Here is a 54706-nt window from a genome sequence, read left to right as displayed (position 1 = left end):
ACCGGTACAGATATCATTGTCATCCAGCGCGCAAATACTGACGCAGGGTGAGCGAACCGGGGCAGAGCGGGTCATCAGTCTTCCTGTACCTTGAGTTCATCGCGAAAACGTTTGGCGTTCTGCACGTAGTGGGCGGCGCTCAGCTCCAGCATCTTTTTCTGCTGATCGCTCAGCGTCTTGACCACCTTACCGGGGGAGCCCATGACCAGCGAACCGTCCGGGATCTCCTTGCCCTCGGGGATCAGGCTATTGGCACCAATAATACAATGCTTGCCTATTTTCGCGCCGTTGAGCACCACCGCATTGATGCCGATCAGACTGTAGTCCCCAACGGTGCACCCATGCAGCATCGCATTATGGCCGACTGTGATGCCTTTGCCGAGGGTCAACGGCACGCCGCTGTCAGCATGCATCACCGCACCATCTTGCACATTGCTGTGTTCGCCGACGGTAATCTGCTCAACGTCACCGCGAATCACCGCGCCAAACCAGACGTTGGCACCCGCCTCCAGCTTGACCTTGCCGATGACTGCTGCGGTTTCAGCGATCCAGGCATCTGCCGCCATTTCCACCCGATCGTTGCCCAGGCTGTACTTCATGGTTCGTGCTCCTAGTTTTTATTGTGCCCGTCGTGGGGCGTATGCAAGGCAATACCGGCGTCGAAGCCGGTGTTCATCAGTTCAACCAGCATCAAGGCCGTCAGCCCCCAGATCTTGAACCCATTGAACCGGTAGCTGGGAACGTACCAGCTGCGCCCCTCGTAATCGATACGATGCGTCATCTCGCGAGGATCAGTCAGGAAGAACTCGACCGGCACCCGAAACACCTCTTCGATTTCGCTGGCGTTGGGAATGATCTCGAACTGGTCGGGCACAACGCCCACATAGGGTGTGACTTTGATGCCAAAGCGCGACACCAGCGAGTCCATCGGACCGACCACGTCAACCAATTCGGGCAGCAGGCCAATCTCTTCGTGTGCTTCGCGCAGTGCGGTAAAACACAGGTCAACGTCGCCCGGGTCGCGCCGTCCACCAGGGAAGGCGACTTCGCCAGAATGGGTAGAAAGCCGCTGCGAGCGCAACGTCAGAATAATTTCCGGCTGCGGTTGCGAGGTGATGGCAATCAAGACGCCTGCCTCAGGCAGACCAGGAGCCTTGATCTGGCGAGGGGTGTGCTGCATCACCCGCATGCGCATATCTTCCAGCATGCATCGTTTCCTCGTTTATTTTCTCAATCATGGCATGATCACTTGGGCAGAACCACCCGCACCACGGCGTGAATACCGTCCGATAGGCAACTGTGCAAGGTGCCAATTTGTCCACTCGCGCTCTTGCTCGTAACGCTCGCGATCAGCAAGATAGAGCCCAATTATCAAGCAGCCTGCCGGAAGCCTGTCATGAAGTTCTGTAGCGAGTGTGGTCAAGGCGTGACCGCACGCGTCCCCGACGGGGACACCCGTTCACGGTTCGTCTGCGATCATTGCCAGACCATCCACTATCAGAACCCGCGCATCGTCGCCGGTTGTCTTGCCGTACATGGTCAACAGGTCTTGCTGTGCCGCCGCGCAATTGAGCCCCGCCGAGGTTACTGGACGCTGCCTGCGGGCTTCATGGAAAACGGCGAAACCACCGAAGAAGCCGCCCTGCGCGAGACCTGGGAAGAAGCGCGAGCCCGGCTGCAGCAGCAGGAGCTGTACATGCTGTTCAACCTGCCACATATCAACCAGGTCTACATGTTTTTCCGTGGCGACCTGGCGGATCTGGATTTCAGCGCAGGTGAGGAAAGCCTGGAAGTGCGCCTGTTCCACGAGCACGAAATCCCCTGGGACGAACTGGCCTTCCCAACCATAGGCAAAACCCTCAAGCAATACTTCATCGACCGTCAGGTGCAGACCTTCCCGGTACGTATCCGTGACATTCTCTATCGGCCGGGACAAACCCGCCGATGAAGTTGCTCGCCCTGCTGCTCAGCGTCTGCCTGCTGGCATCGCCGGTGTGGGCTGGCCAACCGCCAATTGATCGCGTCCTGATCAACAAGGCAGAGCGCCGCCTGCAAATCATCAGCGAGGGCCGCGTGCTGCACGAATACCGCATTTCGCTTGGACGCCAGCCAGTCGGCCCCAAGCGCCAGCAAGGCGACCAGCGCACACCCGAAGGCATCTACACCATCGACTGGCGTCACGAGAGCCCGCAGTACAACCTCAGTCTTCACCTGGACTACCCCAACCTCAAGGACCGCATGGCGTCCTATGAGGCCGGCATCGAGGACCCCGGCGGCATGATCATGATCCACGGCACACCGATTAATGAGGAGTACCCGGAGTGGTACTTCAAGGGGCTGGACTGGACCAATGGCTGCATCGCGCTGGGCAACGCCGAGATGCGCGAGCTGTGGGAGCTGGTGCCAGACGGCACCATCGTCGAAATCACGCCCTGAGTGAGCCTTGCATCAGCGCCGCCTCCAGTCGCCAGACGTCGAACGCAGGTTCCTCGTAGGGATGAGACTCGCGCAACGCCGCAATGACAGCCTCAATACAATTCGCCGCGCAGATCATCTCGACCCGATACTCCTCAACCTGCTCAACCACACCGGTCTGACCTAAAAACGGCTGACTGCCATCAAGCGGCCGGAACTGGCCCGTACCCAACACCTGCCAGCTGCAACAATCATAGTCGCCCAAACGCCCGGCACCTGCAGCAAACAGCGCCTGTTTGACCTGCTCCACATGGCTGACAGGCACAAAGACACACAATTTGAACATGGCTATCTCTCCCACTTCGACGGCAAATTGGCTACGCTGTGGCTATCTGAACGGGGGACACCAGATCATGGCCATCGATAACAACCGCCTGCTGCTTGAACTTGAAAAACAACGCCGCGAAATCAACCGCAGCATTATCAACCCCGCCATCCCGCAACTCAGCCTGGAAGCCCTCACGCCGCTGCTGACGATGGTCGCGCAGACCCGCAAGGATTACCTCTGCTACCTGCTGAAAATGGCCGACATCTGCAAAGGCAATCCACCCAGCGAAGAACAAATCAGCGAACTGCGCACGTTGCGGCAAACCTACGATGAACTGGTCACTGCCGCCAACGCACTGGAGACAGCAATCCAACGAGACTACCTCGACGTCGCCACTAGTCGGCGCTGAGCTGAGCAAACGCCTGCAGGCAAACCTGCTCCTGCTCCGCCACCAGTTCCGACAGCCGCTCGCCCGGCAGCTGCACCAGAAGAGCATACCGGCGAGCTCCCCAGATCATCAGGTGCAAGGCTTCGATCCGCTCGGCAGACGGCAGCTGCGGCAGGTCACTACACGCTGCCAGCACTCGCTGCCAAATACCGAGCAACTCCAGATAGGCGCGCTGCTGGTGCTTTTGCTCGGCAATCACCGGTTCCAACTCAAGCATTTGCGGATGAAACCAGGCAGCGTCCCCGGCTACGCCGCCCAGCAGGCGGACCAGCCGGCCGATACGCTCCTGCCACGTCAGCTCTGGCGGCTCGATAGCCTGCTGCTCAACTGTCAGCAACAGGCGTTCGATACAGTGGCGCACGTAGCCGGAGTGCAGGGCTTGTTTGCTGGGGAAGTAGTCGTACAACGTGCCGACCGCAACGCCGGCTTCCAGCGCCACGGCACGGGTCGTTACCCGCTCCCAGCCATCACGCTGCCAAATCCGAACATAGGTATCGAAAATCGCTTGTACCGTCATCTTGGCCCGCCCCTGAGTGGGGCGTTTGAGCGGCTTGTTACGCGACTGAGCAGAGCTGTTCTTACTGGTCATGGAATCCGAACCCACTGAAGGTGATCACAGGCTACAGTCATCACACTACCGAATCACCCCTTTTTCAGGAGCCAGCATGACTGTTATCAGCCAACTGCAAAACAACAAGAAAGATCTCAATCAGGTCCGTGTGGTCAGCCAGCCGCCGCCTGAGCTTAAGCCCGGTGAAGCCCTGCTGCGCATCAGCCGCCTGGCCCTGACGACCAACAACATCACCTACGCCGCCTTTGGTGAAACACCGCACCTGCGTTACTGGGACTTCTTCCCCACCGGCGATGCCGCATGGTTCCACATGCCCGCCTGGGGCTTCGCCGAAATCGTCGAGACCACGGTCGAAGGCCTGTCTGTTGGTGAGCGCTTCTACGGCTACTGGCCGATTGCCTCACACGTGGTCATGAATCCGGTGCGCGTTTCCGAGCGCGGCTTCTACGACGGTATTCCGCATCGCCTGGAGCTGACCTCGGCCTACAACCAGTATCAGCGCATCAGCACCGATGCCGCGTACCGTGCTGCTGATGAAAACTACCAGATGCTGCTGCGCCCGCTGTTTATTACCTCGTTCATGCTGGCCGATTTTCTGGAAGACAACAATTTCTTCGGCGCTCGCCAGATTATTGTCTCCAGCGCCTCCAGCAAGACCGCCTACGGCACTGCTTTCTGCCTGGAACAGAACGACAGCGTGTCGCTGGTCGGTCTGACCTCCGGCGGCAATACCGACTTCGTCGCGCAGCTTGGCTGCTACCAGCAAGCGGTGGCCTACGACGATGTTGAGCAACTCGACGCCAGTATCCCGACCCTGTACGTCGATTTCTCCGGCAACGTCAGCCTGCGCAACCGTATCCACGAGCACTTCAAGGACAGCCTGGTCTACGACTGCTACGCCGGCTCGGCACAGAACCACGAGCACCTCAGCGCGGCCGAAACGCCGGTACACGGCCCGGCACCGCAGCCGTACTTTGCGCCCTATCAGATCAAGAAGCGTAACGCCGACTGGGGTGCCGCCGAGGTCACCCGCCGCTTCAACGCCGCTCAACTGGCATTTATCGAACGCGTGCAGAACCCGACCGCACCGTGGATGAACGTCATCGAGCACGCCGGTCTGGAGCGAGGCAAAACACTGGTTGAGGATCTGGTCGGTGGTCGCATTGACCCGAAGGCGGGTCATGCGGTGGTGCTCGACTGAGCGTTACAGAATGGGCACCTTGCGAGGTGCCCAGCTGGCGCTTAGAGTGCCAGCTTATCGCCAGGAGCCAGGCACTGTTCAATCACCTCATGCGCGGTCTTTTCACCAACAAGCGTGCTATAGCGATGCATCATCTTTCTCGCTTCAGGGCTCGCTAAACGCCGGAACACAACAATATGCTGAGCCATTTGTGTCAGCTCATCGTCGGTTAACTGACTCAACAACGCTTCAGAGTCTGTTTGTGTTTGCGTTGCCGGATCAAAAGCCGACAGCATCTTACGCCCACCCGAGGTTTGAAAGTATTCGGCCAGTGAGCGCATCTCCGCATCCGTCATCAACTGGGCAAAAACGGGGCGAAAATCGGCCAAAAATCCTTCGGCATTAAAAACGTCACGGGCGCAGATCATCTCCGCACTGCGGGGGGCATAGACTCGCTCCATGTCAGCCATGGCGCTATCCACCTCCCGCCGTACAATCACGTCCAGCCCCATCGCCCTTGTCAGCATGTCATAACCGTCCTGGGAGGACGCAACCGGCGCATTGCTCGCGCAGCCTGCCAACCACAGTGGAAGGACAAGCGCAGACAGCACTGACAGGGAAAAACGTGGAGACATGCGGCACATCCTTGTACTTATTGAACAACAAAGGGCGGGCAAAATGACGACCCGAGGTATGCATATATAGCTGATCCGCCGATCCGGCACCAGCAACATGCTAACGAAGTGAGTACCCTCACCAGCAGCTAGCGCAATACGTCGAGCCTCACCGGCAACAAACCGTCGCGCACACTGCCTATGCGGCTAAACGCCGACTTCGACAGATCGATCACTCGCCCCCGCACAAAGGGGCCCCGGTCGTTTATTCGAACGACAACGGACTTGCCGTTATCCCGATTCGTTACCCGTACCCGAGTGCCGAATGGCAACGTTCGGTGCGCGGCAGTCAGTGCATCGTGCCGATAACGCTCGCCATTGGCCGTCTTACGGTTCTGCAGCCGGTCGGCATAGTAGGACGCCAAGCCGGACTCATCGCCAGCTGCGGCAGGGGTCTGAAATTGACTGCAGCCCGCTAGCACAAGCAACAGACTGCACAGAGCAAGTAGTTTCACAGCGAACGGAACTCCCGGCGGTCTTCTGAGGCGCGGCTTGGGCCGCTGCGGCAAACTGGTAGACCACTCCCGGCGCCAACAGGTTCAGGCAAAAAACGGCCCCGCGGCGACGCGAAACCGGATCAGAGTCCAGAACATGCGTCTCCGAGGACATCGAGGCGCCGCTGCATACCTCGGCAACCGGCCTGACCGAAACGCGCACAACCAAGCCCGCACGCTGCGCCGCAGGACATCGGATCGAGCAACAAAGAGCCCTCTGCCTGGCGCATCAACCATCCTCGGCAACGTGCTCCACGACGGATACTGGTCTCGGGGTTGCTGGCCAGGGATTGCTCGACGACGTTTGCATGCTCTCTTCTGCACCTTTGGGAAAGACAAACCACACCCGATACAGCAGATCCAGCGCCCAGGACGACATCCGCTGAGCTAACTCAGCGGACACGCCGAAATGGTGTTGATAGTAATCTGCCAGGGCCTGCTCAGCCGGACCGTAGTGCTGCATCAGCGATGTCAGCAGATCGGCATGCGCAGCGTTCTGCTGCGCCCATTGCAACAGCGTCGCGTCAACCGCTGCACGACTGTTGTATGCCGCCGTTGCGTCGAGCGCCCAGGGTCGCCGTTGCAGACTGCCCTGCAGATGCGCCGCTGCCAGCCGAATACGAGCCGTCGGCTGCAGGGTCCCCTCTCCCTCACCGGAACCAAGCGCCTGACTCAGCAGATCAGTCAATCGTGTCACCGCCAGCGGCAGATCCTCCGTCGCTGACTGAAAAACCAACTCGCAGACCGCGCTCGCACTCTCTGCGGTGTACACCTTCCAGGGCGCGAGCACCTCATAGGGTTCGCCAACAGTAACCAGCCAAAGTTCGCCATTCGCTCGGCTGAACACCAACGGCGGCCGCCAACTGCGCTCTAGCAATACGCCTTCCGGCCCGGCGCCACCCTCCAGCGTGACGCGGTATATGTCTCCCTGCCACCCATGGTGCAGTTGATTCACTTGCAGCCGCACTCCGTCTGGCCCCGTCAGCGCGGTATAACGATAGCCCCCAGACGGGTCGGCCTGACGCCCGAAAGCAGGCCCGTGATACAACGGAGCGCCACCGGAGATATCGACTGCCAACGCCCCCAACTGCCAGCGCTCGGCAAAGTGCTCAGGAAGCTGCTGCGGGGCATACAGGCGCGGAGCATCCGAAACGAAAATCGTCTCCGCCAGCAGCCTTGCCTGCGCGCAGGCGCTCTCGTCTGCTTGTGCGCCAGCAACAACACCAGCCAGTAGCGTGCCGGCCAGAATAGGAGTAAACCGCAACAACCTTCCAATCATGCTTATCTCCCGTCACTGTCCCCCAGAACAGGGCGCTGGCGCAGATAGCGGGCAAACCGTGGCAACCCAGTTGCGGTCATGCCGTTATACCGGTAGGTCACCCAACTACCCAGCGCTGGCGGGTCCGCTCTGTCCGCATCACTCAGGCCCGAGCCCAGGCGAAACCGCTTACCTTCGCCATTTTCAACAATCAACGCGCCCACTTGCCCAAGGTACTTGCCCTGCCCGGCGGTATAGCCCACAACCCGCGCTTCCGCATCATCGTACGGCTTGTACTTAAGCAAGGCGTCATGGCGGCCCGGCAAATAGCGCGCGTCGGCACGGTGCAGCATCAAGCCCTCACCACCCGCCGCCACAACCGCCTCCAGGCGCCGGTCCAGCTCGTCAACGTCAGCCACCCGAGCCTGAGCCACCGGTTGCAATGTTGGCAATCCCAACCGCGCCAGCTCGGCCATATCGGTTACACGCTCGGAAAACACGCCGCCGTGCTCAGGCAGGTCGAACACCATAAAACGCACTGACTGCCACTGGCCGATATCGGATTGCGTGCGGCGAGCCAGCGCACTGACTTCATCAAAGCGGCCCCGTCCCAGCCACAGTTCACCATCCATGACCGTCTGCGGCCAGCCACGGGTGAACGCGCCTGGCGCGTTGATGCGATAGCCGCCACGGCTGTAAAGATGCTGCCCATCCCAGCGTGCACGTACACCATCGAGCTTTTCACTCACCCAGTAGTCGGCAACATTGACCTCGCCGCGGTATACCTCGGCCAGCATCAAGGAGCTGTTTGCAGACGCGGACAACGCCGCACAGAAAAGAACAACCAGCGCCAGCAAGCGGCGGCCGAGCAATGCCATGAGAACCTCCCTGTTCCCGATCTACGAAATCCCGATGGTTTGCGAGCGCTTCATGTCCCGGTGAGCACTCGTCAACGGTGGCCGCGCGCTAGGGCTTGCTGAACGCCTCAAGGGCAGGTCCGGCCAATTGGTAGCCTACCCACTCCGTCTTGGCTCTGGCACCAATAGATTCGTAGAATTTGATCGCTGGCTCATTCCAGTCCAGCACACTCCACTCAAAGCGCCCGCACCCGGCGGCAACGGCGATACCGGCAAGGTGTTTGAGTAACGCCTTGCCCGCCCCCGAACCACGGCGTTCCGGCGTCACATAGAGGTCTTCCAGATAGAGCCCGCGGCGGCCCTGCCAGGTAGAGTAGTTGAAGAAGTACACCGCAAAGCCAATCGGTTCGCCATCGGCCTCGCAGACCAACGCCCGCACAGTTGAACCATCACCAAAAATCGATGCCTCGATATCAGCCTGCGTTGCCGTTACCTCGTGCTCCGCCTTCTCGTAACGAGCCAATTCGCGCACAAAACGCAGAATCAGCGCGCTGTCTTCGGCCTGGGCGTCTCGGATTTGTACAGTGCTCATGCTCTCCCCCTTGCTGTGTCATGCGTTTCCTGCCGGCTCACAGCCCCTGACGCGCCCGCAGAACCGCCGCCTCAACAGCAGCTATAGCCTGAGGACTGTTCTTCCAGCAGCTGCTGCGCAGCAGGCCTGCAACCCGTTCAGCCACCTCCCGAGCAGAATGCGCAGCCAGCAGTTCAAAGGAATCCAGCCCAATTTCCTCAAACCGCTGTACCACTGTCGGGCCCACACCCTTGAGCGCCAATAGTGCAGCGCGCTCGGCCTCACTGAATGCCATTGCTTCTCTCCTGAGCGACCTTTGCGACTTCGATGTACCAGCGCGGCTGCATGGCATCGAAGTCCGTTCGCACATTCGACGGCAGGTAGCTCGCCGAGTCCAGTACCCGCATCTGACCAGCCGTTCGCTGAAACACCACCCAATGCCAAAAGGGACGATCACCTTCCCAATGATGCTTGATCGCCAACAGCGCCAGATCCGGCAACGCCTGCCAGGAGACGAAAGGCTCCTCCGTTGCCGACACCGACAAATCGCCCGTCGCCAGCAAACGCCGCATGTACCGGGTGTCCGACCACAGGGATTCATCCTCAGCAAAAATGCCCAGCGCGTTGGCGATTGCCTTCATCTGCGCATAACTGTAACCAAGTAACACCGCCGCAGAGGCGATGCCACAACCCGTAGTCTGTTCCTGAATGACAGGTTGAAGCGGCTCAGTCATACGCCACGCTCCGAGAGCCAGCCGAATCCACCGGGAGGCGCCGTATCAGCATCCAAGCCAGGGCGCCCAGCCAGATAACCGACACGCCGTAATTGATCCGCTGATACAAGCCAAACGCTTCACCTGACTCCACCGCCGCCGCCATCATCGGCATAACCGCCAACGACAGGACAAGACAGCTCAGCGAGAACCAGCTGAAACCGGTGGAGCCCAGCTGTTTACGCGCAAGGTACACCCAAAGCAGGTTAGCCAGTGTCAGCGAGGCGAACATCACCAAACCGGACAGGTTATGCAACACCTGATCAGCTGAGGGCTCAACAGGATTGCAGCCCGGATCGCAAGAGAACACCCCGGCACTAACGCTCGCCAGGCCATGAAGCACAATCAGCAACCCTGATAGCTGCGCCAACCGCGCACCGGGCAGCGCCATGAAAACTGCTCCACCAAAGAGCATGAACAACACGCCCAAGGGGAAGTTATTGATGATGGGGGACAACCGATGGGTCGGTGCATCCACCGCACCCAGTGCGCTCATCGCCTGATCAACGTGGCTATAACCGGGATACAGCGCACCTGCGATCAACACGCCACAAAGCAACCAGACCGGGATCAGAATCCCCGAAAACAGCGCCAGTTTCTTCATCACATCACTTCCTGTGCAGATATGGGCGCCGACACTATACCAAGCAGAATCCGAACAAACAGCTCTGGAATGAGCCTCCTGACTACAACGTATGCCACGGGCCAGAGCACCGGGCTCCAAGCGTACCGCCTGCGCTATACTGCGCCGAAATCACAGAATTGGGCTTTTTATGAAAGTATGCGGTGTTGATCTCAACAGTAACGATGCGAATCTCTGCTTGCTGTCGCTGGAGGACGAGCTGTTCCAACTGCCGGATTTTCGCTCGCGCCGCCTCACCTTGCCGAGCGCGCACAGCGCCAGTGACCTGCGCTATTTCCAGCAGACCTTTGCCAAGCTGATGGAAGACTACAAGGTCGACACCGTGGTCATTCGCCAGCGGCCGATGAAGGGCAAATTTGCCGGTGGCGCTGTAGGCTTCAAGCTGGAAGCCGCGATTGAACTCATTGCCGACCTGGATGTGGTGATCATGTCACCCACAGACATCAAGGAATCGATCAAGCGCAACCCGATTGCGGTCCCCTTTGCCGAGACCGGTCTGAAGGCCTATCAGGAAACCGCCTTCAACACCGCCTACGCCTATCTGATGCAGACAAAATACGCAGACTGATCTCTGCCACGTTGGCGTCAGGGGTTACTTCCAGCCCTGGCGCCAACGCTCAACCGCCTTCAGCTCACGCCAATCAATCGCATACTGATTTTTGGTCAGCACCGCCTCCAACAGGCAGGACAGCAGTGCGCCCTCCTCGTCGCGTTCGACCTCAACCACCATAAAGTGCTTTTCCCGCTTGACCGGCGTGACAGCCGTCCACTTGCTATGCAGCAGCTTTGTCGGGTTAATTTGGTTCATGCTCTCTCCACTTTCCGCCTGGGCGTTGCCAGCGATAACACCTGACATCGAATCACAGCTTTACCAGCGTATGTCGATCGGCGTGCCCGGCGCCACCAGTGACATGAACTCATCCATCTCGGCATTGGTGATCGCGATACACCCATTGGTCCAGTCAAAGTACTGCAACACCGGAGCGAACCAGCCAAAACCATTTCGCTGTCCATGAACCATGATCAAGCCACCAGGACTGACACCTCGCGCCTTCGCCTGTCGAGTGTCAGCCTCGTTCGGATAGCTGATATGCATGGAACGGTGGTAGCCGGACGCTTCGTTCTTATAGTCCAGCACATACCGCCCCTCAGGCGTCTTCTGGTCTCCCTCTTGCGTCTTGTGTCCCTGCGGCGAGCCGCCTAGCGAAATCGAGTAGACCGCCACCACCTGCTGGCCGTCCAGCAGCCGCATCTGGCGATCCGATTTGTCGACCACGACCTCATCCACCGCCGCCCAGCAGAGCCCGGGCAGCGCCCAGAGCAACCAGGCACAACAACGCGAATTCACTCATTCACTCCTTAAACTAACTGGAACCGGAATAGCTTCTGGCGTTCAGACGCCGGAGGCGCCGACGAATTCACAGCCAGATTAGATAACGGGCTCGTTAGGGAAACCAGCCAGGGATTATTTTTTGTGTTTCTCGTACAAGGACTCAATAGAACCTTCAAAGAGTTCTTTAATGTAACGCTTGGCTTCTGAGATGCTCACCAAGTCGAAATCAACTGATATTGATTTTCGCCCCAAGAAACTCATAACCCCCTTTTTACAAACGACATCGAGAAGCAGCACACCCCTATCAACGTCAGACGGTATAAGTTGGTAACTGGCGTATTTATCATCCAGATCACCCAGAACAAACAGAAAGCCTCCGCCCTCCCCCAACTTCTCGAAAAACGCTAACTCCTCTGCCCAAGGATAGTTATCAATCACCTCGTAGGCTTCACGATAAAACGCCAGCTCTCGCTCGTGGTTAACAAGCTCCGTACCCTTTTCACGGCACTGGTAATAGACTTTAACCATACTCAAAACCCATCCGTTCTTTGCTGGCGCTCACATTGCAAAACAGCGTGTAAGGCAACGAAAATCTGCTCAACAGCCGCACTGCAGCAGCCATCTGAATGGCTTATTGCAGGCAAGCAGCGCGCTCCGCATCGTCTCAGTCCTGAAGATCAGTACAAAGCACCCAGCCAAAACGGCCATCGGCGGTTCTGATGTAGCAGGCCCAGTAGTCCTTGCCGTACAGGTCATAAAGCACATCAACCTCCTGGCCCCGCAGGATGACGCCCGTCGCCTCCGCGGGCACCCGCGAACTAAAGCCACTGTAGGCAGCAGAGAGTTCTGTTTTATGCAGCGACAAATCGTTGCCTGCCACGCCTTTCCAGCCGTAGCCCCAAAACACGTAAGCTAGCGCCAGTCCCGCCGATACGCCGACCAGCAGCAGAATCACCGCAAACCGCCTCACTGGCGCAGAGCCTCGCGGGCATGGTGCAACCCAGTGACACGGACGACGCAGCCCTCCGCCACCTTCCTGCCGCCCTCATGACAGAAGAACTCGACTCCGGGAACAATACGCTCCCGGTGTACCAGAGCCCTCATCTCGTCCGCTACAACCGTCATGCGCGCGCTGAGGTAGGTCGAGGGCGGCAACGGTTCATACTGGGAAAGGCTCTCTCCCGAGGCGGAAACAAAGTCAGGCCAGATCATAAAAAGCTCACGCGCGTCTTCGTCTGTAGCGTAGGAAAAACCCCAACGAATGCCATTGCACACCGGCGTGCTGCGACCACCCTCTGCCTCGGTAAAAATACGAATGCGCGCCTCAAAGTCATCAGCAACCGCATAAAGACGGTCCATGTCAGCGCGCTCTCGCCCTGAGCCAACCGACAACGATCAAGCCAAGCCCCGCCAGCAGCGCGGGCAACCGATACTGCGCCCAGTCAACAGAGCCGTCGCTGCTCGGCACCACTTTCATATATTCCACACCGCCCTCGCCTTGCCCAAGACCCACCGGCAACCAACCCGCTGCGTATGCAGCCAAGGCATAACAGAGCAGCAGGCAACCACTGACCAAAAGCACCTTATTCAACCTGATTCACCTTACACCTGCGCCAAGGAAACTAACGCCGCCGACAGCATGGCCTACTATGTAGGGCATTTACTCGCTGGGCCTCGGCCCACGCACGTTCAAACTCATGATGACCTATCTCATCACCCGTAACATCGGCAAACCGCATTGACGTGTCCAGCCAGAAGCCGTAGTTGCGCTCATTCGGGCCGCAAACAACAGGGCAGCCTGCCCCATCCAGACCAATCTCTCTACCGGGCAAACCATCGTCGTCAAACTCCACTAGCCACACTGTCACTCCATGCAGTCGGTGATCATAGTCAGGGGTTGCCCGAGGGATAAAAAACAGGAGTGCTCTGAGCGCCGTATCAAGAGCACCACGTTTGCTGAAGCCTGTAGCCATCGTTGTGCGTAGATACCTCATGCCATCAACCTCGCAGACCGCTGACCCGGCGAGCCGAAAACCGGCTTAATAACAGGCACTCAGAGCTCTACCCACGGGCGTACACCAACCGCACTTAAGACACCCACTCGCGTGCCAAGACCGCAACGGGCAATGACAACTTGGACAAGGCGGTGCAACTCTAGTGCAGTTATGGCCCATCCTGTGGTCCACGTACTCTTGCGCCGCTGCAAGCCCAAGCCTTTCAAGTTCGGATATCTTTTGCGCATAGGCCTCAGGTGCGACCTTGCTCAAGGCCATAACGGTCTGGATAGACACCTCAATGCCGCGACGGATTCTCACCCCGCAGCGTATGCAGTCTTCAAAGTCATCGGTCGGTTGCATGGCCTTCTCCGTTTTGACTCAGCAGCGCCTCGTATCAATAGCGAATGTCGTGTGCGGTTCCATCCTTCTCCACAACCCGCAGGACGCCCGGCGCCGCCAACATCAGCTGCGCCTCATCCGACGTTCTGTATTCAGACCAGATCGACCGCACTACCTTTATACCAAAAGGACCATCACGCTCTGCCCTGACAACCAGGCCCCAGCTGCAGGTGGCCCCACAATTACTGAGATAGAGTCGGTAATCCACGTTCGCCACCCCAACCGAGTCCAGCAGCATAAAGGCCCCGTCCTCTCCCTGCTCTTGGACGCTGACCGCTTCGTAATAGGCAAAAAGCGAGAAAACCGAACAAGGAATGGCGCACAGAAACCAGACAACGCAAAAACTGATCCAACGCTTCACCGGCAGCAATGCGGCTACTAGCGCGGCGAGCGCAAAGGGCAGTGCTACCGCCAGCACGAACACCGCCCAGTAGTTCATCGATGGGTTAGAAAAACGTAGCTTTATCGGCAACCCGAGGTTAAACCCGACAGCCAATAACACTGCTACGGACAAGGCCAGCCCCACGACAGTGAGATATTTTTTCATGAAGCCCAATCCCTGGAGAAGAATCCACCGCAGCCCCTGTCAGGAAGCCATATGTGTGAGCTTTCGAGAGCAACAGGAGCCGTCATATTGCATTAAGATACGCCCCAACCGGTACCGCGCCAAAGCAGAATTCCATAAAAAAAGAACAGCAGACTCCCCCGGCGGAGTCAGAGTCCATTGCTGTTTCCCAACCCGGTAAACACTGCTCGTGAGCCCCAAGACAAGACAGCCTCCCAGCCAACCACAGAGGCAAATCTCTGGAAAGCATGCCATGCCCATCGAGCACTACCCGCGGCCGCATCAAGGCCCCACAACAAGAACGAGCCCCCTGAGTCGGACGTTCGCAAGAAGCATGGCATGGTAGTCACACCCGGCCGAAAGGGACGGCGCCTAACGCGTCCAATGAAAGGTAACGCAGAGTCAGATGGACACTTGTTTTGCGCCTGCATGACACTTTTTAAAAACCCGCCCGACATGAATCAGACTGGTCAATTTGATTATCGGTTTAATAATCAACTGCGCACTGCCTACGATGAACAGCCAGGTACCACTATCAACGAGGGTTGCATTAAGAAAGAAAAAACTTCCGATCAGAAACCAGATCGCTATCAATAAATCATTGAACGCCCCTAAAGCCTCATAGCGACGTTGAATAACTATATGTTGGTTGCCAATATCTACATCCAGCTCGGCAGGTTGACTCACAATCTCTCCTTGGGTTGAACAGGTCTAAGAGACAACTACCAAACCAACAAGCCGGATGTCAACATAACGCCAGTCTCGGTGAAGCTTTGAGAGCACGAAATACACAAGATATTGTACTAATGCGATGAATTTCAGGAAGTATTTATACAGGACAGAATAAAGGAAACTCGCCCGTCAACATGGTCGTGCGGAACCTCAACTATTTCATACCCCCATCTCGAGTACCACGCCTTCATCCCCTCATAAACGCTTACGGATTCTTCAAAGCTCTGATCACGCTCTGAGTCAGAAACGTAAATATCCCTCCACGGGGGAAGAATGAAAGCAACCCGATTATAGGGAAACGCTTGGACATATTGCTCAATCTCTGCGGATGTCAACGCATCAGCAGCGTCAAGCATATACAGCGCATCAAGCACCCCGCGATCAAAGAATATCGGGGCCTCTCGATCAGCTGTACTCTGGTATTTTTCAATATCCGACCGCAGGATATCCTGGGCGAAGGAGGCGGGCTCTGGACGAGGTGATAACCCCGCAGCGACCCGGTCTCTGATAATGCGACGTGCCGTTTCTGCGACAACCTGATATCCACGCTCCTGAAGCGCCTCAAGAATCGTTGTCTTACCGCCACCAGGGCCGCCCGTAACCACGAATCTGCAGTTCATTTAATCTCTCATAAAAATCAATTTCAGCTATCTGACTGAACAATGTTCAGCCATTCAGCTCAGCCTCAATCCGAGCAGGAAATCACTTTTAAGTTGATAGCTTTTTCAGCTTCTTCCACGCCTTATGATACTTGGCAACCCTTTCGAGGTCTTTATCGCCAACAGAGTCCAGTCGCAGCACATTGATATTGTCTTCTATATCGGCCAGCTTAACCTTTACTGCCAACGCGTTCCCGGCAACTCTATCAATAAATTGATCATAGGTTTCACCGTCCCGTTTTGAGAGCGCCAGCACTGCATCTACTACGTCTGGCGGGATACCCTCTGCCAGTAAATCGTTGCCTGAGCAATTTGAATCCTCGACAACATCGTGCAATAGCGCCACAGCCATTTCATAGTCAGAATCCATCTGTAACATGATTCTAATCGGATGAAGAATATAGGCCTTTCCGGCCTTATCTCGCTGACCGGCATATGCCTTTAATGCGATCTTCAGAGATTTTTCGACGACGTCCATTTTTACCCCTGTAGAATAACGCTGCCAAGGCATTGCTAGCCGGACTGGCAGTGAAGACTCAACCCCTAATACTGATACGTCAATCAATAAAACGTTTACTAACTAACGTTGCTTTAAGTCGAAAATGTTTTATATCGCCAATGCCCGCCCCTTTGTGGATTGGGCCGCTGCGCAAATACCTTATTCAGCAACAGGCAAAACACAGGAGGCTTTCTTCGCTCAAGGCTAAAAATGTATGAGCCACCTCAGATCAACACCGATGATTGGTTGCAGCGAAACAAGAGGCGCGGTGCGCTTTGTCATCATGGGCAACGACGAAGCGCAGCGGGAGAGCCAAACGGGTGGTGACGCATCCAGCCGCCGCTCACCTGGCCACGCGCAGCGGCTCTTTGCTAGCTTACGCTGCGCAAGACAACCAAAGAACACTGACTTTAAGACTCCGATCACCCTCTATACGTTATCAGGCTTTTTTGAGGTTAAGTCGCGGCATTAGCGCAAACACGCCCCACCCCAAGTACTCTCGCGTATAGGTTGCGTGGCGCACAGGCTCTGTGCTCAGATTGGAGCGGACTTCTTCAGCCAGCTCATCGTCGGGATTCTCCTCTAGCCATCGGCGCATTGTGAGCCACTTGGCCGCTTCATATCTGTCCCAGCCATCTTTATTGGCAAGAACCATCTCAACAACGTCGTACCCAAGCGCCCCAAAAGACGCAATAAGCTCTGGCAGGCTAAGAAAGTCGGAGATTGAACGAGCAAGACACTGTTTGGCTACGTCTTCCGTTGGCGGAAGCTCTCGCCAGTAAGGCTCGCCAATCAGCATGATCCCACGAGAGTTCAGGCTTTGCGCTAACAGCTCGATGGTTCCAGCGACACCACCACCAATCCATGTAGCCCCGACACAAGCTGCCACATCAACTGGCTCGTCAGAGACGTACCCTGCTGCGTCGTTGTGAATGAACTTGACTTGATGGGCAACACCAAGCTCTCCAGCCCGCTGTTCAGCTTGCGCAGTGAATAAAGGACTCATGTCGACGCCAGTACCGACAATGCCGTGGTCTCGGGCCCAAGTACACAGCATCTCGCCTGAGCCACTGCCGAGATCAAGGATTCTGGCTCCGGGTTCCAAGCGCAACGCAGCGCCGAGGGTGGCGAACTTCTCAGGCGTGAACGGGTTATGAATCCGGTGCGCACTCTCCGTGATAGTGAAAATCCGCGGGATATCCAATATGCAAATTCCTTAAAGGTTACGAGCGGCCTTGGCAAACAGCCTGACGCCGAGCTAACCGGCGTCTGAGGCAATATTCATTGGGTAGATAGGCCAGGGTTGTCTACCGGAGCGTGGGGAGTCCATTCGAACTGCAGGACGGTATAGACGACGTGCCGAGCACGCTTTACCCACTGCCTTTGCTTTCTGGTACTGAGTATATGCGTCCACGCCGTTCTTAATTCCAGTTCCTGCATCCAGAACTGGCGTAATTGTCTAGCGGAAATGTCTGACGCAAACGGCTGAATGCCAGCATGCGTCTGGCAAATGCAGAGCATAAAAAACATGGAAGCGACGCCAACAGCCAAACAAGCTCACTACACCATGAACACAAACCTAAAATCAACTTAGAGCCCCGCACCTTACGAGCCTCTCTCCAACTATCAGCAACATTAGTTTACCGCAACACCCTAAGAACCACCTGCTGTGCCGCTGGGGCACACTCATCAATCCCAGATTTATCAATCCATTTTACACATTCAATTTCTGAGCTAGGGACGATCTCTCCGTCAAACTCCGCCGTATAGCAATGCATTTCCAAATCAGTTCCCTTTAAACCATAAGCTTCATCTAAAACAGTAAACGCATATGCAATCGTATCAACTACCAAGTCAACATCCAGTTCCTCTTTAACTTCTCGCAAAAGACCTAGCTGACGGGTTTCCCCAACGTCCAATTTTCCACCAGGAAGAAAATACTTATCCTTACCTGCTGTTTTTACGCATAAGACATTACCGTCTTTTTTATAAATCCAAGCCACACTTTCCAGCTTTGCCATCCTTCTAACCCTGTACCTATTTACTTATTCACACAACCCTACGACACGACAACGTGTTACAGCTTTTCCATACAGCGCAACTTCTCAAGCTGCAAACCCGAGCCAAACGCCGTCGTTTAATTTTATGGAACAACGAAGCAATGGCGTAGGCATCGCCAACAACCACCAGTGATGATCAACCAGCCACGCGCTGAAATACGGTATACAGTCAGTACGCACCAAGCCTTCACTTCATGTCATGTCCTGTCACGACACATTCTTAACATCAATAAGAGCAACGTCTTTCTTGGTCGAGTCATCGATCAATCCGTCAATTTTTCTGATATTTTCGAGCTGCCCCTGGAGTTTTAATGAGAGCTCTCTAAGCTCTGTGGCTGAGCAGGACGTTTCTTCCGCAGATGCTGCCGTCGAGTGAACCACCCCATCAATTTCTGAGATTCCCTGATTCACTTGACTCAATCCCGTCGCCTGGCGTTGCGAGGCATTATCTATCTCTCCGATGGTATTGGAAATAGTTGCCACGTGCTTAACAATCTCGCTCAATGCGCTCACACATTTTTGCGATATTGCATTTCCCTTTTTGACGTTCTCTACTGAAGACTGAATATACTGCGCTGTCTCACTAGCCGCTGTAGTGCTGCGCTCAGCAAGTTGTCTTACTTCATCTGCCACCACAGCAAAGCCGCGGCCCATTTCGCCTGCGCGGGCGGCCTCAATTGAAGCATTAAGAGCAAGTAAATTAGTCTGAGATGCTATGTCATCAATCACATTAATAATATCGCCAATCGCTTCGCTCGAGCGATTAATTTCCTGCATTGCTTGCTCAAGCTCCCGTATTTCGTCTGTGGCCACATTTGCAGCTTGCTCAGCCTCAGATGATACTGAACTGGCTCTTGCTGCACGCTTGGCATTTTCATTGGCCTGAGTCAAAATCTCATTGAGCGCATTGCCAATTTGGGTAATAGAATCCGCCTGCTGATTGGACCCTACTGTCAGAGAATGGCTGGCAACGTTAAGTTCGCTTGCACCTGCTGTGAGATTAGCACTGATGGCGTCCACATCGTTGTACACAGCCTTTAGCGCCACTTTTTCAGATATGTCCTGCACATATTCAACATGACCTATCTTTACTCCATCTAACCCATAGATGTAAAAAGTATCCACACGAAAGTCTTTATCCCACTGGTGAAAAAAAGTGGTCGATTTATCTTTTCTTAAACAGTTTACACCGCAGTCCTCAGTGTTACAGATGTTTGCTCCCCAGTTCGAACAATGCATGCCAAGCACATCCTGCCGCTTCACGCCTAGCGGATCGGTAGCTGCTCGATTGACGAACGTCCACTTCATATCAAGATCAGTTACAGAAAGCGGGTTAGGGATAGTGTCGATAATCTGCTCGTAAAAGTTTACCTGTTCTCTCGCTAAACGATCCATCTTTATAAGGCATACTAGCAAGCACGCCATTGCCACAACCAAGACCAACAGACGCGCGTCCTGAGTTGCAAACAGTGAGGCTGCAAAAATAGATATAGCGTTGACACCCAGTGCAAGACGGTAGTACTTTTTCATTTCACACCCTCTTATCTATCGCCTAGTCTCACCAAATTTACAGATCGAATAGCCGCCATAATTTCTACTACAGTCATTAGTGACTAGATAGGCTGCCCATAAACTTAGAACAAACTAACTAGAGCGTTATTACAGGTCCAACCGGTTGCTACATTCCCCCCTAGACCGCCTGTACGTCGAGCAAGCTGTCCGTCCAAGCGGTTCGCGCCCATTATTTTCTGCCTTTTCCACCTAGCAGCGCTCCCGTAGAGGCCTAAGCCGAGCCCAAAAAAGCAAACCAAAATGATCTGTCATCAACCAAGACTATAGACCGTTAAGCGCGGAGCTGCCTTCCACTTTTTTTAAATTTTTTTGCTGGTAAGCGTAGTGATGATCTTCGGCAAAAAACAGCCTGGCGATGGCAGTTGCGCTGAACGATGGGGCGCAGCAGGCGGGATAAGACGGAGCTTACCTGGCAGGGCATTTAGGCGCGCCTTGCGACCAAGAGACGCGGCTCACCCAGAACATCCAAGCAATGATCGCTGGATTAACCGATAAAGTGTAAAGCTTAACAGGTGGCCGAAGGAATAATAGAACAGCACAGCGCCAACATGGTCGCAATAGAGGCACCTTCCGAAAGCAAATTCATTATCTGAGCACCTATAGATGAACCAACTTCTAAGAACCCTATGAACGGCTCAAAAAATATGTGAACGAAATTTAAAAACAACAGTCTGGCCGCATTATAAACAGCAACCTTCTACCTTATCTTCACATCAGCAATGGATTGGCGGCTTCAACTTTCGCTTACACACCCTTATGCATATCACGTCTAACTCAGTAATTACGAGGCAGGCACAGCAAGCGCTCAGTGCTATACATCCAGGTCCAGAGCATACCCTAACCGACTTTTTGCGAATTTGCCTGAGCGGCCTGTCGTTCTTTCAAGTAAAGATATAGAGGAAGTCCGAACGACACGCCAATCGACAACGTGCCCAGCACAGCAAGATATCGAAACCTAACTTGATACCGATGGCCGTCTACAGCGATAAACCCCAACAAAGCAACAGCCGACACCAAAACATCAAGCCAAGCGAACACACTGATGGGATTGGCTAGTGCATCACTAACCAAGAGAACAACATCTAAACCATTAGCAAGCAGCCACGGAGTAAACGCTCCATACGGTAACAAAAAGCCCAAAAAAGCGAGAACCAAATAAAACCTAATCATTTCGCAATCCCTGCACATTATTATAAACAAGGCCTGGCGCCGCGCGCCGTGAAAATCTTGTGGCGGAGCGCCATCGGAGCCACATCTGCTTAATATTGCCAGAAGAATGCCGTAACTGCTGATTCTTGCCGCCTCTTAGGGGTATTGAGGGACGTGAGGAGCTGGCTGCGTTGCATTCATTGATACCATTTTCTTCCTCATAGGCCGAAGGAACGGAAATCCAGCGCCCGCCGTATGGCATTGTTATAGCGCCACTGGTTCATCCCGCATTCGTTCCCATGTTTGCACCATGAGCTTCTTGGCAGGGCCCCAACGGTAACCGCCAAGCGCGCCACTCTGCTGTATTACCCGGTGGCAAGGAATCAATAAAGCAACGGGGTTTGCTCCAATGGCGTTGCCAACAGCTCTTGCTGATTGAGGTGCACCGAGTGCTTTGGCTACCTGAGCATAGCTGGCCACAGCGCCCGGTGGTATTTTCAGCAGTGCCCGCCATACAGCGATCTGAAAATTCGTCCCTTTCACATGAATCGACAGCGGACCGTGTTTGGCACCTGTATCACTGTCAAAAAACGCATCAATCGCATGGCGCGTAGATGGAAGACTCTCCCTGATTGAGCTGAGCGGCCAAGCGTTATGCAAGTTATCTAGCAACTCGTCCATACTGTTGACGTCCATGAACTCTGCCTGGCACACACCTCGCTGGGTTACCGCCACAAACATCGGTCCCAGCCAGGAACTCACCCTCGGTCTGTTTAAGCAACCGTATTGCAGTAACCATCTGCAGCGTGCCACTGGCGACGACCCGGGCGGCGCACCACAAAGGTTACGGGCCGCAATTACAAGGCGCTCCAACCAGGCGCAAGCGCCTCAGCCATACCGTGCCCCCTAGTCCTAGCGGCGTGCACTACACCTTAGTTTAGGCCGCTGCTTTGACAAGAAAGTATCTACTTACCCAAACTTACCCCTTGCGTACGAAGTAGTCTTCGCTTGCTCGCTTTATCACCAAGTCTGGCGAGCTCCCGAAAACGATCGAGCCCCCAGTAATATCCGTATCCTTGACGTAAGAGTTTGCTGAAAATATAACATTATCCCCTACCACGCACTTACCCAACACCTTGGCGCCAGACTTCATAGCAACATTTTTTCCAAATACCGGAAATATACCTTTGTTATTTCCTACCGTGCAGTTTTGCGAAAATGAAAATCGCTCGCCATACACGGCTCGCCCCATAACGCTGCCAACAGGATGATCCAGAAAGAATACGCTGGGCATTTCAACCTCATAGTAAAGGTCAAGTCCGTTCAAGCACTTGTTCAGGTAATAGATGCGGTCTGACAGCGTGTTGCTGCCCTTAGAAGCCAGAAAGACCTGCCTGGAAAGGTAGTAGAGAAATATGGAGTACTGCCCAGAATGAAATGGATTGAAGTACACAACACCGCCCTTGCGGTAATACTTGTTGCTACTACCTTCAAAACAAGTCGCACACTGCCCCAAGGCAGCCTCAACCGACAGCCCCAGCAGAGGAGCCTCATCCTCGCTAAAAACAAACAGATTAGAGAGCTGCCGCTTGATCATTTCAAACAGCTCAACTTTTGATATCTCTATTTCCATATGCCACCTCCTAATACCAGCCGCGCGTTGAGCCCGACACTATGCTGTTATGAAATAGCTGAAATTACAAACAACAACCCCGGCGCGTGGCCGGGGTTGTTGTTTACTGCACTCGCGATTAACCGATCCAGGCGCGGGCGTTGCGGAACATGCGCATCCAGCCGCCGTCCTCGCTCCAGTCATCCGGATGCCAGGAGTTCTGCACGGCGCGGAATACGCGCTCTGGGTGCGGCATCATGATGGTGACGCGACCGTCGCGGGTAGTCAGGCCGGTAATACCGCGCGGCGAGCCGTTCGGGTTGGCCGGGTAGCGTTCGGTCATTCGACCACGGTTGTCGACGTAGCGCAGAGCAACCGCGTTGGCTGCCTCACAGGCGTCAACGGCGGCGCTGTTGGCGAACTCGGCGTGGCCTTCACCGTGGGCGATGGCAATCGGCAAACGGCTGCCGACCATGCCGCTGAGGAAGATCGACGGTGACGGCTGCACTTCGACCATGGCGACACGCGCTTCAAACTGCTCGGAGCGGTTGCGCACAAAGTGCGGCCAGTGGTCGCTGCCAGGAATCAGCTCACGCAGGTTGGAGAGCATCTGGCAGCCGTTACACACGCCGAGGGCGAAGGTGTCCGGGCGGGCGAAGAACGCGGTGAAGGCTTCGCGGGCGATGCTGTTAAACAGAATCGACTTGGCCCAGCCCTCGCCGGCGCCGAGGACGTCGCCGTAGGAGAAACCGCCGCAGGCAACCAGGCCGCGGAAATCGGTCAGGTCAACACGACCGCTGAGAATGTCGCTCATGTGCACGTCGACCGCGCTGAAACCGGCGCGATTGAACGCAGCAGCCATCTCGACCTGACCATTGACACCCTGCTCGCGCAGAATGGCAACGCGCGGGCGAGCGCCCTTGCTGATGGCGGGTGCAGCAACGTCTTCGTTGATATCAAAACTGAGCAGCGCGTGCAGACCCGGGTTGGCGTCGTCGGCGATATTCTCGAACTCCTGATCCGCGCACTCGGCGTTGTCACGCAGGCGCTGAATCTGCCAGCTGGTTTCGCTCCAGGCCTGTTGCCAGACCGCGCGGGTGTTTTCCAGCACCGGCTTGCCGTTGAACTCGAAGCGGATACTCTGCTCGCTACTCGGCTGACCGATCACCGCGCTGCAGTCACCCAGCCCGGCGGCAGACAATTGCACCAGCACTTCTTCGGTATCGTCCTGCGATACCTGAATGACCGCACCCAGCTCTTCGTTGAACAGCACCTCAGCCAGCGCACCGGCGTCCTGCGCCAGCACGTCGAGGTTGATGTTCAGACCACAGCGGGCAGCGAAGGCCATCTCGGTCAGGGTGGTGAACAGGCCACCGTCGGAGCGGTCGTGGTAGGCCAGCAGCAGTTCGTCCTGGTTCAGCCCCTGAATCACGGCGAAAAAGGCCTTGAGGTCTTCTGCGTCGTCCAGATCTGGCACTTGCTGGCCGATCTTGTTGTAGACCTGCGCCAGCGCCGAGCCGCCCAGACGGTTCTGGCCACGACCCAGATCGATCAAGATCAGGTCGGTCGCACCGTGATCCAGACGCAGTTGCGGCGTCAGGGTCGCGCGCACGTCCTGTACCGGCGCAAAACCGGTGACGATCAGCGACAGCGGCGAGGTGACCGACTTCTCCTGACCGGCTTCATCCCAGCGCGTCTTCATAGACATGGAATCCTTGCCGACCGGAATGGTGATACCCAGCTCGGGGCACAGTTCCATGCCGACCGCCTTGACGGTGTCGTACAGGCGCGCGTCTTCACCCGGGTGACCGGCAGCGGACATCCAGTTGGCCGACAGTTTGATGTCGGACAGCTCGTCGATACGGGCCGCAGCCAGGTTGGTAACGGTTTCGGCAACCGCCATGCGGCCGGAGGCCGGAGCGTTGAGCAGCGCCAGCGGCGTGCGCTCGCCCATGGCCATGGCTTCACCGGTGTTGACGTCGAAGCTGGTGGAGGTGACGGCACAGTCAGCCACCGGCACCTGCCACGGGCCGACCATCTGGTCGCGGGTGACCATACCGGTGATGCTGCGGTCGCCGATGGTGATCAGGAACTGCTTGCTGGCAACCGCCGGCAGACGCAGCACGCGTTCGGCAGCATCGCTCAGATTCAGCTCGTTGGCGCTGAACTCGTCGCCCTGCTCGGCTTCACGCTCGACGTTGCGGTGCATGCGCGGCGGTTTGCCGAGCAGAACCGAGAGCGGCATATCAACCGGCTGGTTGTCGAAGTGAGTATCGTTGAGCAGCAACAGTTGCTCTTCAGTCGCTTCGCCAACAACGGAAAAGGGGCAACGCTCACGCTGACAGATGGCTTCGAAACGCTCGTAATCGGCGTTCGGCACAGCCATCACGTAGCGCTCCTGAGACTCATTGGACCAGATTTCCAGCGGGCTCATGCCCGGCTCGTCGTTCGGCACGTTACGCAGCTCGAAGCGACCGCCGCGGCCACCGTCGTTGACCAGTTCCGGGAAGGCGTTGGACAGGCCGCCCGCGCCCACGTCGTGGATAAAGGCAATCGGGTTCTTGTCGCCCAGCTGCCAGCAACGGTCGATGACCTCCTGACAGCGACGCTCCATCTCAGGGTTTTCACGCTGCACGGAGGCAAAATCCAGATCCTCGGCACTGGCACCGGTAGCCATGGAAGACGCCGCGCCGCCACCCAGACCGATCAGCATCGCCGGGCCACCGAGCACGATCAGCTTGGCGCCAACCGGGATATCGGACTTCTCGACGTGGGTCGCACGAATGTTGCCCATACCGCCGGCGATCATGATCGGCTTGTGGTAACCACGGGTTTCCGGGCCACGGGGCGAGTCGATGGTGGTCTCGAAGGTACGGAAGTAGCCGTTCAGGTTCGGACGACCAAACTCGTTGTTGAACGCGGCGCCGCCGAGCGGGCCCTCGATCATGATCTGCAGCGGAGTGACGATACGCGAGGGCTTGCCGTTGTCTTCTTCCCACGGCTGAACGAAGCCCGGGATACGCAGATTGGATACGGTAAAACCGGTTAGGCCGGCTTTCGGCTTGCCGCCGATACCGGTCGCGCCTTCGTCACGAATCTCGCCGCCGGAACCGGTAGACGCGCCCGGGAACGGGGCAATCGCGGTCGGGTGGTTGTGGGTTTCCACCTTCATCAGGATGTGTACCGGCTCTTCATGGGCGCGGTACTCGTTGCTGCCCGGCACCGGGAAGAAACGGCCTGCGGTAAAGCCTTCGATCACAGCCGCATTGTCTTTATAGGCCGACAGTACGCCTTCGCTGTGCATCTGATAGGTGTTCTTGATCATGCCGAACAGGCTCTTGTCCTGCGCCTGACCGTCGATATCCCAGCTGGCATTGAAGATCTTGTGACGACAATGCTCGGAGTTGGCCTGGGCGAACATCATCAGCTCGACGTCGCTCGGGTTGCGGCCAAGGCCGGTGAAGCTCTCGACCAGATAGTCGATCTCGTCTTCGGCCAGTGCCAGACCCAGGCTGCTGTTGGCTTCAACCAGAGCGTCACGGCCACCGGCCAGAATATCGACACGCTGGAACGGCTTGGGCTCGGTGTGGGCAAATAGCGCTACCGCAGCCTCTAGGTCATCCAGCGCCAGTTCGGTCATGCGGTCGTGCAGCTCGGCTTTCAGCGTCGCGCGATCGTCGGCGGACAGCGTGCCGCTGACGTAGTAGGCAATACCGCGCTCCAAACGCAACACCTGAGCCAGGCCACAGTTACGGGCGATGTCGGTCGCCTTGCTGGACCACGGCGAAATAGTGCCGAAACGCGGCACCACCAGCACCAGTTCGCCAGCCGGCTCTTCAACCGGAACAGACGGACCATAGCGCAGCAGGCGGTCAAGCACCTGTGCGGATTGCTCGTCCAGATCAGCGCTCAGCTCGGCGAAATGCATGAACTCGGCGTACACCCCGGTTACTCCGGCAAGGCGGCTTTGCAGCTTGGCGAGCAACTTGGTACGACGAAAATCGGAAAGGGCTGGGGCTCCACGCAGGATATGCATGTCGGTATCGGCCTCGGAGATGCGAACAGTGGGAAAAAAGAGGCGCATAGGATACCCCAAGCGGGGCGCTGGAGCCATGCCGAGCACAGTCAGCCGATCAGCTGTGCCGATTACGTTGACGACTATTGCCGCACCGCACTTTTGCCTATACTGGCGCCATGCATCGACCAGCCCTTCGCCCCATTCGCTTCAAGGCTCTGGCCATCGCGCTCTGCGCTGTTCTGTTGGCCGCCTGTGAGCAAAGCAGTCAACTGGAGCAGATTCAGGAGGCAGGCTCGCTGCGGGTGATTACCCGCAATACGCCAACCACCTTCTATCAGGATCGCAACGGTGACACCGGCCTAGAGTACGAGCTGGCCAAGCGTTTTGCTGACAGCCTCGGCGTATCGCTGGACATGCAGGCCGCTGATACGGTCGACAGCCTGTACCAGCAGCTGAGCAACGCTGATGGCCCGGCGTTGGCCGCAGCCGGGCTGACGGTCAACCCGGCCCGCAGCGAACAAATTCGCTTCGCAACCCCCTATCTCGACGTCATTCCCCAAGTGGTCTATCGCCGCGGTAGCCGCAAACCACGCAGCATCGAAGAGCTGTACGACAAACGCCTGATGGTCCTCAAGGGCAGTACGCTGGCAGACCAGTTGCGGGCGCTGCAGGCGACCCACCCGGAGCTGAACTTCGAGGAGTCCGACAGCGTTGAAGTGGTCGACCTGCTGCGCATGGTCAACGACGGCGAGATCGACAGCGCCGTGGTCTACTCCAACGAACTGGTGGTCAATCAGGCGTTCTACCCGGCAGTCAGCGTCGCCTTCGACCTGAGCGACAGCCAGCCAATGGCCTGGGCGCTGCGCGAGTACGCCGACACTACCCTGCTCGACGCGGTCAATGGCTTCTTCGCCCAGATCAAGGACGATGGCACGCTGGATCAACTGATCGAGCGCTTCTACGGCCACTCGGACGTACTCGATTACGTTGGCGCCCGCGCCTTTGCCACCCATATGCAGACCCGTCTGCCGCGCTACGAGACCTTCCTGCGCCAGGCCGGCGATCAGAACGGGCTGGACTGGCGGCTCTTGGCAGCCATGAGCTACCAGGAGTCACTCTGGGACCCGGACGCACGGTCAGCAACCGGTGTACGAGGCCTGATGATGCTGACCCTGCCGACTGCCAAATTTGTCGGCGTGACCAACCGGGTCGACCCGCAACAGAGCATCAACGGTGGTGCCCGCTACCTGATCTGGGTGCGCGACCAGATTCCGGCCGACATTCCAGAACCGGATCGCACCTGGTTTGCATTGGCGGCCTACAACGTCGGCCTCGGCCATCTGGACGACGCCCGCAAGCTGACCGCCGACGGCGGCAGAGATCCCAATCGCTGGATTGATGTGAAGGACTTTCTGCCACTGCTGCAGAAAAAACAGTGGTACAGCAAGACACGTTACGGCTACGCCCGCGGCTCTGAACCGGTGCACTACGTGCAGAACATCCGTCGCTACTACGACATCCTGCAATGGGTCACCCAACCGCAGTCCGAATCCCGCCAGCAACCCGCCGAGCAATATCACGCACCGGGGATTCTCGAGCAGTTGCCGGATGGGGTGTAGCGCAGCGCAGCGCGGAGCGCTGCGCTGCGCTACACAGCTGGAAGCTATAAGCGGCAAGCCTCAAGCTAAAAGCAAAACCACCTCCTCTGGGAAGTGGGTGGTCATAGCCTGGTGCCGTCTTGATGCCGTTTTGGCGGAGACGCCGTTGGCTTACTCCGCCCTACAACACCGCGACACAGCGTCAACCCGTAGGGCGGAGTAAGCGAAGCGCCTCCGCGGTATTCACACACGCCTTTGCTTTGTCCGCCCTACAGGGAGGTCGACGACGAATGGGATGAAACACCTCGCGCGCACCGCCACGCCGCAAAGAACCATAAAAAAAACCGCGCAATTCAACACCGCGCGGGTTTTGCTTGTAGCTTAAGGCTACGCCTTACGCCTGTCCCTAAAAAACGCCGACAACAACGCCCCACACTCCTCAGCCAACACCCCACCCTCAACCTGCATGCGATGGTTCATCCACGGTTGATCCAGCACTTGGCTGCGGCTGGCGACAGCGCCGGCACGCGGCTCACTGGCACCGTAGACCAGACGTGCGATACGACTGTGAATCAACAGGCCGGAGCACATGGTGCAGGGTTCGAGGGTGACGTAGAGAGTGGTGCCGGGCAGGCGGTAATTCTGCAGGGCCGTTGCGGCCTGGCGAATGGCGACCATTTCAGCGTGTGCACTGGGGTCAAGACTGGTGATCGGTTGGTTGAAGCCCCGGCCAATCACCTGCCCATCCTGCACCAGCACGGCGCCGACCGGGACTTCTCCCCGTTCGGCGGCCAGCCGGGCTTCGGCTAGCGCCAGCCGCATGAAGTCGATATCCGCTGGCGTCATACTCTGCCCTTTTTCGCTGTTGATCAGATCAGCTTGCGCTCGCGCAGCAGGCCAACCACCTGCTCAACACAGCCTTCCAGATCCAGCTCGGCGGTATTGAGGACCAGATCAGCATCGGTCGGCGCTTCATACGGGAACGACACACCAGGGATGGTTCCTTCGACGTTGGCCGCGTAGATACCGGACGGGTCACGCTGCTGGCACACATCCAGCGGGGTGTTCAGATGCACCAGCAGGCAGCGGTCGCCGAGGATATGACGCGCAGTAGCGCGGCTTTCCTCGGTCGGTGCAACGAAGGCACCAATCGCAATCAGACCAGCCTCGTTCATCTGGCGAGCAATGCGCGCGCCCTTGTGCAGGTTCTCAGCACGGCCGGCAGCGTCCATCGCCAGACCCTTGCTCAGGTCCTGACGCAAGACCTTGCCGTCCAGCACGTAGCAGGCACGACCACCATCAAACAGCTTGCGCTCCAGCGCGTAGGCGATGGAGCTTTTGCCTGAGCCAGACAGCCCGGTAAACAGAATGGTGACCGGCTCCTGACCGAAGCGCTCGGCACGTTCGGTCGCCGTCACGTGCGCCAGACGGCCGTGATGACCACCCGTGGTGTTCTGACCATCCTGCGCCTTGGCAACGATCATGCCGGCACCCACAGTGCCGTTGGTCATGCGATCAATGACGATAAAGGCACCCGAGGTGTGGTTACTCTGATAGTCGTCAAAGGCAATTGGACGCTCAAGCGCTACCTGCACCCGGCCAATCTCGTTCAGCGCCAGCTGGGCAGCAGGCTGCTGCTCCAGCGTGTTGACGTCGATACGGTGCTGAATACGGGTAAAGGACGCAGGGCTGTAGCTGGTGGCACGCTTGATGTCGTACTTGCGGCCCGGCTGCATCGGTTGCTCGGCCATCCATACCAGTGTCGCTTCGAACTGATCACCGATCAGTGGCAGGTTGTCGGCGTGGCACAGCATGTCACCACGGGAGATGTCGATTTCGTCTTCCAGTGTCAGGGTAACGGCCTGGCCCGGACCAGCCTCTTCCAGCTCACCATCGAAGGTCACGATGGACTTCACACGACTGCCCTTGCCGGACGGCAGCACGGTCAGCTCGTCGCCCTTGCGTACGACACCAGAAGCGACGGTACCGGCGAAGCCACGGAAGTTCAGGTTAGGACGGGTTACCAGCTGCACCGGGAAACGCAGGTCAGTGGTGTTGCGGTCGCTGGCGATCTCGACGGTCTCGAGAATCTCCATCAGCGACGGGCCGGTGTACCACGGGCTGCGCTCGCTGCGATTTACCACGTTGTCGCCCTTGAGCGCCGACATCGGCACGAACTGCACCTTGTCGCCGTCGAGCAGCTCCAAACCGGCGGCGAACTGCAGGTAGTCTTCACGGATCTTGTCGTAGACGGTCTGATCGAAGTCCATCAGGTCCATCTTGTTGACCGCGACGACGATGTGCTTGATGCCCAGCAACGAGGCAATGAAGCTGTGACGCTTGGTCTGGGTCTGCACGCCGTAGCGGGCGTCAATCAGGATGATCGCCAGATCACAGGTAGAGGCGCCAGTCGCCATGTTGCGAGTGTACTGCTCATGGCCGGGGGTGTCGGCGATGATGAACTTGCGCTTGGCGGTAGAGAAGTAGCGATAGGCAACGTCAATGGTGATGCCCTGCTCACGCTCAGCCTGAAGACCGTCTACCAGCAGCGCCAGATCCACTTCCTCGCCGGTGGTACCAGACTTCTTGGAGTCTCGGGTAATGGCTTCCATATGATCTTCATAGATCATCTTGGAGTCATGCAGCAGGCGCCCGATCAGGGTGCTCTTGCCGTCGTCGACGTTACCGCAGGTCAGAAAGCGCAGCAGTTCCTTGCGTTCGTGCTGGCTCAGGTAGGCCAGGATGTCCTGGCTGATCAGATCGGATTGATGCGACATCTATCAAAGCTCCAAGCTGCAAGCTGCAAGCGACAAGCGGCCCCTGCAGCTATTCGGTAATTCGGTTAATCAAGCCTGTCAGCATTCGCGACAGCTCGCGGGTCTCACTGATCCAGTGTGTGGCCAGTGTCAATTCCAGAAACTCTATCTCCTGCCCCACCATCAACTGGGTTCGCACCTCAGCGCATGAGCCTTTGGCTACGCTGAGAAAATACCGCTTCTCGGCGTTGCCTCCACGCTCCATCCCCTCGGCAATGTTACTGGGAATAGACAGCGCGGCCCGTGTCAGCTGGTTACGAAACCCGTAATCGGGGCAGTTTGCCAGCGCCCTGTACATGGCAACAGACAACGCCTTTCCACGCTGCCACACTTCAAGCCGTTCGAAATCCATCAGCAACCTCCATGTTGCCTGCTCAAGCAGCCCTCCAAAGCGACTCAGCCCGGCTTGTCGCTTGCCGCTTGAAGCTTGTGGCTCTAGAAATAACCCTGACGCTTCTTCTCTTCCATGGAGCCAGCGGAGTCATGGTCAATAACGCGGCCCTGACGCTCGGAGGTCTTGGTCAGCAGCATTTCCTGAATGATTTCCGGCAGCGAGGCGGCGCTGGACTCTACCGCCCCAGTCAGCGGGTAGCAGCCCAGCGTCCGGAAGCGAACCATCTTCATCTCCGGCGTCTTGCCGTCCAGCGGCATGCGGTCGTCGTCGACCATGATCAGCGAGCCGTTGTACTCAACGACCGGACGTTCGGCGGCGAAGTACAGCGGCACAATCGGAATGCTTTCCAGATAGATGTATTGCCAGATGTCCAGCTCGGTCCAGTTGGACAGCGGGAACACGCGGATGCTTTCGCCCTTGTGCACCTTGCCGTTATAGATATTCCACAGTTCTGGACGCTGATTCTTCGGATCCCAGCGGTGGTGCTTGTCGCGGAAGGAGTAGACACGCTCCTTGGCACGGGACTTCTCTTCGTCGCGGCGCGCGCCACCGAAGGCTGCGTCGAAGCCATATTTGTCCAGCGCCTGCTTCAGGCCCTGGGTCTTCATGACGTCAGTGTGCACCGCGCTGCCGTGGGTGAACGGGTTAACGCCCTGGGCGATACCTTCCGGGTTCTGGTGTACCAGCAGGTCGAGATCCATCTCCTTGACCATCTTCTCGCGGAACTCGTACATCGCCTGGAATTTCCAGCCGGTGTCCACGTGCAGAACCGGGAACGGCAGACGGCCCGGGTAAAAGGCCTTGCGCGCCAGATGCAGCATCACGGCGGAGTCTTTACCGATCGAATAGAGCATGACCGGGTTCTGGAACTCGGCAGCCACTTCACGAATGATGTGGATGCTTTCCGCTTCCAGTTGCTTCAGATGGGTCAGTTTTTCCAGCATGGTGTACTCACGTTGAATGGCTAGCGGCCGCATGGCCCGATTCGACTGGCGGGCATTGTATCAAAGGGTGTTTCTTATAATAAGCAGCCCATCAAGAACCTTCAGCTATATGGATATGAAAAAAGCAGCGGCAAGCGGCAAGCGGCAAGCGGCAAGCGGCAAGCGGCAAGCGGCAAGCGGCAAGCGGCAAGCGTAATCAGGGTGAGTGCCGCGACTGGGTCGTCCAGCGCTTCCTGAAGTTCTTTTCACCCTCGCCCCTCCACAACCGAAACCCAGCGCTACGCGACCGTGAGGGTTTTGCTTGAAGCTTGCGGCTTGAAGCTTGTAGCTCAGCGCTACGCGCTTCGCGCTGCCTACACCGGATTATCAATATCGATAAACTGGTGCTCCAGACCGAAGGTTGCGGCCAGATGCTCTCCCAGCGCCTTGGCGCCATAGCGTTCGGTAGCGTGGTGGCCGGCGGCGCAGAAATGAATGCCGTTTTCCCGCGCAGCGTGTACCGTTGGCTCGGAGACTTCGCCGGTGATGAAGGCATCCACGCCCAGTGTGATGGCCTTGTCGATATAGCCCTGCGCCGCACCCGTACACCAGGCAATACGCTTAACCGGACGGTCATGACCGGCAACAAACAGCGGCTCACGCTGGAGCCGCGCGCCTAGCAGCGCCGCCAGTTCCTCGCCCGAGCACGGTGCCGCCAGCTCGCCGGTCAGCCCCACCGAACGGGGATTGTTCGGCTCAAGTCCACCGCTGATCTGCCAGCCCATCAACCTCGCCAGCTGCACGTTGTTGCCCAACTCAGCGTGCACATCCAGCGGCAGGTGGTAGGCCACTAGGTTGATGTCGTTCTGCAGCAGGGCTTTCAACCTGCGCTGCTTGACGCCAACCACGGCAGCGGACTCGCCACGCCAGAAATAACCGTGGTGCACCAGCAACAGGTCAGCCTGGGCGGCGATGGCGGCATCGACCAGCGCCTGACTGGCGGTAACACCGCTGACGATGCGGCGAATCTCGCTGCAGCCCTCAACCTGCAAACCGTTGGGGCAATAATCCTGGAAACTGCCGCTGTCGAGCAGCTCGTTGCAGTAACGTATCAGCGCGTCGCGATCGACCATGGTGCCTCCGGTGGGGTCAGCTGGAAAAGTCGCCATTGTCCGGCCTCCGCCGAACGGTTACAAGGATGTCACCAATGCCCTGCAGAATCCGCTGCAAGCCCGTATAATGCCGCTCACACCGGTCGGCAACGGCCAGCACAGAAGACGGGTAGGTTTTTGATGAAAGAACTGTCACGCGCGATGGGATGGCCGGTTGTTTGCGGCATCCTGCTGGCTCTGCTGATCATTCAGCAGTTCCCCCAATGGATTGGACTGCCTGCCCACGATATTGTCCTGCGCGAAGTCTCCGAGCCACGCTCCAACATGGGGCTGGTGTCCTACAGCCACGGCGTGGAACGTGCCGCCCCTGCCGTCGCCAACATCTATACCAGCAAGGCAGTCGAGCCCGGTGCCGACGGCTCGCTGCGCGACTACGCCGACAGCCTGCCCGCACCAGCGCGTCGTCAGTCCAGTCTCGGGTCTGCCGTGATTCTCAACTCTGACGGCTATCTGCTGACCAATAACCATGTAATCGCCGGTGCCGATGAAATTCTGGTGGCACTCAAGGATGGCCGTGAAGCGCTGGCCACCCTGATCGGCACCGATCCGGAAACCGATTTGGCCGTGCTCAAGATCGACTTGCCCAACCTGCCAGCCATCACCATCGACTCCCGTGACGAGCAACGCATTGGTGACGTGGTCATGGCCATCGGCAACCCGTTCGGCCTCGGCCAGACCGTCACCATGGGCATCATCAGCGCCACCGGCCGCAACCAGCTGGGACTCAACACCTACGAAGACTTCATCCAGACCGATGCAGCCATCAACCAGGGCAACTCCGGCGGTGCGCTGGTGGACGCCGAAGGCAATCTGATCGGCATTAATACGGCAATCTTTTCCCAATCCGGTGCAGCGCAAGGTATCGGTTTTGCCATTCCGGTTCGGCTGGCGGTCGAAGTCATGCAGGCAATCATTCAGCACGGCCATGTCATTCGCGGCTGGCTGGGGGTTGAGGTGCAACCACTGACTCCGGAGCTGGCCGAATCGTTCGGGCTGGACGTCAGTCAGGGCATCGTCGTGGCCAGTCTGTATCGCAACGGACCAGCCTGGAATGCGGGCCTTCTGCCAGGTGACGTCATTCTGAAAATCGACGGTGTACCCGCCAACAGCGGCCGTCAGGCGATGAATCAGGTGGCGCGGGCCAAGCCCGGCGACAGCATCAGACTGGATGTATTGCGCAACGGCGAACCCGCAAGCTTCAAGGCTGAGGTTGGGGTCCGCCCGTCGTTCCGGACTTAAAGCAGGGCGTCCAGCGCCGCCAGCAGTGCGGCGTTCTGTGCTTCGGTGCCGATGGTAATACGCAGGAACTGATCAATCCGCGGCTGTTTGAAGTGACGCACGATCACTTTATGCTCGCGCAACCCCTGAGCCAGCCCGGCAGCATCGCGATTGCCATGACGGGCAAACACGAAGTTGGCCTGTGACGGCAGCACTTCAAAACCGCGCTCGCCGAGCGCAGCACTCAACGCCTCGCGACTGCGAATAACCGCCTGACGGGTCTGATCAAACCAGCCCTGATCCTTGAACGCTGCAACCGCACCGACGATCGCCAGACGGTCCAGCGGGTAGGAATTGAAGCTGTTCTTGATCCGCTCCAGTGCCTCGATCAAGTCAGCATGACCGACCGCCAGCCCGACCCGCAGCCCGGCCAGCGAGCGCGACTTGGACAGCGTCTGGGTCACCAACAAATTCGGGTAACGCTCAACCAGCGCAATCGCCGTCTCGCCACCGAAGTCAACGTATGCCTCATCAACCACCACGACCGAGTCCGGGTTGGCTACGAGAATGGCTTCGATGTCCGCCAGCGGCAGACCGACACCAGTCGGCGCGTTGGGGTTGGGGAAGATGATGCCGCCGTTGGGCTTGGCGTAATCCGCGGTGTCGACAGTGAAATCATCACGTAACGGCTGCGGTGCCGCCTCGATACCGTACAACCCGCAATAGACCGGATAGAAGCTGTAGGTAATGTCCGGGAACAGCACTGGCTTGCCGTGCTGAAACAACCCATGAAAGATGTGCGCCAGCACCTCATCCGAACCATTACCAACAAACACCTGGGACTGCTGAACCCCGTAGTAGCGGGCGATCTCATCCTTCAGCGCGTCGGCATTCGGCGCTGGGTACAGGCGCAGACTGTCGTTCAGCTCAGCCTGAATGGCATCGACTACCAGCGGCGACGGGCCATAGGGGTTTTCATTGGTGTTGAGCTTGACCAGGTTTTCAACCTTGGGCTGCTCTCCCGGCACATACGGCACCAGGTCCTTGACGAAGGGGCTCCAGAAACGACTCACGGGCAATCCTCAATTGAGCTTCAAGCGGCAAGCTGAAAGCTTCAAGCCAGACCTCGCGAGCCAAGCCTGCATCGCTCGGCTTGTCGCTTGCAGCTTGAAGCTAACAGCTAGTTCTTAATGCGGTATTCCGCGCTACGTGCGTGCGCTGTCAGGCTTTCGCCACGGGCCAGCACAGAGGCGGTTTTGCCCAGCTCCGAAGCACCGTCCGGCGAGCAGAAGATGATCGACGAACGTTTCTGGAAGTCATAGACCCCCAGCGGCGAGGAGAAACGTGCGGTGCCGGAGGTCGGCAGCACATGATTGGGGCCAGCACAGTAGTCGCCCAGCGCCTCAGGGGTGAAGCGCCCCATAAAGATCGCGCCAGCGTGGCGAATCTTCGGCAGTAGCGCATCAGGATCAGCAACCGACAGCTCAAGGTGCTCCGGAGCAATGCGATTGGCCAGCTCACAAGCCTGCTGAAGATCATCAACCTTGATCAGCGCACCGCGATTTTCCAGTGAAACGCGCACGATGGCATCACGCTCCAACTCACCGAGAAGGCGATTCAGACTGGCCTCCACGGCATCCAGGAAGGCAGCGTCCGGCGACAGCAGAATGGACTGAGCATCTTCGTCGTGCTCAGCCTGCGAGAACAGGTCCATGGCGATCCAGTCCGGGTCGGTCTGACCGTCGCAGACCACCAGAATTTCAGATGGTCCAGCAATCATGTCGATACCGACCTGACCAAACACGGCGCGCTTGGCGGTGGCCACATAGATATTGCCGGGGCCGACGATCTTGTCGACCTGCGGTACAGTCTCGGTGCCATAGGCCAGCGCCGCGACGGCCTGCGCACCGCCAATAGTGAACACGTGATCAACACCAGCCAGACAGGCCGCCGCCAGCACCAACTCATTGATTTCGCCACGCGGGGTCGGCACCACCATCACCACTTCCGGCACACCAGCAACCTTGGCCGGAATGGCGTTCATCAGTACCGACGACGGATACGACGCCTTGCCGCCCGGCACATAAAGACCGACACGGTCCAGCGGGGTGATCTTCTGACCGAGCACGGTGCCGTCGGCTTCGGTATAGCGCCAGGAGTCCTGACGCTGGTGTTCGTGATAGCTGCGCACACGTTCAGCGGCCACTTCCAGCGCGGTGCGCTGTTCAGGCGTAATCCGTTCAAGCGCCAGCTCCAGACGCGCACGGTCCAATGTCAGATCAGCCATGCCGGCAACCGACAAGCCGTCAAAACGCTCGGTGTATTCCACCAGCGCTGCATCGCCACTGGAGCGCACTGCAGCAATGATTTCTTCAACCCGGTCGTTGACCGCCTTGTCCGAGACACCTTCCCAGGCCAGCAGTGCATCCAGATGCTGGGCAAAATCGCTCTGATTGGCGTTCAGACGGGCGATTTTCAGCGGCGTACTCATAGCGATACCTTCAGCGGTTCAGGAAACGGGTTAAGTGAAATGGGGTCAGGCGTTGCGACGCTCTACCGCCTCGGCCAGTTGATCAATCAGTCGCTTGATGCGGGCATGTTTCATCTTCATCGAAGCCTTGTTGACGATCAAGCGCGAACTGATGTGAGCGATCAGTTCCTGCGGCTCCAGACCATTGGCCTTGAGCGTATTCCCGGTGTCGACCACATCGATGATCTTGTCAGCCAGACCAACCAGCGGCGCCAACTCCATGGAGCCGTACAGTTTGATGACGTCAACCTGACGACCCTGCTCGGCGTAGTAACGCCGGGCGACATTGACGAACTTGGTCGCGACCTTCAGGCGACCTGTCGGCTCCGGCGCATCAACCGGACCAGCAGTCATCAGCTTGCAGACGGCAATTTTCAGATCCAGCGGCTCGTAGAGCCCCTGGCTGCCGTACTCCATCAGCACGTCTTTGCCAGCCACGCCCAGGTCGGCAGCACCGTGCTCAACGTAGGTCGGTACATCCGTCGCGCGCACAATCAGCAGGCGCACATTCGGATCAGTGGTCGGGAAAATCAGCTTACGGCTTTTCTCCAGATCCTCGGTCGGCTCGATGCCCGCCTCTTTCAGCAGCGGCAGGGTGTCGTCGAGAATGCGCCCCTTGGACAGGGCAATGGTCAGACTCTGGCTCATGAAAACTCTCTATCAGGCTGGGACCCGGCGAATGATACCGCCCAGGGCTTGCAGCTTCTCTTCAATGCATTCGTAACCGCGATCAATGTGGTAGATGCGATCAACCAGGGTGTCACCATCGGCAACCAGGCCTGCGATCACCAGGCTGGCCGAGGCGCGCAGGTCGGTCGCCATGACCGGTGCCGCTTTCAGGCGCTCGACGCCGGTCACGATGGCAGTGTTGCCCTCAACCAGAATACGCGCCCCCATGCGGTTCATTTCCTGAACGTGCATGAAGCGGTTCTCGAAAATGGTCTCGATCACGGTACCGGTGCCTTCAGCAACGGTGTTCATGGCCACGAACTGCGCCTGCATGTCGGTCGGGAACGCCGGATACGGAGCCGTCTTCAAGTTGACCGCGCGCGGACGATTACCCTTCATGTCCAGCTCGATCCAGTTCTTGCCAGTATCGATGTGGGCGCCCGCCTCTTCCAGCTTGAGCAGCACCGATTCAAGAATCGACGCGTCGGTGTCCTTCAGCTTGACCCGGCCACGGGTAGCGGCGGCGGCTACCAGGAAAGTACCCGTTTCGATGCGATCAGGCATAACCGAGTAACGCGCACCGTGCAGACGCTCAACACCGTGAACGATGATGGTATCGGTGCCATGACCGGTGATCTGCGCACCCATGGCGATCAGGCACTCGGCCAGGTCCACCACTTCAGGCTCGCGCGCGGCGTTTTCGATGACGGTCTTGCCCTTGGCCAGGGTCGCCGCCATCAGGATGTTCTCGGTACCGGTCACGGTCACGGTATCAAACAGGAAGTGAGCGCCACGCAGGCCACCTTCCGGCGCTGTTGCCTTGATATAACCATCTTCAACGATGATCGTTGCGCCCATCGCTTCCAGACCACGAATATGCAGGTCAACCGGACGCGAACCAATGGCGCAGCCGCCGGGCAGCGCCACTTCAGCCTTGCCGAAGTGGGCTACCATCGGGCCGAGAACCAGAATCGACGCACGCATGGTCTTGACCAGCTCATAGGGCGCCACCAGTGAGGTAATGCGGGTGGGATCGACTTCAACACCCAGGCGCTCGTCGATGACAGGCAGCACACCCATGCGGCCGAACAGCTCGATCATCGTGGTGATATCGTGCAGGTGCGGCAAGTTGGAAATGGTGACAGGTTCATCCGCCAGCAGCGTGGCGGCGAGGATCGGCAGGGCCGAGTTCTTGGCCCCGGAAATCCGGATTTCCCCATCCAGGCGATTGCCGCCGGTGATGATCAGTTTGTCCATACGCGGTACGTACTCCAGACCTCAGGCGCGCGACGCCCAGGCCTCCTGGGTGTAAAACTTCATGGTAACGGCGTGAATACGACCGTCGGCAATATAGTCATTGAGCAGGCTATATATCTGCTGCTGACGCTTGACCGGCGACAGTGCTGCCAGGGTGTCGCTGATCACGTTGAGCTGAAAGTTGCAGCCCTCGCCCTCGACCTCAACCCGGGCATCAGCCAGGCTGGATTCGATCAGCGCCTTTACTTCATTCGATTGCATTGCTGATTACTCCTTGCGGCGCCTCGCCGTAGCGGAACACCTGAACTCTAGTTGGCTTGCGCCCGTTCTACTCCGACCAGCCAGTCATCCAGCCCACAGACCCGGGCGATGCTTTGCAGGCCGGCAGGAACCTGGCGTAGCTGAAGCTGACGACCCTGCTGCTGACAGCAGTCGGCTATCCGCAAAATCAACGACAGGCCAACACTGTTGGCCTGTGTCACGTCAGACATATCGAGCACCAGCGGCCCCTGCTCCTGCCCTGCAATCTCCTCCAGCCTTGCCCGGAGCGCTGAAGCAGATTCAAAGTCAATCACCCCGGCAACACGAACAACGCCCTGGGCATCGGTCTGAACGCTGGCGTCGCTCACTGCTGAACCTCTTGCGAGGCAACGTCGCGCGACTTGGCCACTACCGAGCCCCAGTTATCGATAACCGCATTGAGGTCGTTGTTGTGTGTCTTCATTGCCTGAGCGAATTGATCCCGGAACAGCAGACCGATGTTGATACCTTCCACAATGACATTGCGCACTTTCCACTGGCCATTGATATCCGTCATGGTGTAGGTGGCTGTGTAGACCTGACCATCGTTGGCCTTGACCTGCATGTCTACGCTGGCCCGATCCGGGCGCGGTTCGCGATTATTGGCCGGCAATACCGTGATTTCACCACTATTGAAGTCAAGCAGGGCGTTACCGTAGAACTGCACCATGCTGCGCTTGAAGGTTTCGATAAAGCGCTGCATTTGCTCATCTGTGGCACCACGACTGTAGCGCACCGTCATCACGCTGCGAGCGATACCGTCAAAGTCGACAACCGGTTCCAGCACTTCGTTAAGGCCCTGGGTAAAGGCTTCAACATCATTGCGATAGGTTTCACGGTTGGCGTCGAGCACGTCCATAACCTTATGCGAGGTGTCTTCTACTACCTGCTGCGGAGTAGCAGACGCAAAGGCCAGCGCAGGCAGCAGCAGGCCAACAGCAAAAAGGGCGTTAATCAGTGGGCGCATCGTGTATCTCCTGTGTGGCTGACCGGAATCAGTCTTCCTTGCTTACCGTATTGAGCAGGAACCGGCCGATCAGTTCCTCAAGCACCAATGCCGACTGGGTGTCGTAGATTTCGCTGCCATCAACCAACAGGTCATCTTCACCACCCACCGAGATACCAACGTACTTCTCTCCCAGCAGACCGGCGGTCAGGATGGAAGCCGTGCTATCGGCAGGCAGCGTGTCGACGTCACTGTAAATAGCCATGTCGACCCGCGCACTGTAGCGATTCTTGTCAAACTCGATCGCGGTGACCTGACCAATGGTCACACCGGACATGGTGACTTTGGCGCGCGGCGTCAGGCCGGCCACATTGTCGAAGTAGGCATGCACGCTGTAGGTGCTGCTGGCGCTGCCTGGCGTCAACCCGGCCACACGCAGCGCCAGCACTGCCAGCGCCAGCACACCGGCCAGAATAAATACGCCGACAGTCAATTCCAGATTACGGGTACGCATTTGATGATTCCTTGGCTAATCAAAACATCAGGGCAGTGAGGATGAAGTCCAGCCCCAGCACTGCCAGCGACGCATAAACTACGGTGCGTGTGGTTGCGCGGCTGATGCCTTCTGAAGTGGGTTCGCAGTCATAGCCCTGAAATACCGCAATCCAGGTGACAACGAAGGCAAATACCACAGCCTTGATCAGGCCGTTAAGCACGTCATCGACGAACTCCACCGAATTCTGCATATTCGTCCAGTACGACCCGGAATACACGCCCAGCCAGTCGACTGCGACCATAGCGCCACCCCAGATGCCGACCACGCAGAACACCATCGCCAGCAGTGGCATCGAGATAAAGCCGGCCCACAGCCGAGGTGCAATCACATACTTGAGCGGGTCAACACCGATCATCTCCATACTGGACAACTGCTCGGTAGCCTTCATCAGGCCGATTTCGGCGGTCAGTGCAGAACCTGCGCGGCCAGCAAACAGCAGCGCCGTCACAACGGGGCCAAGCTCACGCAGCAACGTCAGGGCAACCATCTGCCCAACCGCCTGCTCGGAGCCGTAGCCAACCAGAATGTTGTAACCCTGCAGCGCCAGCACCATACCGATAAAAAGACCAGAAACCACAATGATGGCCAGCGACAGCACACCGACCGAATGCAGCTGTTTGATCAGCAGCGCCCAGGCATTACCGAACCGCGCCCGGCCGAACAGAACATTAACGAGAAACAGCCCGGAGCGACCCAACGCTGTAATGGTGTCCAACCCGGCCCGGCCGAGCAGTACCAATCTGTCGACTGCACTCACGCGTCTTTCTCCGCTTGCATCAGATCCTTCAAGTAATCCTGGGCAGGAAAGTGGAATGGCACCGGACCATCGGGCTCACCCTGCATGAATTGGCGAATGCGTGGATTGTCAGAGTTCATCAACTCATCCGGCGTTCCCTGCCCCAGCACCTGCCCATCGCCAACCACATATAAATAGTCGGCAATGCTCGCGGTTTCGGCCAGGTCATGCGAAACAACAATACTAGTCAAGCCGAGCGCGTCGTTAAGCAGACGAATCAAGCGAACCAGCACCCCCATCGAGATCGGGTCCTGGCCGACGAAAGGCTCGTCATACATCATCAGCTCGGGATCGAGCGCAATCGCTCGCGCAAGCGCTACCCGCCGCTTCATGCCACCGGACAGTTCATCCGGCATCAGGTCACGCGCACCGCGCAAGCCGACTGCCTGCAGTTTGAGCAGGACAATGTCACGAATCATGTCTTCCGGCAGTTCGGTGTGAACGCGGAGCGGAAAAGCCACGTTCTCAAACACGTTCAGGTCGGTAAACAGCGCACCGCTCTGGAACAGCATCCCCATGTCCTGCCGGGCAGCGAACAGCTGCTCGCGTTCCAGTTCCGGGATGTTACGACCGTTCACCCAGATCGACCCACGTTCGGGTCGCAGCTGCGCACCGATCAGCCGGAGCAAGGTAGTCTTGCCACAGCCGGAGGGCCCCATGATGCCGGTAACCTTACCGCGGGGAATACGGATATCCACGCCATCAAAGATGACCCGCTGGCCGCGCCGAAAGGTCACGTCCTGCAGGTCTACGATGTAATCTGACACGTCGGTCATAGTGATATTCGGGCCTTTCCGGATACTGCCCAGACCTCGGGCAAACGAAGCCGCGTAATATACCAGTTCCCCGACGGCAGCCCAAGCCGGGAATCCCGCCGCTACCCAGAACCGGGTAGTGGTGCAACACAGTGGCGCAAGGCTGGTGAGTTACCTCAGACAAACCGCTATACTTGCGCGTTCAGTGACAACCGACGAACAGCACATGGCCGATTTTGACTACATCGCTTCCGCATCGCGCACCATCAGCATGGAGCGTGACGCGGTAGACTCGCTGCTGCAGCGACTTGCAGAACCTTTCACCATTGCCTGCGACACCCTGCTGCAATGCCGCGGCCGTGTTGTTGTCACCGGCATGGGCAAGTCTGGCCATGTCGGCCGCAAGCTCGCCGCAACGCTGGCCAGTACCGGCACACCGGCATTCTTTGTCCACCCGGGCGAGGCCAGCCACGGCGACATGGGCATGATTACCGCTGAAGACGTTGTCATCGCGCTGTCCAACTCGGGCAATACCGCCGAAGTAGTCACGCTGCTGCCCCTGATCAAACGCCTCGGCGCACCACTGATCAGCATGACCGGCAACCCGCAGTCAACACTGGCTCTGGCCGCGGTTGCCAATCTGGATACGGGCGTCGAGCAGGAAGCCTGCCCACTAAATCTCGCGCCGACCTCCAGCACCACTACCGCGCTGGTAATGGGCGACGCGCTGGCAATCGCGCTGCTGGAGGCCCGCGGCTTCAGCGCCGAAGACTTTGCATTCTCGCACCCGGGCGGCAGCCTGGGTCGCCGCCTGCTGCTGCTGGTTGATGACATCATGCATACCGGCGACACCATGCCGCTGGTTCCACCTGGCGCCCCCCTACGTGACGCACTGCTGGAAATGACTCGCAAGGGACTGGGACTTACCGGTGTCATCGGCGCAGACGGCCAACTGGCCGGCATCTTTACCGACGGCGACCTGCGTCGCAGCCTGGACCACAATATCGACTTCCAGCAAGCCAGCATCAGCGACGTAATGACCCGTCACTGCAAAACGGCCCGTAGTGGTATGCTCGCGGCTGAAGCCCTGAAAATCATGGAAGACGCCCGCATCAACGGCCTGTTTGTGGTTGATGCCGAGGGTCGACCAGTGGGCGCCCTGAACATGCATGACCTGCTTCGCGCTGGAGTAGTGTGAGTTTGAACATGGAAAAACTGATCGACCGCGCAAAAGCCATTCGCCTCGCCATCTTCGATGTTGACGGCGTATTGACCGACGGCCGCCTGTACTTCATGCCCGACGGCACCGAATTCAAGTCCTTCAACACACTGGATGGCCACGGCATAAAGATGCTGATCGCGTCCGGGGTGGAAGTCGCCATTATCAGCGGCCGCAAATCACCACTGGTAGAACGTCGCGCAGCCAACCTTGGCATCAAGCACCTTATTCAAGGCCGCGAGGACAAGCTGACCGCGCTGGCAGAGCTGCGGGAAATCGTTCCCGTCGAAATGCAGGAAATCGCTTTCCTCGGCGACGACTTGCCCGACCTGCCGGTCATGCGCCGGGTTGGCCTGGGCATGGCCGTTGCCAGCGCAGATGGCTTCGTTCGCGAACATGCCCACGGCATCACCAGCGCAAGTGGCGGCGGCGGCGCAGCACGAGAGTTCTGCGAGCTGATCATGCGCGCGCAGGGAACCCTCGATCAGGCACAGGCAGCATACCTGTGAACCTCACGTTGCCGCGCTACCTAGTCGTTGGCCTGCTGCTGATTGCAGGAGCAGCACTGGCACTGGCAGTGGGCTACTGGAACATCAGCCCTGCCAGCTTCAAATCAGGCGCACCCCAACAACCTGTCGACCGGCCTGATTTCTATATCGACAATGCCCGCATCCAGATGCTCGACGAGCAGGGCAAGATCGCCTATCAACTGACTACCAGCCACGCCGTCCACCAGATCGACGACGGCAGTACGCACCTGGAAGACCCGGAGCTACTGTTCTATCGTGGCGGCGACCCGACGCCCTGGCTGCTCAAATCAAGACAAGGCGTGGTTACCCAGCGCGGTGACCGCGTTGATTTGACGACCGACGTCCTGCTCAAGCAGAACAGCGCCGATGCCCGTCAACTGACAACCTCGGCGCTGACGCTGTTTCCCGGTCGCGACTACGCCGAAACCGATCAACCAGTTAAAATCGAAGCCGCTCGCAGTGTGACCACTGCCGAGGGCATGAAACTCTTTCTCAACGACGGCCGCCTGACGCTGCTGTCCACCGTACGAGGCCAATATGAGGTGCGTTAAACCCCTCCTTGCCCTGACGCTGGCACTCTGCCCGCTGAGTCACGTTATGGCGCTGCCCAGCGACAGCAGTCAACCCATTCGCATTCAAGCCAACGGGGCGACGCTTGACGACAAGCGTAATACTGCCGTGTACACCGGCAACGTCGTTATCACCCAAGGCAGCCTGCGTTTGACCGGCTCGCGCGTGACCCTGACGACCAACGCAAACGGTGAGCTGAATACCATGGTGACTCAGGGCGGCCCGGCTACCTATCAGCAGACTCCGGAAGCCAACAAGCCTCCAGTCAAGGCACGTGCAGAGACGATCGAGTACCACGCCGACCGCGAGACCATCGTCCTGATCAAGAACGCGTTCCTTGAGCAGTCAGGCAACACCTTTCAGGGCGAGCATGTCAGCTATGACATCCAGCGCCAGGTGGTGGATGCCGGTCAGAGCAGCAGTGGCGCCAGCGGCAGCGAAGGCGGCGGGCGGATCGAGATCGTTATCCAGCCTCGCAGCCGTAGCGCCGAGACACCCAGCGAAGAGCCGGCAGCCCCATGACCACCCTGCAAGCGAGCCACCTGGCCAAGGCCTACAAGTCGCGCAAGGTCGTCCGCGATGTGTCCGTGTCAATCGACAGCGGCCAGGTCGTCGGCCTGCTCGGCCCCAACGGCGCCGGTAAAACCACCTGCTTCTACATGATCGTCGGTTTGGTCAAGGCTGACGAAGGCAAGGTGACTGTCAACGGCAAGGATGTCACCCGCCTGCCGATGCACGGCCGGGCCCGCGAAGGTATTGGCTACCTGCCACAGGAAGCATCGATTTTCCGCAAGTTGACCGTAGCGGAGAACATCATGGCGATTCTGGAAACTCGCAAGGATCTGAACCGTCAAGCCCGCGAAGGCAAACTTGAATCGCTACTGCGCGAGTTTCATATTCACCACCTCAGCGACAGCCGCGGCATGAGCCTGTCGGGTGGTGAAAGGCGACGCGCCGAGATCGCCCGCGCCCTGGCCACCGACCCCAGCTTCATTCTGCTGGACGAGCCCTTTGCCGGGGTAGATCCGATTTCGGTCAACGATATCAAACAGATCATCCAGCACCTGAAGGACAAGGGAATCGGTGTCCTGATCACCGACCACAATGTCCGAGAAACGCTGGATATCTGTGACAAGGCCTATATCGTCAACGACGGCCACATCATCGCCGAAGGCGACGCAGAGACCGTTCTGGCCGACCAGACAGTAAAAGATGTGTACCTCGGTCATGCCTTCCGGCTATAAAAGCACCCGCAACTCAGGCATGCTAGCGGGGAACGAGTCCGGTCCTCGTCCGGCACAGGGTCTGACCAAGCGCACAAGGTAATACGCGACACAATGAAACCATCGCTCGTCCTCAAGATGGGGCAGCAGCTGACGATGACACCGCAGCTGCAGCAAGCCATCAGACTGCTTCAGCTATCCAGCCTTGACCTCCAGCAGGAGGTGCAAGAGGCGCTGGAAGCCAATCCCATGCTGGAAATGGCAGACGACGGCGACGAAGACTACGGCAGCAGCAACGCGCAGGATAATGGCGATGATGACGCGCCAGCGGTCACCATGCCCGAACCGGTTTCCCTCGACTCCATTGAGCAACATGGCCAAGCCGACCAGGACACTAACTGGAACGAACAGATCCCCAACGAGTTGCCAGTCGACACCCAGTGGGAGGACGTCTATCAGACCTCGGCCAGCTCGCTGCCCAGCCAGGACGATGAAGACTGGGACTACACCTCACGCACCGGCACCGGCGAAACCCTGCAAAGCCATCTCGAGTGGCAGCTGAACCTGCTGCCGGTGTCCGAAACCGATTACCAGATCGCAACTGCCTTGATCGACGGTATCAATGCCGACGGCTATCTTGAAGAGTCGCTCGACGACATTCTGGCCTCCCTGCCCGCAGAGCTGGAAGTCGAGCTGGATGAAGTTGAGATGGTCTTGCACCGCATTCAGCAGTTCGAGCCGGTTGGCGTTGGCGCACGTGATCTACGCGAATGCCTGCTACTGCAGATTCGTCAGCTGCCTGAGAATACTCCGATGCTGGAGCAGGCAACCCGAGTAGTGCGCGATCATCTGGAGCTGCTCGGCAGTCGCGACTTTACCCAACTGATGCGCCGCAGCAAGCTGAAGGAAGACCAGCTGCGCGATGTGGTCGCCCTGATTCAGACCCTCAACCCCCGCCCGGGCTCGGAAATCGCGTCGGGCGAACCCGAGTACGTCATCCCGGACGTGATCGTCCGCCGTGACGCCAACCGCTGGCTGGTCGAGCTGAATCAGGAGGCCGTCCCCAAGGTTCGTGTCAACGGCCACTACGCATCAATGGTGCGGCGAGCCGATTCCAGCAACGACAACACCTACCTGCGCAATAATTTGCAAGAGGCGCGCTGGTTCATCAAGAGCCTGCAGAGCCGCAACGAAACATTGATGAAAGTGGCTACCCAGATCGTCGAGCACCAGCGCGGCTTCCTGGAACATGGCGAAGAAGCGATGAAGCCGCTGGTACTGCATGACATCGCCGAGGCGGTTGGCATGCACGAGTCGACCATTTCGCGGGTAACCACCCAGAAATACATGCACACACCGCGCGGCATCTTTGAGCTGAAGTACTTTTTCTCCAGCCATGTTGGCACCAGCGAAGGAGGTGAATTCTCCTCTACCGCTATCCGCGCGCTGATCAAAAAGCTGGTCGCAGCAGAAAACCCAAAGAAACCATTGAGCGACAGCAAGATCGCTGGTTTACTTGAAGAACAGGGCATCGAAGTAGCCCGGCGGACCATCGCAAAGTACCGCGAATCGCTCAACATCGCGCCATCGAGCGAACGCAAGCGACTGGTCTAGCACCTGCAGCGACAGCCCTCTGAAAGGGCCGTCCAACGCAGCAGATCCAGTTCAGGGATCAAGCAAGTGGCATTACCGGGTGACCGTGGGTCGCCCAGCAACAACAAGCCAATCAGGAGACGCCGTATGCAACTGAACATTAGCGGTCACCAACTCGATATCACCGACGCACTGCGCGACTACGTCACCGAAAAAATGTCCCGCCTGGAGCGGCATTTCGACAAGATCACCAACGTCCAGGTCACCCTGGAGGTGGAAAAACTTCGACAGAAGGCCGAAGCTACCCTGCATATTGCAGGTGGCGAAGTGGTCGCACTGGCAGAACACTCTGACATGTACGCCGCCATTGACCTGCTGACCGACAAGCTGGATCGCCAACTGATCAAGCACAAGGAAAAGCACATCGACCGTCAGCAAGGCGCGAACGACCGATAACCGGACCTTCACTGCATCAACATGCAAATAGACCACATCCTGACCCCTGAACGCACCTTCGCTGGCGTTCAGGGTGGATCCAAAAAACGTGTGCTGGAGCTGATCGGCAAGCTGGTTGCCCAGCACACCAACCTGGATCCAGACGCCATTTACGAAAACCTCATCGCTCGAGAACGCTTGGGCTCCACCGGTTTCGGTAATGGTATCGCCATTCCCCATTGTCGTCTGGAGGACTGCCATCAGGCCATCGGCGCCCTGCTGCAGCTGGACGGCAAGATCGATTTCGACGCACTCGATGGCCAACCGGTCGACCTGATCTTTGTTCTTCTGGTCCCGCAGGAAGCCACCGAACAACATCTACAGATTCTCAAGATGCTGGCCAGCAAACTCGACAACGCCGAGTTACGAGATGCGCTGCGCGCAGCACCCGACGCGGACAACCTGTACCGTGTCATGGTCGGCCCCGGCGACGGAGGCTGACATGCGTCTGATTGTCGTCAGCGGCCGGTCCGGTTCAGGCAAAAGCACCGCTCTGCACCTGCTCGAAGACAACGGCTTCTACTGTATCGACAATCTGCCTGCCGGCCTGCTGCCGGAACTGGCTCGCCAGGCCCGCGAAAACGCCTTCAGCCTGCCAGAAGTGGCGATCAGTATTGATGCCCGCAACCTGCCTAATGACCTGGCCCGCTTTCCCGAACTGCTGCGCGACGTCCGCAACGCCGGCGTACAGTGCGACGTGCTGTTTCTTGCCTCGCGCAACGACGTACTCATCAAGCGCTTCTCGGAGACCCGCCGCAAGCACCCGCTAACCGATGGCAATCTGTCACTCGGAGAAGCACTGGATCGCGAAGCGCTGCTGCTGCAACCGATCATCGACCTGGCAACCCTCAAGGTCGACACCAGTCACCTCAACCTTTATCAACTGCGCGACCACCTCAAACAACGCCTGCTCGGCACCAAGGGCAGCCAGCCGTCAGTGCTGATCCAGTCTTTCGGCTTCAAACGCGGCCTGCCCGTGGACGCAGACCTGGTATTTGACGTGCGCTGTCTGCCAAACCCGTACTGGCTACCGGACCTGCGCGCCTTTTCCGGCCGCGATACACCGGTCAGCGACTATCTGAGCAAGCAGCCTGAAGTGGAGGAGATGTATCAGGATATCTGTCAGTACCTGAAGAAATGGCTGCCGCGCTACGCCGCCAGTGAGCGCAGCTACATGACCATCGCCATCGGCTGCACCGGTGGGCATCACCGCTCGGTCTACATCGCCGAGCGCTTGGTGCGGGAACTGAGCGCCGGCACCCCAAACCTGCTGATACGACACCGCGACCTGCCCTGATGCCAAGCTCACGCGTTCTCATCATCAACAAACTGGGGCTGCATGCCCGTGCCGCCGCCAAGTTTGTTGGCATAGCCAACCAGTACGGCTGCAAGGTCAGTATCGGCCACGACGAAAACGACCAGGTTGACGGCAAGAGCATCATGCAGGTCATGATGCTGGCAGCTGGCAAAGGCACAGAGGTATGCGTCAACTGTGAAGGCGAGCAGGCAGAGGAAGCCCTGCAGGCATTGCTGGACCTGATCAACGACTACTTTGGGGAAGGGGAGTAGACCCAGCTGCAAGCTGCTACAGGATGGCCCGGGCGACAGGGCTACCCAGTGTTTTTCAAAGTTCTTTTGCTACCCCCTCAACGCAAAGTAAGAACCACTCGACCCAAAGCCGCGCGGGTTTTACTTGCAGCTTGAAGCTTGCGGCTTGCAGCTGACGGTGGGGGGCGCTACGCGCCCCCCACCGTCATCCCATCCACCAGCCAACTGCCGGTCAGGTAGTTGCCACGGCGTTCAACGTCGTTGCCAACGCAACGCAGGTTGGCATACATATCCTTCAGATTACCGGCGATGGTGATCTCGCTGACCGGATACTGAATTTCACCATTCTCGACCCAGAACCCGCCGGCACCACGCGAATAGTCCCCAGTTACCCCGTTCACGCCCTGCCCCATCAGCTCAGTCACCAGCAGACCGGTACCCATTTCCTTGAGCAGTGCATCAAGGTTGCCCGCGTTACTGGTGACCTGCAGGTTATGAACACCACCGGCGTTAGCGGTACTGGGCAGCTGGAGCTTGCGACCCGAGTAGGTGCTCAACAACCAGCTGACCAACTCGCCATCTGCAATAAACGCCTGCTCGCGTGTCTGCAGGCCGTCACCATCGAAGGCCGAACTGCCGAGCCCCTGTTTCAGGTACGGAGCCTCACGCATGGTCATCCAGCTCGGGAAGATTGGCTGCCCCAAGGCATCGAGCAAAAACGTGGACTGGCGATATACCGCACCGCCTGATATGGCACCAAACAGATGCCCAACCAGACCTGCGGCTTGGTCCGCGGCAAATAGCACTGGCACCTTGGCGGTCTTGACCGTACGAGGGTTCAGCCGCGACAGCGTCCGCTCCCCCGCCTTGCGTCCAACGGCCTGCTCACTCGGCAGACGACCCGGCACGCGATCAACCGCATACCAGTAATCCCGCTGCATGCCCTGCTCGGACGAGACGATCATGACCGCTGCACTACTATGCCGACTGCCAAACGCACTGCCGATAAAGCCATGACTGTTGCCGTAGACGCGGCAACCCTGCTGAGTGCTGATCTGCGCACTGTCAGTCACCAGCCTGGCGTCGACGGCCAGGGCGGCCTGCTCCAACTCCAGCGCCCGATCAATCGCCTGCTCGGCAGACAGCGCCCACGGATGGAACAGATCAAGGTCCGGCAACTCGGTGGCCATCAGCTCGGCATCAGCCAACCCCGAGCACGGATCCTCGGAGGCATGTCGGGCAATTGCCAGCGCCGTCTCAACCGCGCGCTGAATAGCGGCGTCAGAGGTATCGGAGGTACTGACCGAGCCCTTTCGCTGGCCGGCATACAGGGTAATGGCGAAGCCTTGGTCGCGATTAAACTCGACCGTCTCGACCTCTCCACTGCGCACACTGACTGACAGACCGGTACTCTGGCTGACAGCTACCTCACTGGCGCTAGCGCCCTGTCGGCGCGCCTCGTCAACGATAAAGGCGACGCGTTGCTCCAGCGCCTGCTGCAGGACTTCAGGTTTCTCGGCTACGCTGATCGTATTCGCGCTCATATCACCTCCGGATCAAGCAACCATTGTAGCGAGGTTGCACAACCGGAAACCACCATGGATTGGCCGCGGCCGGCGCTAAGCAGGTATCATTGCCCCCCGGCCAACGCTGGCGCGACCATCTCCAGACAGGATCACCATGACCGAGTTTCACGACGACGAATCCCTCGACCCCGTTGATGAGGGCAAGAGCAAAACCCAGATCAAACGGGAGATGGACGCCCTGCAGGAGATGGGCAAGCGCCTACTGGCACTTAAACCCGACCAGTTGGCCAAGCTGGAGCTGACAGACAAGCTGCGCCTGGCGCTCGCCGAGGCCAGTCGGCACACTGCACGCGGCGCCCTGAAACGCCATATGAGCTTTGTCGGCAAACTGATGCGCGATCAGGATATTGAGCAAATCCAGACCTATCTGGATCTGTTTGACAGCAGCAGCGCAGCTCACAACCAGCACTTTCACCAAATCGAACGCTGGCGCGACCGGCTGCTGACCGGTCGCGCGGACGAACTGGAGCTATTCATGCTGGCCTATCCCGACGCGGATCGTCAGCACCTGCGCCAACTCGTTCGGCAGGCTGCCAGGGAAGTCGAGCAGAACAAGCCGCCAGCCGCTGCGCGCAAGCTGTTCAAGGCTATCCGCGTACTGGCCGACAACGCCAAGGGACTGTGATAACGGCGCGGTAGCGGGTCACAACTCAGGGCCTGACTGGACGGTCATTTTGGCGGTATGCGCAACCCACTGCTAGGTTTTAACTTTAACCTGCAGAGGATGACGCCACGTGAGCCTTGCTCTTGACCTGCCCAGACTCGAATCCACCCTGCGCCTTCCGGTTCAGGATGAGCGCCAACAGCTTCTGCAGGGACTGCTGCAGCCAACCGCACGCATCGACTCAAAGTACTTCTACGACGAGCGCGGCTGCGAACTGTTTACCGACATCTGTCGCCTCGACGAGTATTACCCTACCCGCACCGAGGCGCAGATTTTCTCGGACAACCGTGAGGCTATCGCCGCCCAGCTGCCAGACGCCCCGCAGTGGATCGATCTCGGCTGCGGCGACTGTCACAAAACACAGCAATGGCTGGACGCGGTCGCCCCGGCGCGAGTGGTTGGTGTCGACATCGCCGGAGAGTTCCTGCAAAGCTCGATAGCCGCTGTTGCTCAACAGCACCCTCAGCTGGAGTGTGTCGGCGTGGTCAGCGACTTCACCCAACACCTCGAGTTGCACGATTTGCTGGCTGAGCGCCCCAACAATCCACCGGTCTTCTTCTACCCGGGCTCGTCCATCGGCAATTTCGAACCCCGCGCCGCCATGCACTTTCTCAGACGTATAAGAGCCCATTGCGCGGAACAGGGACGACTGCTGATTGGTGCCGACCTGCTCAAGCCTCGCGCCATCCTGGAAGCAGCCTATGATGATGCCAGCGGCGTTACCGCCGCGTTCAACCTGAACATCCTCAACGTCGTCAACCAGGAACTGGATGCCGACTTCCGACCCGAGCTCTTTCACCACTGGGCCCGGTTCGACGATGAACATCGCCGCATCGAAATGCGACTGGTGGCCCGTGAACGGCACAGCGTGCGCCTGGCCCGACACACTCGCCGCCACTTCGAAGCCGGTGAGCACATCGTGACGGAGTATTCCCACAAGTACAGTGCGGATGAGTTTCGCGCCCTGCTCGCTGCCAGCGGCCTGCGTTGCAGCCATTACTGGACCGACGCGCAGGACTGGTTCGGCGTCTTCCTGGCGGAGCCAGCATGAACGGGACGAGCAGCCAGACGACGGCCAGCGGACTTGCGCTCGACTACGCCCGAGTCCGAGCCTATTCACTGGAGCTGGTCCGCGGGCTCAGCGCCGAAGACTGTCAGCTGCAGTCCATGAACGATGCCAGCCCGCTGAAATGGCACCTGGCCCATACCACCTGGTTCTTTGAAACCTTCGTTCTCGCCGCGTTGCCCGAGCCGCCCCCGGCCATTGATCCGGCCTACAAGGTACTGTTCAACTCCTACTACGTCGGCATTGGCGAACGCCATCAACGCGCCGAGCGCGGTCTATTATCGCGGCCGACGCTGGAAGAAGTGCTCCACTACCGCCAGCGGATTGACCAGTTGATGCAGCAGGTACTGAGCGACGCCAGCCAGCGTCACAGCCTCGCCGCACTGGTAACCCTCGGCCTGCAGCACGAACAACAGCATCAGGAACTGATGCTGACGGATCTGAAGCATCATTTTTCCTGCAACCCGCTTATGCCCGCCTGGCGGACAAACGCACCTGAACAACGCTCCGCTATTGCCACTGAGCCTTACCCCTATCGGGAGTTCACCGGCGGTCTGTGCGAGATCGGCGCGTCCGACGCCAGCTTCAGCTATGACAACGAAGGCCCCTGCCACCGCGTCTGGCTGGAACCCTTCCTGCTGGGTGAGCGCAATGTCAGCAACGCCGACTACATGGCCTTTATCGCAGACGGCGGCTACCAGCGTCCGGAGCTATGGCTGTCCGATGGCTGGGACTGGGTCAACCAGCGACAGGCACGGGCCCCCTTGTACTGGCAGCAGACAGCAGATGAACCGCGGCACGCCTTCACCCTGGCTGGCCGGCAAGCGCTCAAACTTGAGGCGCCGGCCTGCCATATCAACCTGTATGAAGCGGATGCCTACGCACGCTGGGCTGGGGCACGACTGCCTACAGAAGCCGAGTGGGAGCACGCAGCCTGCAACGCACCGGATCTCGCCGGGCTGTTTGGCGAGGTTTGGCAATGGACCAACAGCGCCTATTTGCCTTACCCCGGTTACCAACCGGCGGCGGGTGCCGTCGGTGAATACAATGGCAAGTTCATGATCAACCAGATGGTGCTGCGCGGCAGCTCCTGCGCTACCCCTCAAGGGCACAGCCGGCCCTCCTACCGCAACTTCTTTCCAGCTGCTGCGCAGTGGCAGTTCAGCGGACTGCGCCTGGCGCGTAATCCCTGAGTACCCGGCACAAAAAAGGCCGCCCCGTTACCGGGGCGGCCTTCTTACTGGCAGCAACGCGTCGCTGAATCAGTAACCCAGCGCGAAGTTGTCAGCATCCATTTCCATCAGGTTGTCCGCACCGGACAGGATCGCCTCAACGTGAGTGCGAACGCGCGGCAGGATACGCTGATAGTAGAAACGGGCAGTCTGCAGCTTGGCCTTGTAGAAGCCCTCTTCCGCAGTACCTGCGGCCAGCTTCTCGGCAGCAAGACGCGCCATGTCAGCCCAGAAGTAGGCCAG

Annotated in this window: 67 protein-coding genes (2 of these 67 running past the window's edge); 20 read left to right on the top strand and 47 right to left on the bottom strand. The window is 58.2% G+C overall.

All coding sequences use genetic code 11. The features are described from left to right. The 3 genes in view from ACKPCU_RS06660 to ACKPCU_RS06650 are tightly spaced (at most 11 nt apart) and all read right to left on the bottom strand, a layout consistent with a single transcriptional unit that may run on beyond the window. Window positions 1–75 carry the start of a DUF1289 domain-containing protein gene (locus ACKPCU_RS06660; RefSeq protein ID WP_104736869.1) on the bottom strand. It extends 138 nt beyond the left edge of the window, so only the first 75 of its 213 coding nucleotides appear in the window; its start codon is at window positions 73–75; its stop codon lies off the left edge, out of view. Further along, window positions 75–599, bottom strand: a complete 525-nt coding sequence (locus ACKPCU_RS06655) for a gamma carbonic anhydrase family protein (RefSeq protein ID WP_104736868.1) — start codon at window positions 597–599, stop codon at window positions 75–77. Before ACKPCU_RS06655 ends, ACKPCU_RS06660 begins: the two co-directional genes overlap by 1 nt. 11 nt (window positions 600–610) lie before the next feature. Next, entirely contained in the window at window positions 611–1207 is a 597-nt protein-coding gene (locus ACKPCU_RS06650) for an NUDIX hydrolase (RefSeq protein WP_321350840.1), read from the bottom strand. Window positions 1208–1396: 189 nt separating this feature from the next. Between ACKPCU_RS06650 and ACKPCU_RS06645 the strand changes: the two genes are divergently transcribed. Continuing rightward, on the top strand, window positions 1397–1948 hold the full coding sequence (locus ACKPCU_RS06645; RefSeq protein WP_321350838.1) for an NUDIX hydrolase: 552 nt from the start codon (window positions 1397–1399) through the stop codon (window positions 1946–1948). Then, on the top strand, window positions 1945–2436 hold the full coding sequence (locus tag ACKPCU_RS06640; protein WP_104736865.1) for a L,D-transpeptidase family protein: 492 nt from the start codon (window positions 1945–1947) through the stop codon (window positions 2434–2436). Before ACKPCU_RS06645 ends, ACKPCU_RS06640 begins: the two co-directional genes overlap by 4 nt. Here the strand turns inward: ACKPCU_RS06640 and ACKPCU_RS06635 are convergent. Continuing rightward, window positions 2426–2761, bottom strand: a complete 336-nt coding sequence (locus tag ACKPCU_RS06635; RefSeq protein WP_321350836.1) for a YqfO family protein — start codon at window positions 2759–2761, stop codon at window positions 2426–2428. The two genes, ACKPCU_RS06640 and ACKPCU_RS06635, sit on opposite strands and share 11 nt — an antisense overlap. Before the next feature lie 67 nt (window positions 2762–2828). On the opposite strand from ACKPCU_RS06635, the gene ACKPCU_RS06630 reads away from it, so the two are divergent. After that, window positions 2829–3152, top strand: a complete 324-nt coding sequence (locus tag ACKPCU_RS06630; protein ID WP_321350834.1) for a hypothetical protein — start codon at window positions 2829–2831, stop codon at window positions 3150–3152. Here ACKPCU_RS06630 and ACKPCU_RS06625 read toward each other — a convergent pair. Further along, on the bottom strand, window positions 3139–3780 hold the full coding sequence (locus ACKPCU_RS06625) for a TetR/AcrR family transcriptional regulator (RefSeq protein ID WP_104736862.1): 642 nt from the start codon (window positions 3778–3780) through the stop codon (window positions 3139–3141). The two genes, ACKPCU_RS06630 and ACKPCU_RS06625, sit on opposite strands and share 14 nt — an antisense overlap. A gap of 76 nt (window positions 3781–3856) precedes the next feature. Here ACKPCU_RS06625 and ACKPCU_RS06620 point away from each other — a divergent pair, with 76 nt between their 5' ends. Continuing rightward, window positions 3857–4963 carry a DUF2855 family protein gene (locus tag ACKPCU_RS06620; RefSeq protein ID WP_321350832.1) on the top strand — a complete coding sequence of 369 codons (1107 nt, stop codon included), beginning with the start codon at window positions 3857–3859 and terminating at the stop codon, window positions 4961–4963. 41 nt (window positions 4964–5004) lie between these two features. Here ACKPCU_RS06620 and ACKPCU_RS06615 read toward each other — a convergent pair whose 3' ends face one another. From ACKPCU_RS06615 to ACKPCU_RS06580, 8 genes are all read right to left on the bottom strand, one after another. Next, entirely contained in the window at window positions 5005–5577 is a 573-nt protein-coding gene (locus ACKPCU_RS06615) for a hypothetical protein (protein WP_321350829.1), read from the bottom strand. Between the two features lie 128 nt (window positions 5578–5705). Continuing rightward, on the bottom strand, window positions 5706–6071 hold the full coding sequence (locus ACKPCU_RS06610; protein WP_104736859.1) for a septal ring lytic transglycosylase RlpA family protein: 366 nt from the start codon (window positions 6069–6071) through the stop codon (window positions 5706–5708). Between the two features lie 268 nt (window positions 6072–6339). Next, window positions 6340–7389 carry a hypothetical protein gene (locus ACKPCU_RS06605; protein ID WP_321350826.1) on the bottom strand — a complete coding sequence of 350 codons (1050 nt, stop codon included), beginning with the start codon at window positions 7387–7389 and terminating at the stop codon, window positions 6340–6342. A gap of 2 nt (window positions 7390–7391) precedes the next feature. Beyond that, window positions 7392–8246 carry a DNA ligase gene (locus ACKPCU_RS06600; RefSeq protein ID WP_321350824.1) on the bottom strand — a complete coding sequence of 285 codons (855 nt, stop codon included), beginning with the start codon at window positions 8244–8246 and terminating at the stop codon, window positions 7392–7394. A gap of 88 nt (window positions 8247–8334) precedes the next feature. Continuing rightward, complete coding sequence (locus ACKPCU_RS06595) at window positions 8335–8817, bottom strand: GNAT family N-acetyltransferase (protein ID WP_104736856.1); 483 nt, start codon at window positions 8815–8817, stop codon at window positions 8335–8337. A 37-nt stretch (window positions 8818–8854) separates the two neighbouring features. Continuing rightward, complete coding sequence (locus tag ACKPCU_RS06590) at window positions 8855–9091, bottom strand: hypothetical protein (RefSeq protein WP_104736855.1); 237 nt, start codon at window positions 9089–9091, stop codon at window positions 8855–8857. Beyond that, window positions 9078–9530 carry a hypothetical protein gene (locus tag ACKPCU_RS06585; protein WP_321350821.1) on the bottom strand — a complete coding sequence of 151 codons (453 nt, stop codon included), beginning with the start codon at window positions 9528–9530 and terminating at the stop codon, window positions 9078–9080. The genes ACKPCU_RS06590 and ACKPCU_RS06585 overlap by 14 nt, the downstream gene beginning before the upstream one ends. Further along, on the bottom strand, window positions 9523–10173 hold the full coding sequence (locus tag ACKPCU_RS06580) for a DUF998 domain-containing protein (RefSeq protein WP_321351764.1): 651 nt from the start codon (window positions 10171–10173) through the stop codon (window positions 9523–9525). The genes ACKPCU_RS06585 and ACKPCU_RS06580 overlap by 8 nt, the downstream gene beginning before the upstream one ends. A 169-nt stretch (window positions 10174–10342) precedes the next feature. On the opposite strand from ACKPCU_RS06580, the gene ACKPCU_RS06575 reads away from it, so the two are divergent. Then, the gene (locus tag ACKPCU_RS06575; protein ID WP_321350820.1) at window positions 10343–10780 is read left to right on the top strand and encodes a DUF3010 family protein; all 438 of its coding nucleotides are present in this window, start codon (window positions 10343–10345) and stop codon (window positions 10778–10780) included. 24 nt (window positions 10781–10804) lie between these two features. On the opposite strand, the gene ACKPCU_RS06570 is transcribed toward ACKPCU_RS06575, so the two are convergent. The 17 genes from ACKPCU_RS06570 to purL form a co-directional block, all read right to left on the bottom strand. After that, entirely contained in the window at window positions 10805–11020 is a 216-nt protein-coding gene (locus ACKPCU_RS06570; protein WP_321350818.1) for a TIGR02450 family Trp-rich protein, read from the bottom strand. A gap of 60 nt (window positions 11021–11080) precedes the next feature. Next, entirely contained in the window at window positions 11081–11560 is a 480-nt protein-coding gene (locus ACKPCU_RS06565; protein WP_321350816.1) for a L,D-transpeptidase family protein, read from the bottom strand. Between the two features lie 117 nt (window positions 11561–11677). After that, entirely contained in the window at window positions 11678–12073 is a 396-nt protein-coding gene (locus ACKPCU_RS06560; RefSeq protein ID WP_321350814.1) for a hypothetical protein, read from the bottom strand. Window positions 12074–12209: 136 nt separating this feature from the next. Then, window positions 12210–12500: a hypothetical protein gene (locus ACKPCU_RS06555; protein WP_321350812.1), complete on the bottom strand. Its 291-nt coding sequence runs from the start codon at window positions 12498–12500 to the stop codon at window positions 12210–12212. An 11-nt stretch (window positions 12501–12511) separates the two neighbouring features. Then, window positions 12512–12904, bottom strand: coding sequence for a hypothetical protein (locus ACKPCU_RS06550; RefSeq protein WP_321350810.1), 393 nt, complete (start codon window positions 12902–12904; stop codon window positions 12512–12514). A 1-nt stretch (window position 12905) separates the two neighbouring features. Further along, window positions 12906–13136 (bottom strand): hypothetical protein, encoded by a 231-nt coding sequence (locus tag ACKPCU_RS06545; protein ID WP_321350809.1) that lies wholly within the window; start codon window positions 13134–13136, stop codon window positions 12906–12908. 800 nt (window positions 13137–13936) lie between these two features. Beyond that, window positions 13937–14488 carry a hypothetical protein gene (locus ACKPCU_RS06540; RefSeq protein ID WP_321350807.1) on the bottom strand — a complete coding sequence of 184 codons (552 nt, stop codon included), beginning with the start codon at window positions 14486–14488 and terminating at the stop codon, window positions 13937–13939. Between the two features lie 420 nt (window positions 14489–14908). After that, a complete protein-coding gene (locus ACKPCU_RS06535) occupies window positions 14909–15193 on the bottom strand; it encodes a YrhK family protein (protein ID WP_104736848.1) in 285 nt (94 codons plus the stop codon). 131 nt (window positions 15194–15324) lie between these two features. Next, the gene (locus ACKPCU_RS06530) at window positions 15325–15858 is read right to left on the bottom strand and encodes an AAA family ATPase (protein ID WP_104736847.1); all 534 of its coding nucleotides are present in this window, start codon (window positions 15856–15858) and stop codon (window positions 15325–15327) included. Between the two features lie 88 nt (window positions 15859–15946). After that, window positions 15947–16375, bottom strand: a complete 429-nt coding sequence (locus ACKPCU_RS06525) for a GTP pyrophosphokinase (RefSeq protein ID WP_321350802.1) — start codon at window positions 16373–16375, stop codon at window positions 15947–15949. Between the two features lie 460 nt (window positions 16376–16835). Further along, complete coding sequence (locus ACKPCU_RS06520; protein WP_321350800.1) at window positions 16836–17600, bottom strand: SAM-dependent methyltransferase; 765 nt, start codon at window positions 17598–17600, stop codon at window positions 16836–16838. 436 nt (window positions 17601–18036) lie between these two features. Continuing rightward, window positions 18037–18417 carry an NUDIX hydrolase gene (locus ACKPCU_RS06515; protein ID WP_321350798.1) on the bottom strand — a complete coding sequence of 127 codons (381 nt, stop codon included), beginning with the start codon at window positions 18415–18417 and terminating at the stop codon, window positions 18037–18039. Window positions 18418–18663: 246 nt separating this feature from the next. Then, window positions 18664–19986 carry a methyl-accepting chemotaxis protein gene (locus tag ACKPCU_RS06510; RefSeq protein WP_321350796.1) on the bottom strand — a complete coding sequence of 441 codons (1323 nt, stop codon included), beginning with the start codon at window positions 19984–19986 and terminating at the stop codon, window positions 18664–18666. Between the two features lie 879 nt (window positions 19987–20865). Further along, entirely contained in the window at window positions 20866–21198 is a 333-nt protein-coding gene (locus tag ACKPCU_RS06505; RefSeq protein ID WP_321350794.1) for a DUF2834 domain-containing protein, read from the bottom strand. A 243-nt stretch (window positions 21199–21441) separates the two neighbouring features. Then, complete coding sequence (locus tag ACKPCU_RS06500) at window positions 21442–21873, bottom strand: methylated-DNA--[protein]-cysteine S-methyltransferase (protein ID WP_321350792.1); 432 nt, start codon at window positions 21871–21873, stop codon at window positions 21442–21444. Between the two features lie 283 nt (window positions 21874–22156). Then, the gene (locus ACKPCU_RS06495; RefSeq protein WP_321350790.1) at window positions 22157–22810 is read right to left on the bottom strand and encodes an LbetaH domain-containing protein; all 654 of its coding nucleotides are present in this window, start codon (window positions 22808–22810) and stop codon (window positions 22157–22159) included. 118 nt (window positions 22811–22928) lie between these two features. Continuing rightward, window positions 22929–26825 carry a phosphoribosylformylglycinamidine synthase gene (gene purL / locus ACKPCU_RS06490; RefSeq protein WP_321351761.1) on the bottom strand — a complete coding sequence of 1299 codons (3897 nt, stop codon included), beginning with the start codon at window positions 26823–26825 and terminating at the stop codon, window positions 22929–22931. Window positions 26826–26983: 158 nt separating this feature from the next. Between purL and mltF the strand changes: the two genes are divergently transcribed. After that, window positions 26984–28426 carry a membrane-bound lytic murein transglycosylase MltF gene (gene mltF, locus ACKPCU_RS06485; protein WP_321350788.1) on the top strand — a complete coding sequence of 481 codons (1443 nt, stop codon included), beginning with the start codon at window positions 26984–26986 and terminating at the stop codon, window positions 28424–28426. Between the two features lie 366 nt (window positions 28427–28792). Here mltF and tadA read toward each other — a convergent pair whose 3' ends face one another. The 5 genes from tadA to ACKPCU_RS06460 form a co-directional block, all read right to left on the bottom strand. Beyond that, window positions 28793–29251, bottom strand: coding sequence for a tRNA adenosine(34) deaminase TadA (gene tadA / locus ACKPCU_RS06480; protein ID WP_104739732.1), 459 nt, complete (start codon window positions 29249–29251; stop codon window positions 28793–28795). 23 nt (window positions 29252–29274) lie between these two features. Then, on the bottom strand, window positions 29275–31182 hold the full coding sequence (gene cysN, locus ACKPCU_RS06475) for a sulfate adenylyltransferase subunit CysN (protein ID WP_104739733.1): 1908 nt from the start codon (window positions 31180–31182) through the stop codon (window positions 29275–29277). 49 nt (window positions 31183–31231) lie between these two features. Next, on the bottom strand, window positions 31232–31573 hold the full coding sequence (locus tag ACKPCU_RS06470; protein WP_096003141.1) for a four helix bundle protein: 342 nt from the start codon (window positions 31571–31573) through the stop codon (window positions 31232–31234). 83 nt (window positions 31574–31656) lie between these two features. Then, complete coding sequence (cysD, locus tag ACKPCU_RS06465; protein ID WP_104739734.1) at window positions 31657–32559, bottom strand: sulfate adenylyltransferase subunit CysD; 903 nt, start codon at window positions 32557–32559, stop codon at window positions 31657–31659. Between the two features lie 353 nt (window positions 32560–32912). Beyond that, window positions 32913–33671, bottom strand: a complete 759-nt coding sequence (locus tag ACKPCU_RS06460; protein ID WP_321351758.1) for a Nif3-like dinuclear metal center hexameric protein — start codon at window positions 33669–33671, stop codon at window positions 32913–32915. 159 nt (window positions 33672–33830) lie between these two features. On the opposite strand from ACKPCU_RS06460, the gene ACKPCU_RS06455 reads away from it, so the two are divergent. Then, window positions 33831–34949, top strand: a complete 1119-nt coding sequence (locus ACKPCU_RS06455) for a S1C family serine protease (RefSeq protein ID WP_321350782.1) — start codon at window positions 33831–33833, stop codon at window positions 34947–34949. On the opposite strand, the gene hisC is transcribed toward ACKPCU_RS06455, so the two are convergent. The 10 genes from hisC to ACKPCU_RS06405 form a co-directional block, all read right to left on the bottom strand. After that, a complete protein-coding gene (gene hisC, locus ACKPCU_RS06450; protein ID WP_321350781.1) occupies window positions 34946–36001 on the bottom strand; it encodes a histidinol-phosphate transaminase in 1056 nt (351 codons plus the stop codon). The two genes, ACKPCU_RS06455 and hisC, sit on opposite strands and share 4 nt — an antisense overlap. Before the next feature lie 107 nt (window positions 36002–36108). After that, on the bottom strand, window positions 36109–37419 hold the full coding sequence (gene hisD, locus ACKPCU_RS06445; protein WP_104739738.1) for a histidinol dehydrogenase: 1311 nt from the start codon (window positions 37417–37419) through the stop codon (window positions 36109–36111). Between the two features lie 45 nt (window positions 37420–37464). Beyond that, a complete protein-coding gene (gene hisG, locus ACKPCU_RS06440) occupies window positions 37465–38106 on the bottom strand; it encodes an ATP phosphoribosyltransferase (RefSeq protein ID WP_104739739.1) in 642 nt (213 codons plus the stop codon). A gap of 12 nt (window positions 38107–38118) precedes the next feature. Next, on the bottom strand, window positions 38119–39384 hold the full coding sequence (murA, locus tag ACKPCU_RS06435) for a UDP-N-acetylglucosamine 1-carboxyvinyltransferase (RefSeq protein WP_104739740.1): 1266 nt from the start codon (window positions 39382–39384) through the stop codon (window positions 38119–38121). A gap of 21 nt (window positions 39385–39405) precedes the next feature. Next, a complete protein-coding gene (locus tag ACKPCU_RS06430; protein ID WP_104739741.1) occupies window positions 39406–39645 on the bottom strand; it encodes a BolA family protein in 240 nt (79 codons plus the stop codon). Window positions 39646–39692: 47 nt separating this feature from the next. Continuing rightward, window positions 39693–40013: an STAS domain-containing protein gene (locus ACKPCU_RS06425; RefSeq protein WP_170063112.1), complete on the bottom strand. Its 321-nt coding sequence runs from the start codon at window positions 40011–40013 to the stop codon at window positions 39693–39695. Further along, on the bottom strand, window positions 40010–40651 hold the full coding sequence (locus ACKPCU_RS06420) for an MlaC/ttg2D family ABC transporter substrate-binding protein (RefSeq protein ID WP_321350776.1): 642 nt from the start codon (window positions 40649–40651) through the stop codon (window positions 40010–40012). Before ACKPCU_RS06420 ends, ACKPCU_RS06425 begins: the two co-directional genes overlap by 4 nt. A gap of 28 nt (window positions 40652–40679) precedes the next feature. Further along, window positions 40680–41144, bottom strand: a complete 465-nt coding sequence (mlaD, locus tag ACKPCU_RS06415) for an outer membrane lipid asymmetry maintenance protein MlaD (protein ID WP_104739744.1) — start codon at window positions 41142–41144, stop codon at window positions 40680–40682. A 19-nt stretch (window positions 41145–41163) separates the two neighbouring features. Further along, the gene (gene mlaE / locus ACKPCU_RS06410) at window positions 41164–41943 is read right to left on the bottom strand and encodes a lipid asymmetry maintenance ABC transporter permease subunit MlaE (RefSeq protein ID WP_373289809.1); all 780 of its coding nucleotides are present in this window, start codon (window positions 41941–41943) and stop codon (window positions 41164–41166) included. Next, window positions 41940–42758 (bottom strand): ATP-binding cassette domain-containing protein, encoded by an 819-nt coding sequence (locus ACKPCU_RS06405; protein WP_104739746.1) that lies wholly within the window; start codon window positions 42756–42758, stop codon window positions 41940–41942. Before ACKPCU_RS06405 ends, mlaE begins: the two co-directional genes overlap by 4 nt. A gap of 205 nt (window positions 42759–42963) precedes the next feature. Between ACKPCU_RS06405 and ACKPCU_RS06400 the strand changes: the two genes are divergently transcribed. From ACKPCU_RS06400 to ACKPCU_RS06355, 10 genes are all read left to right on the top strand, one after another. Next, window positions 42964–43935: a KpsF/GutQ family sugar-phosphate isomerase gene (locus tag ACKPCU_RS06400; RefSeq protein WP_321350772.1), complete on the top strand. Its 972-nt coding sequence runs from the start codon at window positions 42964–42966 to the stop codon at window positions 43933–43935. Window positions 43936–43943: 8 nt separating this feature from the next. Next, complete coding sequence (locus tag ACKPCU_RS06395; protein ID WP_104739756.1) at window positions 43944–44465, top strand: KdsC family phosphatase; 522 nt, start codon at window positions 43944–43946, stop codon at window positions 44463–44465. Then, window positions 44462–45037 carry an LPS export ABC transporter periplasmic protein LptC gene (lptC, locus tag ACKPCU_RS06390; RefSeq protein ID WP_170063113.1) on the top strand — a complete coding sequence of 192 codons (576 nt, stop codon included), beginning with the start codon at window positions 44462–44464 and terminating at the stop codon, window positions 45035–45037. Before ACKPCU_RS06395 ends, lptC begins: the two co-directional genes overlap by 4 nt. Beyond that, window positions 45024–45578: a lipopolysaccharide transport periplasmic protein LptA gene (gene lptA, locus ACKPCU_RS06385; protein WP_104739748.1), complete on the top strand. Its 555-nt coding sequence runs from the start codon at window positions 45024–45026 to the stop codon at window positions 45576–45578. Before lptC ends, lptA begins: the two co-directional genes overlap by 14 nt. Continuing rightward, the gene (lptB, locus tag ACKPCU_RS06380) at window positions 45575–46300 is read left to right on the top strand and encodes an LPS export ABC transporter ATP-binding protein (protein ID WP_104739749.1); all 726 of its coding nucleotides are present in this window, start codon (window positions 45575–45577) and stop codon (window positions 46298–46300) included. Before lptA ends, lptB begins: the two co-directional genes overlap by 4 nt. A 93-nt stretch (window positions 46301–46393) precedes the next feature. Next, the gene (locus ACKPCU_RS06375) at window positions 46394–47893 is read left to right on the top strand and encodes an RNA polymerase factor sigma-54 (protein ID WP_321350768.1); all 1500 of its coding nucleotides are present in this window, start codon (window positions 46394–46396) and stop codon (window positions 47891–47893) included. A 126-nt stretch (window positions 47894–48019) separates the two neighbouring features. Continuing rightward, the gene (gene hpf / locus ACKPCU_RS06370; RefSeq protein WP_088273238.1) at window positions 48020–48328 is read left to right on the top strand and encodes a ribosome hibernation-promoting factor, HPF/YfiA family; all 309 of its coding nucleotides are present in this window, start codon (window positions 48020–48022) and stop codon (window positions 48326–48328) included. A gap of 21 nt (window positions 48329–48349) precedes the next feature. Further along, entirely contained in the window at window positions 48350–48808 is a 459-nt protein-coding gene (ptsN, locus tag ACKPCU_RS06365) for a PTS IIA-like nitrogen regulatory protein PtsN (RefSeq protein ID WP_104739751.1), read from the top strand. 1 nt (window position 48809) lies between these two features. Next, window positions 48810–49664, top strand: coding sequence for an RNase adapter RapZ (gene rapZ, locus ACKPCU_RS06360; RefSeq protein ID WP_104739752.1), 855 nt, complete (start codon window positions 48810–48812; stop codon window positions 49662–49664). Beyond that, window positions 49664–49936, top strand: a complete 273-nt coding sequence (locus ACKPCU_RS06355; protein ID WP_321350763.1) for an HPr family phosphocarrier protein — start codon at window positions 49664–49666, stop codon at window positions 49934–49936. The genes rapZ and ACKPCU_RS06355 overlap by 1 nt, the downstream gene beginning before the upstream one ends. Window positions 49937–50103: 167 nt before the next feature. Here ACKPCU_RS06355 and pmbA read toward each other — a convergent pair whose 3' ends face one another. Then, complete coding sequence (gene pmbA, locus ACKPCU_RS06350; protein WP_104739069.1) at window positions 50104–51459, bottom strand: metalloprotease PmbA; 1356 nt, start codon at window positions 51457–51459, stop codon at window positions 50104–50106. 136 nt (window positions 51460–51595) lie between these two features. Here pmbA and yjgA point away from each other — a divergent pair, with 136 nt between their 5' ends. From yjgA to egtB, 3 genes are all read left to right on the top strand, one after another. After that, complete coding sequence (yjgA, locus tag ACKPCU_RS06345) at window positions 51596–52126, top strand: ribosome biogenesis factor YjgA (RefSeq protein ID WP_104739068.1); 531 nt, start codon at window positions 51596–51598, stop codon at window positions 52124–52126. A 109-nt stretch (window positions 52127–52235) separates the two neighbouring features. After that, window positions 52236–53216: an L-histidine N(alpha)-methyltransferase gene (gene egtD, locus ACKPCU_RS06340; protein WP_321350760.1), complete on the top strand. Its 981-nt coding sequence runs from the start codon at window positions 52236–52238 to the stop codon at window positions 53214–53216. Next, entirely contained in the window at window positions 53213–54424 is a 1212-nt protein-coding gene (gene egtB / locus ACKPCU_RS06335; protein ID WP_321350758.1) for an ergothioneine biosynthesis protein EgtB, read from the top strand. The genes egtD and egtB overlap by 4 nt, the downstream gene beginning before the upstream one ends. A gap of 69 nt (window positions 54425–54493) precedes the next feature. Here egtB and ACKPCU_RS06330 read toward each other — a convergent pair whose 3' ends face one another. Next, window positions 54494–54706, bottom strand: the final stretch of a protein-coding gene (locus tag ACKPCU_RS06330) for a phenylacyl-CoA dehydrogenase (protein WP_321350756.1). 1593 nt of this gene lie beyond the right edge of the window; only the last 213 of its 1806 coding nucleotides appear in the window; its start codon lies beyond the right edge, outside the window — the gene reads right to left on this strand; the stop codon is at window positions 54494–54496.

This window comes from Halopseudomonas oceani (assembly GCF_963677335.1).
Lineage (GTDB): Bacteria > Pseudomonadota > Gammaproteobacteria > Pseudomonadales > Pseudomonadaceae > Halopseudomonas > Halopseudomonas oceani.
The sequence above is the reverse complement of the archived record's forward strand: the minus strand, read 5'-3'. Positions and strand labels throughout refer to the sequence as shown.

Bases quoted from the DNA above. Each gene is read 5' to 3' on its own strand.
- ACKPCU_RS06355 (WP_321350763.1), top strand. From the start codon at position 49,664: ATGCCAAGCTCACGCGTTCTCATCATCAACAAACTGGGGCTGCATGCC.
- purL (WP_321351761.1), bottom strand. From the start codon at position 26,825: ATGCATATCCTGCGTGGAGCCCCAGCCCTTTCCGATTTTCGTCGTACC.
- ACKPCU_RS06570 (WP_321350818.1), bottom strand. From the start codon at position 11,020: ATGAACCAAATTAACCCGACAAAGCTGCTGCATAGCAAGTGGACGGCT.
- ACKPCU_RS06470 (WP_096003141.1), bottom strand. From the start codon at position 31,573: ATGGATTTCGAACGGCTTGAAGTGTGGCAGCGTGGAAAGGCGTTGTCT.
- ACKPCU_RS06430 (WP_104739741.1), bottom strand. From the start codon at position 39,645: ATGCAATCGAATGAAGTAAAGGCGCTGATCGAATCCAGCCTGGCTGAT.
- ACKPCU_RS06605 (WP_321350826.1), bottom strand. From the start codon at position 7,389: ATGATTGGAAGGTTGTTGCGGTTTACTCCTATTCTGGCCGGCACGCTA.
- cysD (WP_104739734.1), bottom strand. From the start codon at position 32,559: ATGCTGGAAAAACTGACCCATCTGAAGCAACTGGAAGCGGAAAGCATC.
- murA (WP_104739740.1), bottom strand. From the start codon at position 39,384: ATGGACAAACTGATCATCACCGGCGGCAATCGCCTGGATGGGGAAATC.
- ACKPCU_RS06600 (WP_321350824.1), bottom strand. From the start codon at position 8,246: ATGGCATTGCTCGGCCGCCGCTTGCTGGCGCTGGTTGTTCTTTTCTGT.
- ACKPCU_RS06625 (WP_104736862.1), bottom strand. From the start codon at position 3,780: ATGACCAGTAAGAACAGCTCTGCTCAGTCGCGTAACAAGCCGCTCAAA.
- ACKPCU_RS06405 (WP_104739746.1), bottom strand. From the start codon at position 42,758: ATGACCGACGTGTCAGATTACATCGTAGACCTGCAGGACGTGACCTTT.
- pmbA (WP_104739069.1), bottom strand. From the start codon at position 51,459: ATGAGCGCGAATACGATCAGCGTAGCCGAGAAACCTGAAGTCCTGCAG.
- ACKPCU_RS06375 (WP_321350768.1), top strand. From the start codon at position 46,394: ATGAAACCATCGCTCGTCCTCAAGATGGGGCAGCAGCTGACGATGACA.
- lptA (WP_104739748.1), top strand. From the start codon at position 45,024: ATGAGGTGCGTTAAACCCCTCCTTGCCCTGACGCTGGCACTCTGCCCG.
- ACKPCU_RS06505 (WP_321350794.1), bottom strand. From the start codon at position 21,198: ATGATTAGGTTTTATTTGGTTCTCGCTTTTTTGGGCTTTTTGTTACCG.
- ACKPCU_RS06510 (WP_321350796.1), bottom strand. From the start codon at position 19,986: ATGAAAAAGTACTACCGTCTTGCACTGGGTGTCAACGCTATATCTATT.
- mlaD (WP_104739744.1), bottom strand. From the start codon at position 41,144: ATGCGTACCCGTAATCTGGAATTGACTGTCGGCGTATTTATTCTGGCC.
- ACKPCU_RS06460 (WP_321351758.1), bottom strand. From the start codon at position 33,671: ATGGTCGATCGCGACGCGCTGATACGTTACTGCAACGAGCTGCTCGAC.
- hpf (WP_088273238.1), top strand. From the start codon at position 48,020: ATGCAACTGAACATTAGCGGTCACCAACTCGATATCACCGACGCACTG.
- ACKPCU_RS06595 (WP_104736856.1), bottom strand. From the start codon at position 8,817: ATGAGCACTGTACAAATCCGAGACGCCCAGGCCGAAGACAGCGCGCTG.
- ACKPCU_RS06455 (WP_321350782.1), top strand. From the start codon at position 33,831: ATGAAAGAACTGTCACGCGCGATGGGATGGCCGGTTGTTTGCGGCATC.
- ACKPCU_RS06590 (WP_104736855.1), bottom strand. From the start codon at position 9,091: ATGGCATTCAGTGAGGCCGAGCGCGCTGCACTATTGGCGCTCAAGGGT.
- ACKPCU_RS06630 (WP_321350834.1), top strand. From the start codon at position 2,829: ATGGCCATCGATAACAACCGCCTGCTGCTTGAACTTGAAAAACAACGC.
- ACKPCU_RS06560 (WP_321350814.1), bottom strand. From the start codon at position 12,073: ATGGTTAAAGTCTATTACCAGTGCCGTGAAAAGGGTACGGAGCTTGTT.
- ACKPCU_RS06585 (WP_321350821.1), bottom strand. From the start codon at position 9,530: ATGACTGAGCCGCTTCAACCTGTCATTCAGGAACAGACTACGGGTTGT.
- hisG (WP_104739739.1), bottom strand. From the start codon at position 38,106: ATGAGCCAGAGTCTGACCATTGCCCTGTCCAAGGGGCGCATTCTCGAC.
- ACKPCU_RS06395 (WP_104739756.1), top strand. From the start codon at position 43,944: ATGGAAAAACTGATCGACCGCGCAAAAGCCATTCGCCTCGCCATCTTC.
- rapZ (WP_104739752.1), top strand. From the start codon at position 48,810: ATGCGTCTGATTGTCGTCAGCGGCCGGTCCGGTTCAGGCAAAAGCACC.
- ACKPCU_RS06575 (WP_321350820.1), top strand. From the start codon at position 10,343: ATGAAAGTATGCGGTGTTGATCTCAACAGTAACGATGCGAATCTCTGC.
- lptB (WP_104739749.1), top strand. From the start codon at position 45,575: ATGACCACCCTGCAAGCGAGCCACCTGGCCAAGGCCTACAAGTCGCGC.
- ACKPCU_RS06400 (WP_321350772.1), top strand. From the start codon at position 42,964: ATGGCCGATTTTGACTACATCGCTTCCGCATCGCGCACCATCAGCATG.
- ACKPCU_RS06620 (WP_321350832.1), top strand. From the start codon at position 3,857: ATGACTGTTATCAGCCAACTGCAAAACAACAAGAAAGATCTCAATCAG.
- ACKPCU_RS06635 (WP_321350836.1), bottom strand. From the start codon at position 2,761: ATGTTCAAATTGTGTGTCTTTGTGCCTGTCAGCCATGTGGAGCAGGTC.
- ACKPCU_RS06645 (WP_321350838.1), top strand. From the start codon at position 1,397: ATGAAGTTCTGTAGCGAGTGTGGTCAAGGCGTGACCGCACGCGTCCCC.
- ACKPCU_RS06530 (WP_104736847.1), bottom strand. From the start codon at position 15,858: ATGAACTGCAGATTCGTGGTTACGGGCGGCCCTGGTGGCGGTAAGACA.
- ACKPCU_RS06580 (WP_321351764.1), bottom strand. From the start codon at position 10,173: ATGAAGAAACTGGCGCTGTTTTCGGGGATTCTGATCCCGGTCTGGTTG.
- ACKPCU_RS06420 (WP_321350776.1), bottom strand. From the start codon at position 40,651: ATGCGCCCACTGATTAACGCCCTTTTTGCTGTTGGCCTGCTGCTGCCT.
- mltF (WP_321350788.1), top strand. From the start codon at position 26,984: ATGCATCGACCAGCCCTTCGCCCCATTCGCTTCAAGGCTCTGGCCATC.
- ptsN (WP_104739751.1), top strand. From the start codon at position 48,350: ATGCAAATAGACCACATCCTGACCCCTGAACGCACCTTCGCTGGCGTT.
- cysN (WP_104739733.1), bottom strand. From the start codon at position 31,182: ATGTCGCATCAATCCGATCTGATCAGCCAGGACATCCTGGCCTACCTG.
- ACKPCU_RS06655 (WP_104736868.1), bottom strand. From the start codon at position 599: ATGAAGTACAGCCTGGGCAACGATCGGGTGGAAATGGCGGCAGATGCC.
- egtB (WP_321350758.1), top strand. From the start codon at position 53,213: ATGAACGGGACGAGCAGCCAGACGACGGCCAGCGGACTTGCGCTCGAC.
- tadA (WP_104739732.1), bottom strand. From the start codon at position 29,251: ATGACGCCAGCGGATATCGACTTCATGCGGCTGGCGCTAGCCGAAGCC.
- ACKPCU_RS06650 (WP_321350840.1), bottom strand. From the start codon at position 1,207: ATGCTGGAAGATATGCGCATGCGGGTGATGCAGCACACCCCTCGCCAG.
- ACKPCU_RS06500 (WP_321350792.1), bottom strand. From the start codon at position 21,873: ATGGACGTCAACAGTATGGACGAGTTGCTAGATAACTTGCATAACGCT.
- yjgA (WP_104739068.1), top strand. From the start codon at position 51,596: ATGACCGAGTTTCACGACGACGAATCCCTCGACCCCGTTGATGAGGGC.
- ACKPCU_RS06615 (WP_321350829.1), bottom strand. From the start codon at position 5,577: ATGTCTCCACGTTTTTCCCTGTCAGTGCTGTCTGCGCTTGTCCTTCCA.
- ACKPCU_RS06525 (WP_321350802.1), bottom strand. From the start codon at position 16,375: ATGGACGTCGTCGAAAAATCTCTGAAGATCGCATTAAAGGCATATGCC.
- hisD (WP_104739738.1), bottom strand. From the start codon at position 37,419: ATGAGTACGCCGCTGAAAATCGCCCGTCTGAACGCCAATCAGAGCGAT.
- ACKPCU_RS06640 (WP_104736865.1), top strand. From the start codon at position 1,945: ATGAAGTTGCTCGCCCTGCTGCTCAGCGTCTGCCTGCTGGCATCGCCG.
- ACKPCU_RS06550 (WP_321350810.1), bottom strand. From the start codon at position 12,904: ATGGACCGTCTTTATGCGGTTGCTGATGACTTTGAGGCGCGCATTCGT.
- ACKPCU_RS06515 (WP_321350798.1), bottom strand. From the start codon at position 18,417: ATGGCAAAGCTGGAAAGTGTGGCTTGGATTTATAAAAAAGACGGTAAT.
- ACKPCU_RS06495 (WP_321350790.1), bottom strand. From the start codon at position 22,810: ATGGAAATAGAGATATCAAAAGTTGAGCTGTTTGAAATGATCAAGCGG.
- ACKPCU_RS06540 (WP_321350807.1), bottom strand. From the start codon at position 14,488: ATGAAAAAATATCTCACTGTCGTGGGGCTGGCCTTGTCCGTAGCAGTG.